Consider the following 57,671-nt stretch of genomic DNA (forward strand, 5'->3'; position numbering starts at 1 on the left):
TCAGTGTCGACAAAAGCGACAAGGCGGCGAAGACGTCCGCCAGTGGGCGTCGGCCGGGCGCGAGTTCGGACCAGCCCCCGTCGATTCCGGGATAAACTTGTTGTGATAAATAGGGAGTCAAGATAAAAGGCCGCCAGCATTCCTGCTAGGAGTGTTGGCGGCCTTTTTCTACGCCTATTTATAACGGATGGTTAGCTACTGCGGGTGTATGCCACGATGAATCGCTATGCACAATTTCAGCGCGGATACGGCGCACACACCGGCGGCATAACAACGCATCTAAGCGCCAGTGTCCATTGACTGACGAGATCTTAACCGTCTTCCACCGCGACAGATTGGGGAAATGACTACACCAAGAAAAAGACTGTCCTAGCCCCGAAGTGGCCTGTCCACAGCAATCGCAGATGAGCATGTTACGCCTCCCATGTGCATTCACTCCCTTGTATTATAGGCGCATGTTTCCATGGCCCACAGTTTCAAATACAATCTCAAGACGGTTGGCTTTGAATGACCATCCCTCCTATTAATGTAGCGTCCTAGTCCTAAAGAACGCGTCGGATTTCGATTTTATTTCTTCAATAATAATGGCTACGGACGATTAGAACGCCACTTGAGGCTGTCTCTCGCTGTCAAAAACGTACTGGCACTGTGAAGGGGCACTGTATGGCCGAAAAAACCTGAGACAAATGTGAGACGTTTCATGAGACGTTTTGAATTACAGTACAAATACGGTACCAAAAGGAGCTAGCGCGCTCAGGATGAGCACAAATGTTGCCGAACCACAAAAAGACGATACGAAGAACGGGGGGGCACCACAAGTGATTGAAGAGGTGGGATCGTACAATACGGAGTACCGGGAGACCATTATTGGACGCGATGCCGTATGGCAGGCACTACAGCACACGCCACAACGTCCTGTAGGCACGCGTCACATTCTATATCTTTGGGGACCAGCTGGCTGCGGTAAATCGTATCTTTTACAACGGTTCTTTGAGTCGATGATGGATTGGGAGGGCGAGGTGATCTTTACCGACGGCCTCATGGATAACCAGTATGAGATGTCCGGCTCAAGGCACGGTCAACATGGATGGCCGCGGATCATGATGCAAGTGGAGGCAGTGAAAGACAAAGAGCGTCTCTTATGGATTGTGGATAACTATGATGCTGTCCAAGATTTGTGGCCCGTCATTTCTGGAGTCCGCCGAGCTGGTGGCTGTGTTATCTTAGCCGGACGTCAGTCGCCACGCCGCTTGTGGCCTGGCGAGCAGTCAGGACAAATTGTGTCGCACCGGCTGACGGATTTTGATATGGATACAGCTCGTCAGTTATGTGCTCAGTTAGACGTCCATGATCCTGCCGTGGTGGAGGAAGCCATTGCTATCTCCAGGGGGCGGCCGAGGTTGTTGTGTATGATGATGGATAGCATCAAATTAGTGGCCGAGGCATGGCCGGGTGATAGTGCGGTGGCGTGCGGAGTGATGACAGGAGGAATGACGTCATTTCTCTTAGAGCAAGTGTGCCATCCGGGCTCTCAGCGTATGGCTTGGCGAGCGGGACAGGGCAACGATAAAGATGTCGATGCCTTAATCGCCGTCTCTTCAATGACCCCGATCTTTAACCGCCACTTGCTCGCCGAAGTGCTAGGACATCAGGCAGTGGCGGCATCGTGGGATGCATTAACGGCAATGCCTTTCGTGGATGCCTATCAAGGCGGATATTACGGAATGCCGGCTATGGTACGGGAGCGGGTAAGGCGCGCAGCGCAAGCCTCACGGCCTTGGATGTGGGAACAATGGACACGAAAACTAGCCGCTTATCATCTTCATCAAGCGCTCCATAAGCAGGCGACAACAAGCGAGGAGTTTTGGGACCGCATCATGCCCCTTATACGGATGAAAGTCGGGAAGCCATTATTCGACCGTAGTGATGAGTTTACGTGGAGTTGGGGTCGGCTAGCGGATTTGCCCCCAGCGTCTTATGATTCTGCACAGGTCTCTTATACGCAGGCTGAAGTGCTGACGGCATTTCATCAAGATGGCACCGCGGCCGGATATGTGGTCATCGACCGCCGCAGTCACGATCAATTGCTTATTATTCATGATTTGCAGGTGCCAGACCATGATGGACTCATGGAACAGACGGTCTTCGGGGCGCTCCTTCGCATCTTTCCGCCCCAAGGCAAAGTGCTGTGGACCGTACGGGAGACATCGCCAGCCATGAGCCAGGTGTTGAATCATTTAGGATTTGGATTGCCGATGAATCCAAAGAATGCGACACCATCTAGGATGCTCGATTTGGCGACAATGGGATATCATGCCTGGCTGGCTGATATTCTGCGAGCCCCGGTTGCCCCGCCGCCTGAGCACCCAATTCCTGCGATTCAAGAAGCGCTTCAGTTGTTATCTTCCGAACCAGATTTAGAACGAACCGTCCTGGCCGAGTATTGGCGTCAGGTTGGGGTTCCGGACCAATTACGGGCATGGTTCCTCGATGCCTTGACGTCGGCCGATTTAGGAGCGCATATTGGCGGGAAAACGTTGCTGGCGCTGTATTATTTGGATAAGCAGGGGACCCATGAAGAATTGGCGGAACGTCTGCACCTCTCCCGTGCCACATACTTTCGCAACCACCGGGCGGCGCTTGAACGCTTGGCTCAGGCCCTATTTGAATGACCTGTGTACCAAGCGTTCAAGTTAAAAACGCGCCGGAATAGGAGCGAGGCACCTCCCCCTAATGGGGAGGCATTCGGTTATGGGAGGTCGAATAAAAGACCACCTGGGCATAATCTTCAAGGGCTAAACGACGAGCGGTTTGAATGGCATCTGCCACATCGTCGTGAAGCCCTGACACACTCCATCCAATGCCAAAGGGAAAGTGAACCGAGCGCTCGCCAGTCATCCGGCGTGTCACCGCTTCGGCTTCTCCCCTTGTTGCCGCGGGGAGAAAAATTACCCATTCATGGTCATCCCACTGGATGACTGTATCCGATTCGCGGACATGGTGGGGAATACCCTCTAATACTGTGGGCTGTCTATAGGGCTGGGATGTACTATTCATGAGGAGAATATAAATATAAGCCCATGACGAATGGGGTTGCAACTGAGCGCGCTTAATATACGCCTTGATGCGGGATTCTCCCGCCTTGCGTGTCAAAATCCTATTCCACTGGTCAGACGAACTGGTCTTTGTTACTTTCGGCGATCCTTCGATTAGCGCTGCGGGCCAACGCGTGAGAAGCTTTTTCAGCGCCCGGTGAATATGGCGCGTGGCGGTGCGTGGTGCAATCTCCATGGTCTGGGCGATTTGTTCTGCTGTATGGCCTTGGGCTGCGAGCTTTAGCGCGTCTATTTCGGTTTGCGTCAAGGCAGGAATTGCGGCCGATTTATTTTGGTATGCCTTTCGGGCCATATCCGAATTCGTCCTTTCTTTATATACAACCATCCATTATGTTGGCCCTTTGAGTGTAATGGGTTAAAAAACCGTAAACAGTCTCAGGCTTTGTCTCAACCCACTTCCCCAGACAAGATCAGATGTCTTCATCCCCTTTATGGGCTATAAGGCGCTTTGCACCAATACTCGGTCGATAAGAGACCAAAATTGCGACTGCGACTGGTACTGTTCCTTGTTTCCTGCCCTGTTAGCGTATGAGTGAGAACATCACGGGTAGGAAGGGAAGCGAACCATTTTGGCAGATATGGCACCAACTACGGCATGGGTAGCCCAGCAGCAATTAGTGTCAGTGGTGATTCCCGCCAAGAATGAGGCGGGACGCATTGGTGAGGCCATATACACAATAGACGCGATCTTTCAAGCGGCTGACATGGCGGTAGAAATCATTGTCGTTGATGACGCGTCTTCCGATGACACCAGTACCGAGGCACGAAGAGCGGCGGATGTTGTGCAGTCTCCGGTTCACGTGTTGAAAACCCATACCTCGACCGGAAAAGGCCATGCCATTATGTGTGGATTTCAGGCCAGTAGAGGCGACGTTGTCGCCTTTATTGATGCCGATTTGGAATACCCCGCGGAACTATTGCCTGCAATGGTAGAACTCATTGGCAAAGATTATGACCAATGCGTCATTGCTTGCCGGGAACATGATGAACGTCCGTGGTTTGAACGCCACACCTCCCGCTTAGCGCATTGGCTAGCATCTAAGGTGTTGCAGCTCCCCGTCAAGGATACACAAGCGGGCATGAAAGTCTTCCCAGGGTGGTTTGCGCGAGATGTCTTAACGAAAGCCAGGGAACCGGGATGGCTCTATGATATTGAAGCGTTAATGAAGGCAAGGCGTCATAATTTGCGGATTATCGAGGTTCCCGTCAATCAGCGCAGTGTGCGTCCACGACGAGCCGGACTGAATCATATGGTGGCTTGTGTGCCGTCTTTGGGGAAGATGGCATGGGCTCATTGGTCACACGTATTCCACCGCGTGTGGGAGGATAGATGGCAGCTTTTGCGGTTTGGGGTGGTGGGTTCACTCAACACAGTGGTCGATATTGCGGTCTTCTGGATGTTTATGTCGATTTGGCCACCATTTCACAACGGATTTCTCGCTGCTTTGGAATCGTTAGGCGCATGGATTGTGGCGAGTATATGTGGCTATATTCTGCATTCTCGTGTTAGTTTTCGCACCCCCTTACCGGCCTTCGGATTCTATGTGGTGACAAGTCTTGGAGTGGCCGTGCAGATGACACTCAGTGGATTGTCGTCGCACGTCTTGGGAAATACTGGAGCTTTATTGGGCAAAGTAGCAGGAATCGCTGTGGCATCAATGGTGACCTATACAGGCTATCACATTCTCGCTCGCCGTTCTCACAGTCTTTTAGGAGTGGAACAACCCCTTCACAGTCGAACGTAATAAGAACCCGCACTTAATCAATCACGCTTCGTGACGATGCTTAGAGTTTTTCACAGACGGCACCCCGGATGATCTGCGCCGATACTCTTATTGAGACGCACTGTGGGACAGACGAAATGGCGCTCATGGCCTACAGTAATAGTGACGGTATTAGCACCTTTTCAATATCTTGCGAGTCCAATGGAGGACCTTAATGACCAACACAACGTCGTCCCTTGTTAATCCACCACTGACGCGAAACACTCCTACTCTAGCTATTCGGAATAGGCGCAAATCCTGGATGCTGTCGGAAGGTCAAGGAATTGCCGTATTGGCCTTTTTCGTTTATGCGGCGGTCAGTGTCTATTTTATTTACGATCTGCACTATTATGCGGGCGACGCAGCCTCTCGGGTCAGCAATGCTTATTACGTCTTATTTAGTCGCGACCCACATTTGGGAGCTATTGGGCTCATATGGAACCCTCTGCCGAGCCTCTTAGAATTACCCATCGTGGCCCTACATCCTTGGTTTCCCGCCGTTGTGTCCCGCGGTATTGCGGGCAATGTGGTGACGGCAGTCTTTGGGGCCATTGGGGTCTATCATTTCAACCACATTATCCAAGGCTTTACGGTTCCGAAGGGGGTGCGAATTACGGCAACCCTCATCTTTGCGCTCAATCCCTTTATTATTCTCTATGGTGCTAATGGAATGACCGACTTGCTTTGGGTAAGCTGTATGTTGGGCAGCTACGATGGACTCTTTGACTATCTGCAACATGGATCGTTACGCCGACTGATGGCTGGGGGCTTTTGGCTTGCCATGGGATTTGGTATGCGCTACGAAGCCGTTCCTTTTGGAGCTTTTGTGATTGCTGCGTTGATTATCGCGCAATGGGGGAAAGCTCATCCAGCTCAATGGCAAGGATCGGCGATTTTGCTTGGAGCGCCTATCGTATTTGTGGGGGGGCTTTGGCTCTATTTTAACTGGCTCGTTATGAAAAGCCCGCTTTATTTCTTAAATTCTAGTTATGGGAATTTAGCTCAGACGGCGACAGGGGCCGGCGTCAATGGCGCCTTAGCACTCGCTTATCACCACATCTTTGGTTCCCTGCTTTACGTTGCACACTTTGGTTTTTTGTATTGGCCCATTTATCTCGGAGGAATTTTTACGTTGTTCTTTTGTTTTGGTAAGCGTAAAGACGCCCGGGCTATTGTGTTAATTGCGGGTACCATTGGGGCGGTGGCGCTCGAGCTGGCTTTCGTCTATTCAGGACATTTAGCCGATTGGGATCGGTATTTTATCACCTTTATTCCCAATGGGCTGTTGCTGATGCTTTATGCGGCCTCAAAAATTCGAATACCTAAAAGTCTGTTATCCCGCAGCTTTTTGTGGGCAGGCTTGTCATTGATATTGATATCAGGAGATGTCGGAACGGTTTTGGCAGTGCAAATTCCCCTCTTGAGTCATCCGAATGGTCCGATTATCGATGCGGCTTTTCGCGGGCAGTCATTGCGGTATGCTGATAATCCTTTTACGTCAACAGCGAACGTGGTGCAGTATATCAATGACCATCCCCACCTTACAATTTTAGCGGATACCTTTATTGATTGGCCAATAGCCGTTCGCATCCATCACCTAAATCAGCTAACCATTACGTCAGATTATGATTTTGCTGCCATTTTGCATAATCCACGAGGCCGGGTCGATGCGTTTTTGGTGCCGCGTCCGCTGTTTACCGCTAAACTCGACGCGATCAATCGCCAATGGCCCGGGTTATGGGCGGGTTCCGTGCCGTGGACACGGCTGATTAAAAGTTTTCCCGGACCTGACAAATTCCGGCTCTACGCGATTTTGCCATCTGCGCCTTAACGTAAATACTCCCCCGCATCTGTCGGAGCCGGGGGAGTAAACATGAGTAGTACGGGTCTATTGCCGAATCGTCAACGACATCAGAGGAGACTGTTCGCCTGTAGAGTTTGTAACTTGAAGCGTAGCAGTACCCGGCAATAGAGCAGGACCCGACGAGCCGTTGGGAATAACTAAGACGACGTGGGAATTGGTCCATTGCAGAATATGAATTTTGTACCAATCACTGGGGGCCCCATAATTAATCCCGTTTTGACTGATTAGCACATATCCAGACCCTTGGGTAGCGCCCAAGTTCGTACCCGTAATCGTTAGGATGGTTCCGGGCTGCAAAGCACTATCAGGGCTTAGCGAAACCCCTAATTGGGGGGGCGGTGTTACCATAACCGGGGCGATGTTGGATACTACGCCGTTGTCAGTTGCCAACTCGATAGTGGCCGGACCATTGGCTAGGCCTGGTCCCGAATAGCCATTTGGCACTTTAAAGGTAACAGAAGTTGGAGTCCACTGACTAATAGCAATATGGTAGTCATCCCCTGGTCCCCCGTAATTGACGTTGTTCTGGGAGATCTGTACGTACGCCGGAGCTTTCATGGCAGATCCCAAATGCAAACCTTGGAGTGTCACCACTTCGCCATCATACACGGTTCCTGGGCTTTGAATAACAGGAGTATGTTTGTGATAGGTAATCTTCGGCAGCGTGCTGCCTTCGGTATTTTGGCTTAGAGACAGGGAGAAGATGGGGGCCGTCGTGGTGGTACTGAGCAAAGAGGCGCCAGGTACTTCGTAAGTTTGGTCATTGACTGTTACGGACTGGGGCCTCGCCGTTTCATTAATGAGAAATAGGCTTTGGCCCACATTGCTCTTAATCGCTCCGACAACGAAGGAACTGTTGGTCCATGTGCTTAAAACGCCCCCTTGGCCAATAGCGTTCATTAGCTGGGACAGGGCTTGACCAGAGGGGTATAAAGTATTGGCTGGGAGTTCAGGAGACTGTCCATCTCCAGCAAGGGCGAAGAGACCAAATGGCGCGTTAGCATTGGTCGCCACGGGCCAAGACGGTGTTGCCACATGGGCCTGCCCATCATAGCTCCAAACGAAAAGTTTAGAGGCGCCTTCCGCACGCCACAGCATCGCACTCTCTACCATCGCAGCTCCATAAACTGGGCTGATGGATTGTGGGCCCGGTTCCCCACACGGATTGTATTCGGTCACCCATGTTTGGATATGCCCAGCTAAAGAGAGGGGCACATTAGCCGCAATCTCCTCGTGCACGTAATTCATGGCTTGGGAGATGTATTGGGGAATTTGCGTGAGCAATTCGGTGTTCGAGAGGTTTGATGCAAGGGGATAGTCATGGATGCTGACAAAATTGATATAGGGAGCATCAGTGCGTAATACCGTTTGATTCCAGTTGCGGCTATACGAGCCCATTCCTAAAGAGAAAGAAATGCCGACTTTCATTTCGGGGTCAACCGCATGGATCGCTTGGGCAATCTGGGCCGCGCTTTGCGCATAATAGGCGGCAGAGTGCGAGGTATTCATGTTGGCGGCAAAATCCCAGGGACCATATTCCTCGCTACCAATGACAATAGCGGAAATGGGAAGATGATGACTCACGATATATTGCGTGAGAAGAGTAGCGTCTTGGGCATCTCCTCCGCCGGTGAACGTTGGGTTCTCATCATAATTAAAGATAAATAAGCCGCTATTATCCGTAGCCTGTAAGATATGGGACCAGTCATTAAGTGACACCGCACCGGTCCCCCCGTTGCGAAATGTATTGCTGACCCAACTCCACTGGTTGTCGTTAGGAAATTGCTGCATTCCCATGCCCAGTGTTTGCAGGGTTGGTATGGTGGAGGGGAGATTTAACTGACTATCATAGGAAAACACGTCAATGCCGAAATCATTGCGGCTTATCGAGGTGGTAAGGGGGGGCGCAGCAAGAACCGCGTTACTTGCCACCGTGGAAACGGAATGGTTCACGGAAAGAAAAGTTAATGGGAGCGCCAGCGCACTAAGCGCCATCAATTTAACCATCGGCGTCATTGGATTTTCTTCCTTTCATGTCCTCCGACATGAAACGAGACCTCCCGGAAAGCGGGACGGTCTCAAATCCAATGTCCCGTTTCGGCAACTGGCTGGCATTTACCGTAATGGTAAGAAGCCCCTTTAGTTTTGCGTCCCTGTTTTTCAATCAGGTTTGCCCTTATCGGCCGTTTCAATGCTTGACTTGGTTCTTCCAAGTTTTTCTAATCTCATAGTAATCCTAGATGCAAAGAATGTTCAAGATTTTAACAGGTCAAAACCGCAAAATATTTACCAGTTTGCGCCGGTAACGATGGGATTGTAAGACGCAGTCTGAGACGCTAGCTGGTACGGTATCGCGAGACCCTATTCTTTACAATGAGCACAGGAAACCATCTACGATGTGATTAACGCTTTAGGATGGCGAGAGGATGAGGTGGACGATGAAGACTTTGAGACGCAGTGTTTGGACTGCAGGTAGCGTAGCAATATTTCTCGTGGCCATGTTGTTGATGTTTTGGACTATTGATATTCTTCCGCTTGTGCTCTTTGGGGGAATGATTATTGTTTATGCCTCCTTGTCCTCCCAGCAGAATCACAAAAGGAAACCCGTTTTGCATCCGCCTCAGCCAGTCGAGAATTCCCAGAAAGGAAATATCTCATGATAGTCGGTCCAAGTCATTTTGTAGATTCCGCGCCCGCGATGCCTCAAGAGGCCATCGAGAGCATCGACCTCTTTCCCACAAGGAATTCTCAGGGACAAATCCATGACCCCGTTGACCCGAGTGCAGCACTGATGTTAGATGCGGCCAGTGCGCAAAAGGCTGGATTGCTAGCCTTTCGGTTTGATTCGGGCAGGGTCTGTGTGGCTGCGGTGTTTCCCTTAAGTGATGACGCACGAGCTTTATTAGGACGTATTGTCGTGCCGGTAAAACTTTACCGTGCGAGTGCGCGGAGCATTGCTCACGCGTACCGACGCGTCTTGGGTGAACACCATGATGTGCGGCCATCATCTTATTTCGGAGAAACCGCGAGACGTTTAGGGCTCATTTCCTCGCGCGATGTTGACAGCGCGTTGGCAGAACAGGCACGGCGCGGTGGAAAACTCGGCCAAATTTTGGTTCAGCACCGGGTCCTCACTTATTGGGGGGTGGCCCGGGTTGTAGCGTCGCAACTCAACCTTCCTGAAGTGAACTTGTTAGCACAAGATCCAGAAAAAATTGCCCACGAACCCAATCTGAGCCATGTCTGGGCTCTAAGGGAGGAACAGTTTTGGCGCCAAGCCCGGATGGTACCCATTGGATGGAGTGGGTCGGCGGCTGTGCTGGCTGTCGAAGATCCGTGGCAGTCACAACAAGCGGTGGAGGAATTAGAGCGTCTTTTGCCCTCTGCTCCTCAAGTTATGGTGTCTGGCAAGCGTGATATTGAGGCCGTGTTAACGGCCCGATTTCACGTTGTTGATATGGCTATGAGCCGTGACCACCTGGCTACCGTTCGGCCTGAAGATTCTGCCCGAAAGACTATGACACGAGGACAATGGGTTAGTGTTGCTGTCACCTTAGCTTGTGTCGTCGCGCTCTTAGTGTGGCATCCTAGTGTGGCCACATCGGTCCTTAGTAGCTTGCTTATCATTATGTACTCTGTGACCATCGCCTATCGTCTGTGGATGATTCGCCAAGGCACGGATATTCCTGATTCCGCCTTAGGGAGTCAGGATATGGTCGCGGCATTAGACGAGCGCGATTTACCGATTTATACGATTTTAGTACCAGCCCGTGAAGAAGCGGCCGTCTTGCCAACTCTAACACGGGCACTAAATGCTCTTGACTATCCAAAGGACCGACTCGACGTCAAGTTACTGCTTGAAGCTGACGACGAGGACACGATTGCGGCCGCAAAGGCCGCTAACTTACCGCACTTCATCGATATCGTGATTGTCCCCCCAAGCGAGCCACGCACTAAGCCCAAAGCCTGCAATTACGGACTGCAACTGGCCAGAGGGGAGTACGTAACCATTTTTGATGCGGAAGATCTGCCTGAACCTTTGCAACTCAAAAAAGCCATCGTGGCATTTCGTCAGCATGACGATAAACTGGCGTGTGTCCAGGCCAAGCTCTCCTATTTTAATGCGGAACAAAACCTATTAACGCGGTGGTTCACCGCGGAGTATGCATCGTGGTTTGACCTCTTTTTACCGGCGTTATATCGCGCTAAGCTGCCCATTCCTTTAGGGGGGACATCGAACCATTTTCGCATTGACCGCTTGCGCGAGTTAGGAGGATGGGATCCCTACAATGTTACTGAAGATGCGGACCTAGGCATTCGCCTTTACAAAGCCGGTTACTATGCTTCCGTCATCGATTCGAATACGTATGAAGAGGCCAACTCTGAATTTGTCAATTGGGTTCGCCAACGCTCACGGTGGATTAAAGGTTATATTCAAACATGGTTGGTGCATATGCGCCATCCCATTAAACTCTACCGGTCCATGGGAGCACGAGGATTTTGGGGATTTCAAATGTCTATTTTAGGGACTCCCCTCATGTTTTTGTTAAATCCGCTGTATTGGTTTCTCACGAGTTTGTGGTTTATGACCCACTGGCATGTGATTCCGTCGTTATTTCCTCCGGGCATCTATTACTTAGGTATGATTAATCTGTTAGCCGGCAATTTCATCTTTACCTATATTAACGCGTTGGGGGTAGCCAAACGAGGGAATTGGGAGCTGGTACCGTATACGGTGCTGACCCCCATCTACTGGAGCATGATGTCTTTAGCGTCTTGGAAAGCCTTAATGCAGCTGATCACACGGCCATCTCATTGGGAAAAAACCGTACACGGATTAAGCACAGTACCCTATGATGTCACCTCGGTCATGGGGAGCTCAACACAAGAATCGGCAGTGTAAGGGCTTGTTGATCATTAATCCTATCCCGAGACGAAAGTGTTTTAGACACGCCAACCGTCTCCTAACCTTTCGGCGTTTATCGGTCGAATCGATCTAGACCTTGTGATAGATTGTTCCTTGAGAGTTCGAGACGGGTTTTGTTTACGAGTTCCACTTTCTTTTTACATGCATTGAGACCGCGTTTTCGTGGATGTTTTGTGGACACGGCCTTTTTTTACGGCAACAACGTATTTAGCCCTCGTTATGAGGGCTCTATCTCTTACGGGTACGCTGCTAACCCACAGTCGCACGCTGTTGCTACTACGTTTGGATATTGGATTTGATCACGGCTTTGACATTTTTCATGTGAAGAGGTACGGCTTCTCCATTGATAGGTTGGTCAAGAAATAATCAGTATTGGTAATATTGTATTTGACAGACGGATTATCCCGGGGTCCATCCGCGACCGCACATTGGTGCCGCGGGGATCGATGTCTTTCACCAAAATATCCTGCGATACCGTGGTGCGGCTCTCGGCGGCTGGCGCGGTCAGCACCGATCCTTGAATCGTGGCGCTCTCGCCGTGGACGGTCCTGCGGATCTGCTGGGCAATATCTTCGGGACTGGCAGATGGTGCGGTTTTTGGCATAGGGAGCACACTCCTTGGAAAAACATAAAGTAGGAAACTGTCGATATCAGGGTGATGTGTCAGTTAATGAAAAATACTCAGGGGTAAATAGGCCGAAACCACCCAATTGGGCTGGTCGACAACCTCCGAGATTTTCAAGTCCACCACCACCGACGACAAAATGTAAGCGTCTAGCGGATCGAGACGATAATTATGGCTGATATAGTCCACCATGGCCCGTACCGCATCTTGTGCGGCCGCCATCAGATCGGGTCCCACGCCCATCGTCGCGTAATAGCCTTGGTCCTCTATTCCAGAGCGTAAAGGCCCACTGGTTTGGAATTGGGGTCCGGGAATCGAATACCCCTTATGCAAGATAAAGCGAAATGCCGTCGTCATAGGACATTCTAATGCACTCACGCATACTTCTCCATCCCCCTGAGCGGCATGAGGATCTCCGACACTAAATAGCGCCTTCGGCACTTGTACGGGTAAATAGAGACGCGTTCCGGTGATTAAATCCCGGCAATCCACATTGCCCCCAAAATGTCCTGGAGGCATAATCAGGGTAGGTTCAGACGTTGCAGGCGTGACACCCATCGTTCCACAAAATGGCCGAAGTGGAATACTGGCCACGTCCTGAAAGCGCGCGACACGCCCATTGCTGATATCCCAAATATGCAGATGAGCGTCAGGAAAGTCTTGCGGTAATAACCCGAATCCCGGAATAGTCCCGGTCCATCCCCATCCACGTGTATGCAAATCGAGCATTTCTATCTCCAGGGTATCGCCCGGTTCAGCACCTTCGATACCCAAGGGGCCAGCTAACGCATAAACACGATCCCAATCCAACTCGGTAAGGATCGCATCCGAAGATTGGGGATTAATCTGCCCATCTGTTACATCACGGAGGTCATACACCACCGTATCCCCGGAAGCAATCGTCAGCACGGGAGCTAAGTGTTGGTCCCACCGAAAATGTACTTGATCTGGAAAATAGTGAGTCGTCATGGCAGCCAATCCTCCTTGTTCTATCCTAAATACTTACCGGTTACTTCCTTGAGAAGTTTTCACGCGGCGGGAATGATAACGCGCCGATGAAATATGTTCAGATAGTTTAATCATTGTAACACTGAAAACTGCATTGCTCGGGGTTAGAGGCTGTAATTGAATTACGGTCAGTATAGCCGTCGGACGGTGGACGGGCAAGACCATCAGCTTTCGGTTATTTAAGTTCAGCACAAACACTATGGCGTGCTGGCTGGCCTACCATCGGTCGGATTATGCACCCCGTGCCACAAACGACGATTTCCATCCACTACTTAATCTAGAGGGCATCAGCGATCTTCTCATTTTCCGTCATATTGTTGGGATCTTTGGCCACCCACAATATCTTTACATTATGGTCAGACTCTATCTTTTTCGTGAATGTCTCCAAAGTATGGCTCTCACAAATATTTGCGAAATTAGCCAATGCGCGGCGGGACACCATGACTAGTCCATACACTAATTCCCTTTCGTGAACTAGTCTATCAACATAAACCACCATGACGCGCACCTCATCCTTGTTATTCTTCAGGGATTCTAAATAGTTGGCATCGGCGCATAGTCGCAAGTTGTTCACAATAAACTGACGCGTTGTTGTCGGGTGGCTGTCTTGGCCAGACATGGTTTCGTTGGGAATAGGCTGATTACCAAATAGATCAGCATAGTAGAGAGTCCATCGTTCGAGATGGGTCGTGTCCCCATGCCGAACATACAAGGTTAATTGACCTACGGCTCCTGTTGTTGTTGTCCAGTTCGGTTCATGATCCCGATACACAGATTCGCATCGAGATTGAATAATCGGTATAACCCTATCGCGAAGATGCAGGTGGTTTGATGCGTCGAGCAGAAGACTACTTAAAGATTTACACCAACTTGCCTCCTGTAAGGAATCCCATAGACCAAAAAGCCAGATTATCGTCAAGAACATCTGTACTCTGTTAACCTTCTTCTCAACTAAAGGCCAAAGTTGTTTGGCTTCGTCAAACCCTTGTTCAGTTTGGGTGGAAATGTCTATAAGAAATCTCCACACCGGATCGATATCATACTGCGTGTGCTTACGAAAGAAATCTCTTAAAGACACCGCAGTAGCTGTGGTAATTTGGCCCGGTTTGGTATAACTGCAGTACACTTCTCGAATATCGTTCTGGAAAAACTCGTACAAATCCACACTTGTCAGGATACGCTCTACGGTCTTTTCAAGTTGGAGTGAATCTGCGCGACTCTTCTCAAGATCCAATAGCAACCGTACCCGGACCTTATTGTCCTCTTTCAATTTGCCTATTTCGCTGGCCATTGTCTCCCGTACACGTTCTTCCAAAGTCAAGTATGTAGTTAATGCGACAACTGAGATGGCCAAAGCTAGCACAGCCAATACGAGGGATTGATAATGGGTCACTAAGATCAAGGCATTCGTCTCAGGTGATTTGATTAGGAGTGCCAAAAACGGTAAAATCAACAATCCTCCCGAAACATATAAGAAATGTTTCCCCAACGATCTATCTACGGATGATTCGTTATCGCGCGCATCTCTTGTCGTCGTCGATCTTCCGCAACTCAACTTTCGACTTTTCATATCCAATGGTCCTTTCCGTCATAACTTATTCTAGAGAAAAATTACACGCAATCTCCCTGCATCTTGCTCTCAAACGCGTATGATCTCGGTCTCTCTCGAATAACTTGTCTAATGGAACGAGATTCTGCGACCTATGCAGCATACCCGAACTGACTCATATCTTTCGGAATCTGACAGTATTCTCCCGGCAGTGATTCGCCGGACCATGAAAACCCACGATTGTAAAACAAGCATAGCAATATAGTCTGCAACAGTTGCGGCGCCTGTATTTTTAATGGAAAGCGCGATAGCTACTTTGTGTTAAATGCTTGCTTTCGCATTCAGTCACGCCGTGGGGGACAACTATGTAAACCTAACTGAACAAGAGTGTTCAAGATACCACTCCAAATAGCTCAGTTCAGTGCAAGGGAAAGCCACCACTTGGGAATCCGTCAATGTGGCTGTCAGTGCTACAGTATTCATCAACTGCTGTCGAAGAGCTGCGGTGCACCCCAGCAGTTGCTGACTTTCTTGAGAGAGCTCAACTGACGTCTCATCTTCTTCATTGTCTCCAGTATACGGCACAGATGTCATGTTATGGGACACTTCATGACCAATGGCGGAGATCCTGACGTCGAGTTAGGATATACTTTAATTGGCAACTGAATGCCTCCATGCACCGCATTCAGTTAACAGGGATGGTCTTATTTCTGGATGGGTGTTTGCCGTTCTTTCACACTCAATCTGAACAAAGGGCAAGGAAAGGAGGACCTGTGTGGGACACGGGTGGAGTTTGCGGACGTCGCCGATCGATAAAGACCGCGCGCGTGCATCCGGCGAGGGTGCTGCATGCGAAGCAACCATCAGGTCAATATAGAGCGATTTTGCCATTGAGCGCACAGGTCATAACATAAATGAGCCATCATATACAATCAGCTATTCATGGAAGTAGTTGCTGGGTACAAGTAAGACCGTACGTCGGTGTTGTGGTCGGGTTCGTTTTGAGCAAGGTCTACGACGCGTGGGATGCGCGACCGAGGGGAGACTTAAAGTTCGATTATCTTTTGGTCATCCGAGCCTATACGTAGGCAGATCATGGGCTTTGGTCTATGATATTAAGGGTAATCCAGTAGCAAGCGACATCATTCCTCCGAAGACGAGCCGCGATTACAGATGGGTGTTCATCATCCCGCCATCTGAGGTATCCATTAACAATGACACGAGGTATGATCTAACCATCCAGCTCGACCGCGGAAGGCAGCTTAAGGATGAGGTACCCGCAAGGGAGAGTGTCGCGGCCGTCAATGAGGGGTAAAGTGGACCCCACGTTTCCGCCTCCGCGGATTGTGGGCATTGATGACTGGGCGATCGCCAAAGGGCATTGCTATGAGCCTTCTCAGAAAATGACGCGGAAGGCTCCGTGGGCTGTCGGCCATAGCTGGTACTCGGGGAGTACCATACCGTGGAGTGCCCGATAGCAATAGGATGCTCGGCGGCGGTGTCGCCGCTGTTTTGAGCGAGTCAGTTGTCGGATAGGAAATCCCTCACCGCCCTTTCCACCCTAGCGGGGTTAGGAAGCCGCCTCACGCACCCAGGCTTGAACGTGTTGGGCAATGGCCCCGATGACCAATCGCCCGTACCAGACGTAGCGCCGGCGATGGCGCGCGGCCTTGACGCCGCCGGTTTCCCAGAGACTGTGGGCCCGCTCGACACTCGTCCGTTGTGCATAGACCGCATCCCATTCGGGGGACCGATAGGGCAACCCCAGCTGGTCATAGCGGGTGCCGCGAAAGTTGATGCTTACCAGTTTATGCGCTTTTGCACACGGGGTTGGGCAAGCCGGGGCTGTTTTGTTGACCAGGGGACAGGCCCAGTGACGCACGCCACGACGCGCCCACCCGCGGGGGACCAAAGGACGCTCGGCTGCACACACGGGTTGATGCTGACCATTGAGCCGGATGCCCGCCGCGGCCGCGGCGGGACTCACCTGCGGCGGCTTCGGGGGGCTATGGGGCGCAAAGACGGGCGTGACATCGCGGGCTTGGGTAAAGGTCCACAGGTCATCGACGTCAAACGCCGAATCCCCAATGACCCGCCGGATGGTCGCCCCCGTGCCGGCGAAGCGGCGTTGGGTTTTGACCAGGAGGGCCGGGTACGCGACGCCGTCGGACCGGTTGGCCGGGTGCAGCCCCAGGCTCACCACCAAGGGATGCGCTGGGCGCCCGGGGACGGCATTGGTGACGGCCAAACTCACCACGTTGTAGCCAAAGTAATAGCGATTGCGATAACTGTCCCATCCCAACAAGGCGTGCGCGTCCCCGAAATAGCGCAGACAACCGCAGCGCTTGCCCGGACAGTCACAGACTTTCCGACCAAACGAGTGGGCCCCACTCTCGATCGGCGAGCCATCGACCGCGAGATCCCAGGTGGGCGGCAACACGCCTCGGCGGACGCTGGCCTGCACGACCGCCGCCAAGAGCGCATCCCAGCGGTCGGTGACCCGCGGCCGGGCCGGCCGCGCGGCTTCCCGCAGGACCCGCCGCGCCACCCGACCGGTGACGCCGGGCCGCTTTGGCGGAATCTTCTCGCCCGGTCTGAGCTTCAGCTTCCGCCCCGAGGGGCGCCGCAGCGCCCCTCGGCGTCGATCAGGGTCGGGATACAGTCGGTACAGAAAGTTGTAGAAGGTGCCGACGGCGGGAACCTTACCCGACCAGCCGCACAACCGCGCCAAGAACGGGGTTTGTTGTAACCGCTGAACCCACCGTGAGATCGAGGACTCCCCGAAGATGATTTGAAGACCCATGGCCCGTAGTAGCGTAACCGGATCAATGGGTGGACGACCGCGGGTCGGGTGGTACGCCGCGGCCAAGATGGGCCGGAGCCCATCCAGATCGGCCGCCAGACTCCAGGTGAGGGCGTCCTGCCACGCCCGCGGATCGCCCCAGTGTGGCGGCCATTGCGCCACATCGGTTTGGAGTTGATGCTGAAATGTCGTATGATGCCCGTGCCGAGCAAGCACGGGATCACCTCCCCATCGTAGGATCTGGCAACAAATGCCAGTCACACGATTTTTGGGAGGTGATCCTGTTTGTCAAGAATTTAGTCCGAATTGGGGAATTTGGTAGATTCTAGTGTGGGAAAATGGCACCAATCAAGCCCCAAAACCCCCGCGACGTGCGGGTTTGGATTAAATGAGAAGGCTCCTATGCGACCGTGGTGGTGGATTTAGAACACCACGGCATCCTCGATATCTTGCCGGACCGCACGGCCGAGACCGTCGCCGCGTGGTTGCGGGAGCACCCGTCTATTGAGGTCGTGGGCCGCGATCGGGCCATCGGGTATGCGAACGCGGCGCGCGAGGGAGCCCCCCAGGCGGAACAAGTGGCCGATCGGTGGCATCTGCTGAAAAACTTAGGAGAGAGTATCGAGCATTTTTTGCGACGGCTGTCCCCTTTTGCGAAAAGGCCGTCGCCGTCCGGCGACGCGGAGGCTCCTCCCCCGAATTTACCGCCAGAAGACGAACCCGCCGCCCCGGACACACCGGCTCTGACCCCTCGCCAAATCCGCTATGCCGCCGTGCATCGACTCGCCGAGGCCGGGTGGAAAATTTCTCAAATTGCCCAGGAGTTAAGTTGCGATCGGAAAACCGTACGTCACGATTTACTCGCTCCACCGCCCGACGCTCACCCTCAGCGTGACCCGTATCACCATCTATTAGACCCCTTTGAGCCTTTATTGCAGCGCCTATGGGAAAACGGTCAGCACCGACGCGCCGTCCTGTGGGAGGCCTTGAAAAACGCGGGGTTTACCGGGGGCGGTCCACCTTGGGCCGCTGGATGGAACGGCATCGGTCGGGCGCACCCGGCCGGAAACAGGCACGCCCGACTACGCATAAGTTGGCTCATTGGTTTTTAGCCCGCTGGCCCTATTTGCCACGCTACGCTGTGTCCCCACTGACGCAGGTCTTGAAACAGCCCGTCCCCCGTCACGCCTATACCCTGGTCCATCAGTTTCGTACGATGATCATGCACCACCAGGAGACGGCGTTGTCCGCCTGGCTGCATGCCGCCGAAACCAGCGGCATCCCGGAACTGGTCAGCTTTGCCGAAGGGATCCGGGAGGATGAGGCGGCCGTGCGCGCCGGGATCCGGGGCCCCTGGAGCCAGGGGATGGTCGAAGGCTTTAACAACAAAATTAAGCGATTGAAACGGCTGATGTATGGACGGGGCGGGTTCGATCCCTTGCGCAAACGCATCCTCCACACGAACGCGGCGTCATAGCGTATCACCCCCTCCTGCGTCGGATCAAATGTCGGAGGGCTGGTATGGCCTGGCCGTTTTTACGGTCGCCGTCGGACCCGCCGCCGAATACGGCGGCAGCGAGATGACCACAGACGAGCACCGTCACGTGGCGGGCACCGCGTGACAAAGTTCGCCAGGGTTTGACAAACGCTGGAAAGTCTTCCACCAAAAGTGCGGAAGAGCCAAATTCTGGGTAATCTGCAGCGCATCTTAACGCATGCTAGTTAGAGCCGTGTCGAATTGTGCGTAAAACGCCAAACTTGAGTAACAAGTAAATTCACTTAATATCTTCAATGAAGCAAACAATGGTGTCGTCATGACGATTTTTTCCCAATAAGTCCAAAAGCAATGCCGTTTTTCCAGTTCCTCTGTTACCGACTAGAGTCATAACTCCGAAATTTTATCCTCTTCATTTTCGGCAGTATAGGTTGAGAAAGGATATTCATGTAGTCCTAGTCGCTTATAAAAATCCTCATAAAGATGATTTTTCCATGATGCGCTCCTCCAAAACAATTTAATAACGTATAGAACTGATTGTTCAGTCTTAAAAAATGTAGACATGTACCCCTTACAATTTTCCCTCGGTCGCCAGTCTCCAATATTGGTATCCCAATGCAGTCAATTTACAAGGTTTGGAATTGATGGCTGCATAATACATGTACTCTTCCCCTACTGGCCGAACCAACCCCACAGAAAAGTACTTTTGAAGTTCTTTAAAAACCTTCACGTGTTCGGGATTTGCTATCGCTTCTGTGTCTTCGTACGAGGGGTCTAGGAGGAATTCGTATGCTGGATCAGGGAAATACTCACTAAGCCTTCGTAGCGCGTCCAAGGGAATGGAGGAAGGAACACGGCGCAAAACGGTAAACCGGGAAACATTGGTTTTAAAAAGGGGACGCTGGTCCCACGCTCCCAACGCTTCATCGACGTAAGCATACAAACTACCAGGCGTAACATTTCCGCGAAGGTCGGCAGCTCCACCCAGAAGACCATCAAGAAGCAAGGACGTAAATATTCCCTGCCCGTTAATTTCCATTGCGGGTTCTTGGCTGGACGATGCCGTCAAAACGGTTAGTCCATCTGATAGTTGCGCGAGAGTGCCACCCTGTAATGCAGGGGAACCAAATGTCCCAGAGAAACAGCAATCCAATATAATTACTTTATCTTTTGCCATGGACTGGTTGGCTGTATTCAGAATTTCGTCCATGGATATTCCCTCATCGTAACGTTGAAAGTCCGGAGTCACGATCCATCCGCCAGCTGAATTAATCAATCCATGACCTGAAAAATATAATAAAGCTACATCACTGTTCCCCGTAAAGAGCTGTTGAATGGCGTGCCGAAGCGATGCTTTGGTAATCGTGTCTGCCGGGGAGGTCAATCGTTTCACAGAAAAGTTAAGTGTCCCATCACCGTCGCGTTCCAATGTGTTGGCCATCTGTACGGCATCGTTGACACATCCATCCAACGGGACCCCAGGGTAATCATTAATACCCACTATGAGAGCTTTTCTCATATAGCATCTCCTTTCAATCACAAAGCTCTTTAATGGCGTCAATAATCGATTTTGATTGCCATTTGACGAGTTTATCCGCGGCGTTTTTGACAATGGTCGATGTTTTTTCGGAACCCCAGGGTTGAATTGCGACAATAGGCTTTTCAATAGTAAATTCTGTCTGACAAATAAGAATTTCATTGTTAATCCATTTGCTATAAGTTGAATATACACCGGCGAGAATTAGCACGACGCTACTTGGTCTTATCTGAGCTTTGATCGCTTCGTATAATTCTTTATCGTTTTTCGCGTCATGAACTGGGTCATCTTTTGGTACCGAGAAATTGTGGTAATGAAATGCCGGATCTTTTTTAAGAAGAGCAATCATCTTGTCGTAGGCATCGCTATATGTCCATGAATGGCTTATAAATAAATTATATCTTTTTGCCATACCTCTTCCTCCCTCTTCTATTTACCAAGGATTAAGATGCCGCCATAGATATCCTATTATGCTATCCTTGGCGATTATCCATACAGACTATACGTAAGCAGGCGGAAGCGAACTAGGCCAAAAAACTCGACAGCGCTGGTAGTTGCTGACCCTAACACCCCATGATCCAGCGCACGCAGCCGGGAATCTTCGAAGGGGATCACGCGATCCCAGCAAAAACCTAGTAGCAAACCAATAGAATGCTGATCCCGCGGAATTAACCGCGGTATTATGTCATGGGTACATACTCCCGTAATTCGCCTAACCATCCACTGAGTCGATGGCCGTGATTGTCAAGATAGATTTGGTGATCGGTTAAAACTGATTGTCGCCATTTCACGCTCCCTTCTTGCTACGTGGTCGGCTGTCGACTATAATATAAGTGACTTAATTAGATTATAAAGACTTTGTTTTTTAGAAGCAAGGGGGGATCATCTTATTGTGGAACTTGAGGGATTTACCACCGCACAAGTCGAGCGGCTGACCCGCATTGGGGCGCAAACGCTACACTTTTGGGATCGTAGCGGATTTTTGTCGCCGAGCGTCGTTCAAGCGCATGGAACAGGGAGTCGCCGCATTTATAGTTTCCGGGATTTAGTCGCCTTGCGGGTGGCCGCCCAACTGCGGGATGCGGGCATTAGCCTTCAATCGTTACGTAAAGTCGTGACCGTTCTGCACGCCATGCATGGGTTAGATCAGCCATTGGAGGAAAGATTTTTGGTGACGAACGGACACGACGTGTTCGAAAAGCAAGGAGACGAATTGATGTCGGTCTTGCGGCAGCCGGGTCAAGGAGCTTGGGCCTTTATCGTCGATATCCATGCGGTCGTCACCGAATTACAACGCGAGATACAACAGTGGCAATCGGCCTAAGGGAGAAGTTACACGAATGATCGCAGGCTATGTTGAGATTCCGTATATGAGCGCTCTTTCCCTGCAGGGAAAACCCCGTCAACAACCTGACTGACCCCTTATCGCAGGCGGCAAATGGATAGTCCGACGCCGCCGGCAGAGGTTTGGCGAGATTCTTGTGGTGACATGTATTGATGGAGCTGCAGAGCACAGGAGGATCAGCCATTGATAGATATTTCAGATAGCACATTGCGAAAGACTTATGGCGCGATTTATACTAATCCCGAAGTGGTCAATCTCATTCTGGACCTCGTGGGCTATAGCCCCGATAAGCGGCTACATCAGTTCCGGCTACTCGATCCAGCGGTGGGAGAAGGGGCTTTTCTCACCGAGGGCGTCAAGCGTCTCTTAAGATCCTACCAGAGTCATGGCGGGATGCTGGAATATGCCTCAACTCAATTGGCTGATAGTGTTCGGGGGATAGAAATTCATGAGGACACCAGAGAAGTCTGCCGGGCGAATCTCTATGCCGCCATGGTAGCGTATGGCCGCTCACACCGTACCACCGATGCTCTATTAGACCGGTGGCTCATTGATGGGGATTTCTTATTGTGGAACCACGACCGGTCGTCTACGGACGACGGTCTTAGGGAACGCTTTGACTTTGTCGTGGGGAATCCTCCCTACGTCCGGCAAGAATTGATCGCACCAGACAAGATATTGTTATATCGCCAACAGTATGCCACGATTTATGATCGAGCCGACCTCTATGTACCTTTCATTGAACATGGTCTTGACCTGCTGAACCATGGGGGCACGCTGGGGTTTATTGTGGCTGACCGTTTTATGCGCAATCGTTACGGGAAACGTTTGAGAGAATTGATCGTATCCCGTTATCGGTTGAAACATGTGATTGACATGCATAAAACTAGTCCCTTTGCCGACGAGGTTTCGGCCTATCCTGCGGTGATTGTCATTGAAAATACCGAAGAAACCAGGGGCCCCGTGCATGTGGTGCGCATGGAGCGCGTCAACGAAACCACATGCAACTTGGCGCGTCAGGCCCTACTGCATGGTGAGGAATCCCGTGACGTGGCTGTTCAATGGCACCGATTCGAGACGTGGGTCAGTGGCGATGCGCCATGGATCTTGGAGTCCACAGATTACCACAACGTTTTGCGTAAACTAGAGCAACAACATCCGAACTTAACCGATCCCGTGCACGGCATTCGCGTGGGCATTGGGGTCGCCACAGGGGCTGATCATGTATTCATTATTGATCCCGTCCGTCAAAAACTTGACGTGGAAACGCAGGTGTTGCTCCCTCTGGTGATGACGAGAGACATTGCGCAGGGCGACATCCACTGGGGAGGAAAATATGTCATTAACCCGTTCGAACTGGACGGCTCGTTGATCAACTTGGACCAATTGCCGAGACTCCGCGCGTATTTTGACAAGCACGCTGATACCATTAAGCAGCGCGCCATCGCGAAGAAATCTGGAGCAAACTGGTACCGGACAATTGACCGGATCTATCCGGTCCTGAGGGGACAGCCCAAATTGTTGATCCCCGATGTGAAAGCCGCTAATCATATTGTGAAGGATAGCGGGAAGTTTTACCCACACCACAATTTATACTACGTGCTGCCGGGAGTTTGGAACATCGATGTGCTACGAGCCATTTTACTATCATCCGTGGCGCGGTTTTTTATTTGGTCCTACGCTGTCAAGATGCGGGGCGACTTTTTGCGGTACCAAGCACAATATTTGCGCCGCATCTGCCTGCCCCGTCCCGAGAGTATTTCCGCAACACACATCAGAACATTAAAAGATCCCCTCTTAGTGCGGAACCACGAGGCTCTGGACCAAGAGGTCGCCACAATATACGGATTAACACCCACTGAATTCCATATCATTCAGTCAACACTAGCTTGAGGAGGTCAGAACCTGTGGGAATTTTTATGCCGTCGCGTGAAGAATTGCGCCCTCGCATCCAAGACGCTATTCGCGTCTTCTGGTCCACCCGATTGTCGCAACAGGTGAAACAACGGGAGGCCGGAGTGCAAGATCAAGGGACACGCGGCTCTGTCACAGGCGGCAAGCAGATGGAAGGGTTTATCCAATTGATCCGATGGCTCCTCCTGGCCAACGGTGTGAAGGCATCGGAAATTTTTACGTCCGGAAAATTGGAACTGCCCGGGTTTTATCGTCCCGCCAAACAATGGGATTTAGTGGTGGTCAGACATCACCCGTCTGGAGTGAAGCGACTCGTCGCGACTATCGAGGTCAAATCGCATGTCGGTTCGTTTAGCAATAACTTCAACAACCGAACCGAGGAGGCTATGGGTAGTTCCCCATACGCGCTAACTTTGTAAGATATATTGAAAGCGTAAAGGATTTTAAAGGGTCCATGGCGAAGTAGTTCGGAAATAGTCGAACTACCGAAGTGAGCACACACGGTGATGGATGATTTACAGAACGCACCAGAAAAAGGCTTGTCATTCCATGAGCAATGGGCGGTCTTATTGCACTTTCTCCCCCAAGGCTGGCAGGATGCTGCCTGGACTTGTGGAGCCATCGCGCGCTTGCGCGTGATTCAATCTGCCGAAGCGTTGCTCCGCATCATTTTCGCGTATGCCTGGAATGATTGGTCCTTGCGTACGACGGCGGCATGGGCCAGCCGCATCGGGTTGGCAGATCTTTCGGATGTGGCCGTCTTAAAACGCTTACGCCACGCGCCAGCGTGGCTGGGGCACTCCTGGATCAATGGTTCCGATCCCAAGGCATCGGCACCGCCGTGAAGAGCCGGTTTCGGCTCGTGCTGACAGATGGGAGCACGATTCAACGACCCGGCAGCTCGGGGACCACGTGGCGTCTCCATGCCCAGTGGAATCTGGGCACAGGACGGTGGGAACACGTGGAACTCATGGACGCCCATGGCGGCGAGTCCCTGACGCGGCTGCACTTGCGGCCCCGCGACGTCGTCTTGGCCGACCGCAACTACGCCAAACCCGCAGCCGTGGCGTGGGTGCAGAGTCAGCACGCGGAGGTGCTCGTCCGGTTCGGGTGGAAGGCTTTGCGGCTCCAAGAATTGGACGGCACTCCGTGGTCTGTGCTGGAAGCCGTCCGCACGCTCCCTGATGCCACTCCGGGGGAATGGACGGTGCAAATCGCCGGAACGAAGGACCACCCCGCCCTGCGGGTGCGGATTGTGGCGATGCGGAAATCAGCATCCGCGGCGGAAAAAGCGCGCCGGACCGCCCGCAAAGAGGCGCGCAATCACGGACATACGGTCTCCCAGGCGACCTTGGACGCCGCCGATTATGTGTTGATTTTAACGACCTTGTCCGCCGCAGAAGCGGACGCGGCCGAGATTCTTGAACTCTATCGTCTCCGATGGCAAATCGAAATCGCCTTCAAACGATTAAAAAGTTTAATCCATATTGATGAACTCCGGGCCTTCGACCCGGACCTCGCCCAAACGTATCTGCTAGCGAAACTGCTGGGGGGCGCCGTGCTGGTGGACGCCCTCCGGACCCACGGTCCGGATTTTTCCCCCACGGATTTCCCGTCCAGACGGACATCCAGCGCCGTGTGGCGTATTTCCCAAATGATTTGGCAGGATCTTCAGATCATCGTCCGGGGCTTCGTCAATCTGGACGATTGGCGCCCTTCAGCGCGAACATGGACCAAAGCACTCCATGAGCGACCACGTAAACGGTGCCTCGCACTCGATTCGGCAGCCTTAGGTTAGCGCCTATGCGGATTATCCCCCCAACACGGTGGGGGGATAATGCATTAATGATCTTCCCGACTTTCCGCCAATGGGTGTCGTTATCTGACAAGATCCGCACGACGCGGTGGTCCTTTTACCATGCCGTCTGAATCACGGCCGCACTCGGGTGCCCGATGGGGTCAAATGAGGCGCCTTGGCCTGAGCGTGGCAGCATGACGCCCCACCAATAGAGACCCTGGGCATGGCCCTGCCACGCTTTAATGGCAGCTGCATCATATTGGGCTTGCACGGACCAGTTCGTTGGTCCCGGAGGATCCCAGACCCATGGGGCTTGCCAAGCACGAGGCTTGGGCATAACGCCGAGTTCCGTGATGACGAGGTTAGGGATTTTAGCGGTTTGTGATATCCAAGGCTGCCAGGCCTGCACCAAAGCCGACTCGGTACCGGAAGGCGTATTGAGTGGATAATAGGCATCAAGACCAATCCACGTCAATTGTTTGGTCCATGGTGGCAGGGCAGCTAAGCTTGGGCTATTCCAATTAAACGAGTACAAGAGCGGGCCTTGATATGCCTGTTTCACCGCATGTATAACCGTATCCCAGCCTTGGTTATCGCTTTCTATTGACGAGAGCTCTGTGCCGATATCAAAAGCCCCGACATGCTCTTGTTGTCCTAATGCAGCGTAAGGGATGAGAGCCTGGGCATAGTGCTTAAACCAGCTGTTCAATGACTGCGGTGCAATATCACCACGCCAATGACCTGAAGGCGTTAACGTGCCCTCGTCTAACATGGGACGAAGCATGACGCTGAGATGATCGTGGTACGCTTGCAAAATGACCTGGCGAATGACACGGGGCGACGGCGTAAAATGCACAGGGCCAACATTATTGGCTTGCCAATTGCTTTGTCCGAAAGGAATAACAATGGCAACGGTGCGAACGTGCAAGGCAGCCACAGCATTTATCACGCCATCAATTTGAGAAGGGGTCGGGGTATTCCATACCTCGACATTGATGCCTGATTGAACTGTGGGCCAAGGGGGAGCTAATAAAGGCTTGGCGATGACGTGCACCTTGTGGGGTGGGTGTGTGGCAACGGGCTGAACGGCAGCTTTTTGGCCACACCCTGCCAAAGTTAACGCCAGGGCGCTCGCGAATAATAAACGTAAATAATGCATGAGATGCCTCCTTGCGCATGCAAGCACCAAGAGCTGTGGCGTAGGTCCGCCTTCCATGAAGACCGCTAAACGTGAAAAGATATAGAGCTCCGTCGATGCTTCTTTTTACGATACCCCTTTGAGAAACCTATCAGATTCCCAAAAGGCGTGGGGTGAACTAAGCTTTAGGCTGCAAACTTTGGTGAAGAATGCGTTCAGCCATGGTGATGAGATTGGTTTTGGTTGTCGCGATGGCTCCCGTCCACGTTCCGTGCGTGCGGGGTGCAACCATGGCTTCAGATACCGTGAGCGGTTCTAACCGAATAGGGCTGGATGACGCAAGTGATGGCGCACTGGCCGGAAAAGCCGCAAGCGACCACCGCAAGTACCGCACGCCATCAGGCTGCTTGACCGAATCTGTCCACTCAATATCAACATACGTGGATCTCGGTCCTCCCACGTAGTTGGCAGGCAAGGTGACCGCATAGGCGGTGGCCACAATGCCCGGAATCAGTTGAAAGGACTGGGCCGCGGCGATGTTGTCCCCATGATACAACAGACAATTATGAAACCCATAAGCTGCCAGCATATTGGCATTGGCAGCGCTCCAGACCTCGACCAAAGCTTCGTGGCCGGTGTGCGTATCGACGTACATGTCGGCAAGTGTAGCCGAATGCGGCCCTAAAATCGAGGATTCGTTGGCATGGTATACCGATGCGCTCATGAAGCCCCGAAGGTCTGGAATCAAGGCACTGAGGGCGTTGTGGGAGATGGGCTGGGGCTTGCCGAAACTCCCTTTCGCTAGGGAAAACAAAGGGGTGAGCAAATAGAACACCAGGCCAGATAGTAAAATGGCGGCAATGAGCCGGCCAACGCCTGCGTGAGGGATAGACCGGTTTTCTTGGGGAGACGGCATGGATAAGCCGAAAGGCCTCATTAACCCAATTAAGACCACAGTCAGCATGGCAAAGAGCACGAATCCTAGTACCGGATGGATATAGGAAAAGGTAAAGTGGGGACCAATGATATGAACGGCTAGGACAATCGCTATGAGCCGGATCCAATTCAAAACCAGAGCGCCGGTGAGTGCAATCAAGCTAAGATAGAGCTTGTGTTGCCATCTGCCGTTTAGCAAAAACCAAATAACGGGGATGACGATAGCAGCGCCTAACAAACTATCCGCCCCGCTGCAGGCTTCGGCAACAATTACAGGAAATTCGATATGCCCGTACGCGACATTAAACGTACCAAAGGGTTGAATTGCGTGGATCCATCCAAAAGAGGCTGTGGAATATTGAAGAATGCGAATGGCCCAATTCACCAAAAGGGTCTGCGTGGCGTTGGCAATAGCTTCAAAGATCGGGGGCCAGACCAGTAATAAGTAGACGAGCGGACCTAGCACTTTGCGAGTCGCGCCAATACCCCAAAAAAGCCACGTCATCGCTAAGATCCAAAGCGGCCAGAGGAGGAGTCCAGCATGATCAAAGACAAACGCCGTAGGCCAGCGCGCAGGTCCAACGACGAGAGCCAGCCCTGTAATAGCGGCAAGACTGATGCCTAAAATCGCATCGAGTTCACTATCATCAGGTCCTTCAAAAGGGACGGCCAGCAAATTCCATGAGGCCCATCCTATGGCCAAGATGGGAATCCAAATCAAATCGGCAATAGGAGTGTCCGCTAAAATGTTTTGCCATAACGGAGACGCATAGGCTAACAGAGGAGCTGTGCAAAGGCCAACCCAGAGAATCCAAAACCCCGTCAGGCTATGCCTTGGAGTTCTCGATATGGCGCTATTTTTCGTCATGGCCGGACCACGCGGCGCTTTCTAACCGCGTAAAAGAGCCAAGGCGATACCATCAATAGCGGTAACGCTGCGGCCCAAGGCACTTCTGGAAGTTGGCTAAATGGCAACGAATTATAGGATACAACCGGCGAATTTGCGGCAGGACCTTGTGCATTGGAACTATAGGTCATTTGAAAGGTTTCGTGAATATTCGGCCACCCATGGGGTGCGGGAAAAAACAAGCTTAACTGTGTTGGTGGTTGGCTGGGTAGGGGTGTGCCGGGCTGAGTGGTCACATCTGGCATTAATGAGCCATTTTGTGTCTTTATCACGTAGTTCGACGTGTATGAACCGGGCGTTGTCTGATTGGGCCATCCGTATAATGTGAGGGTGCCTGGCGGTAGAGAGGTTCCTTGGGGAATTGTCCATGTGGCCTTTAGCTGGCTTGCGCCTTGCGATGTGATGGTGAGGGTACCGACATCGGATGCGGCCATCGTGACGTGGCTAAATCCAATAAGAAGACTACCAGCCATTCCCAAGGCAGCGCTGAAACGAAGGACGGTCGGTGAAGGCATTGGCTTTCATCCCTTTCTATCGAACTGATATAAGAGTCTTGTCACAAGGCTCGACGGATCATTCAATGTGTAAAAAATATCGTGAATTAATAGCCTTTGACAGTGCCGATAAAAGTCTCAAATCGTGTCTCACACTGCCCTTAGGAATCTGAAAGGCTGCGAACCTTAAGCGGGGGTTTAATGGCCCGGTGTTCCCGAACGAAATGACGGATCTGCTTTGAAGACGAGGGCGTTTGGGTCTTGCGCTGACGCTTGTCTTGATACATGGCACGGTCAGCGCGGTCGATAAGGGAGCTCAAGGAGTCACCGGGTTCCCACTGGGCTACCCCGGCCGAAAATTGAAGCGTGGGATCGGCACGGCGCAAACGTTTGAGCGTTTCACACGCGATAGCTTTGGGCGTATGTGGCAATACCAGGATAAATTCATCCCCGGCCCAGCGAATTAACTGGTCGGAGCGCCGAATATTAGACAGGACTGTGTGGACGAGTTGACAGAGCAGATGGTCACCAGCCTTGTGACCATAGGCATCATTCATTTGTTTTAGGTTATCGAGATCGATAAAAATAATCGAAAATGGCTGGTCCTCGTGGGTTTTTTGTAACATCTGCAGCAACGCAATTTCTCCGGTGCGGCGCGTCAGCGCCCCGGTTAAGGCGTCCCATTCCGCAATCTCGGGTACGGATGAGGTCGCTGCAGCAATCGCCCCATAGCGGCGCAGCATATCCGTAAAAATGACACGCACGGTATGATAAATTTCGCCGCGTGAAATATTTAACGCGGTAATCATGTCGTCAATTGAGGCACCTTGGGCCATCAGTTTCAAGGCTTGATCGTAATACGAATCGGTGTTGGAATGGTTGGGCATTGGTGCACGCCTCCTTGTATCTCGTGAGAACCATGGTGCCCTCTTTCGGGCCCAACGCAGGTTACCGTGTTGTTTAAGTAAGCATAGCGGGAGTTCGTGCCAAAAACAGTGCTAATGGGGGTCGCAGATGCCGTCTCAAAGGGTTTATTGCTACAACGATTAAATTGGCATCTTTGCCCGCAGCTGCGCATGACGGCGAGCAAAGATGCCAAAATCACGAAAGGTTACCCCGGAATACGACGACGCCATGCCGAAACGGCCCATGGCAACACTAAAATCAACGGAAGGCCTGCAGCCCACGGAACTTCGGGTAGTTGCCCCTCGGCAAAGTTTGCTTCGGCCATTTCAATGGTCGTGTTCGACCACGATGTATCACCTGGAGGGAGCGTCACAGTGGTCGAGTAAGTACCTGCTGTTGTGACTGTTCCGTCAGACGCTGGTAATGGCGTGGTGGTGCCATTGTAGATCGCTTCCACGGCCACATATTCTCCGTCTGTTAATCCAGACCAGTACCATGTCGCCGTTGCTGTGTTGCCCTTAACATTGGTAATGCTAACATAGCCTTCTTGCGTAGAGTTTGAGTTACTTGCTGCCATGGTCATGCTGCCAAGTGCCAAAACCATGGTGGCTGCGATGCCCAAGATGCCAGACAAACGCCATAGTGGTGAAGTCATTGCTTCATCGTTCCCTTCTTATTGAAACCCGTGCCGATTACCGATCACCATGGCCTCTGTTTATAAAGAGGGCATGATGACGCCCTTACTATAGAAGTCCATAGGTGCGAGGACAGTAGCGAATGTTGTCTCAAGCAGTGTCTCGATTAGTTTAAGGGGTATCAGCTTGTCTTACGAGGGTTGTACACCCCACTAAAATGTCCTTCATGGAATAGAGGAATGTGTCGAACTATGTCGAATAGTGTCGATTGTAATACAGTGTTTGAATAAATAGAAATGGAGGTTTTATCTCTGTTCATGAAACGTATGGGTCGGAGTTTCTTAGTGGCGGGACTCGCGGCCTGTGTTCTCAATACCCCTTTAGTGCAGGCTTCCTCTACGCCACAAAATCTCACACAGCTCTCGCTGAACCGCTATGGAATAGCACAAGCGGGCCACACCGTGACATTTCAGGCAGCCGCCACTGGGGAATCGGCCGACTATCAATTTTGGGTCCAAACCCAGAAAGGATGGTCCATGGCGCGCAATTATTCCCCCAATCCGAGGTTTCAATTGGCTCTCGCAGATGGAAGCTATGTGGTGGCGGTCTACGCGCTTAGTGCCTCTTCTGTCCATTCGGGCTTATGGAATCAAGCATTGGTGGCGACGGACATTGTGAATGTCGGGAGTGCTGTGCACCTCAGTGTGGGACCGACCGCTACGCAGAATCAGGGAATGACAGTCGTAGCTCAAGCACGCAACCTTATTTCACCGGTTTATCAATTTTGGGTGGAAAATCCCCAAGGGCAATGGACGGCCAGTGGCGGATATCAAAGCAGCAGTTCTTTTACGTACACGCCACCCGAAGCAGGCACGTATCATATCATTGCTTATGCTAAGGATCCGGCAGCCCCTAATACCAATCAAGATGCCGTGTGGAGTCAGACCCATACGTTTACCGCTGCACCAAAGACCGTGGCAGCGGATTCCCTAACGACGTCTCTCATGAATCCATTGTCTGTGCTAAGTAATCCTAATGCCCTGCTCTTGGGGCAAACCGCCCAAGTGCAGGCGGTGGTGACAGGAGCTAATGGTCAACCCTTGGCGGATGTTCCGGTGGTGTTTACGGCGACGAATGATTCGAATCCAGCCGACCATGTGACCTTTCCCCAAGGATTAAATGGCAATGCTGTCACCAATGCCCAGGGCATTGCCACTACAACAATGACCGTGACCAATCCCAACGACAATTCTTCTTCAGCCCTAGCCTTAGACGCCTCTGCTGTGACCGCCGTCGGTTATCAAGTCTCAGTGCCATCGGCCCCCGCCTTGCAGCCCGTTCAAGGGCAAGTCCTTTTTGTAGCGCTGAATGAGACTGGAACCACCATCGGATCTGCGACGGGCTCCGTCATGACGAGCCAGCGGCTTGGGACATCGATGCAAACGCAAGCCTATGCGGTGAGCCAGAACACCGGCACGCCCCTTGAGCCGATGCTTTCTGCGCAATTTTTGCTGCCACAAACCTCGACCGCGCCACAGACCATTGCGGTGAACCAAACATCGGGTTCTTATGGAGCCGATAGTGTATGGCATTCTGTGCCTATTGTAGTACCGCAAGCTTTTTCGAGCGCTAGCGTAAACATTTCAAGTTTAGGGTTGTCAGCGGGTAGTGCCTTAACGGTCACGTACACACCTCAAGATGGTTCCACTCCTTACGTGCGGGTGTTGATGGGGCCCTTAGCCGCCAATAATTTTGGTGTGCAACTTCCGGCTCAGTCTGATGGCGGCCAATTAACGTTTACGCTTACCGCGCCGTCGACCGTGACGAGTGTACAAGCTACAGGGGTGGGGGTGCAGTCTGTGACCTATTATCCCCTTGCCCAAAGTGTCACAAGTCTTCGGGTTCCGGCGAGCGACGTGACGTGGACGGCGAATCCGGTTAGTTTCACCGCTTTTAGCCCTTTAAGTGCAAGTCAGGCCGCAGCTGATTTAGGAACGCAATATCAAGAAGGCACCACGTATCAAGCCGCAGTGCCGGTATATCCCGAAGTGGGAGACGGCGTCGTTGAAGCGCTTGGCGGAGGCGCGGTTACCGCGGCCTATTGGATTCCATCGCAAAACAATGGACAAGGCCAAAATGTCCTGGTATCAGGTCAAAGCGTACTCCCTGTGACGCCTTCTGAAGCGCTGGCGGCACCTCAGCTGACATGGGACTCTACGGGGAGTGTGAGGGCACGGCAATCAGGAATTGCCGAACTCTACGGAGTACCGCAAATTCCTGGCGTTGCCTTTCCTTTGCCGGGATTATATACGGCCGTATCATTTGTTCCCGCCTCACAAGCAGCAAGTGAACCGTGGGGGAATGCTTTGGCGGGACAAACGGTGCAAGTCACCGCGACTGTTACGGATGACAATGGTAATCTGGTGGGCGCGGGTACGCCTGTGACATGGCAAATTAGTGGGGCCGGCGTTCAGGTCTTGACGAAACAAAGCGAGACAGGTGCTAACGGCACGGCGTCTGTGGTATTGACCGGAGCGGGGAATGTCAAAGCCATTGTGTCGGCGTTTAGTCAAGGATTTGAGACCATGGTCAGTGATCAAGCGATGGCCCCATCCCCTACCGTTATGGTGCAGTGGCTTCCTGTCAGCTTACTTTATACACCCCAAGGAGGCCAGGATTTAGATGTGTCTAATGCTTTTACTCAAGCGCCTTTGGTGACGTTGACACTAGGCTCCACGCAGTTCGGGATGACTTTATTGGCCGGTCAGATGCCATTAGAGGGAATGGAGATCTCCATCACGGGAACGGGGACAGGGACGCTGAATAAGGTGGATGTGATCTCAAATGCCCAGGGGCAGGCTACCTTTGAAGATGCCTCTTCGCAACCGGGGTCGCAAGCCATCACGCTGGCGGTAGATTCCGCATTGCCAGAGGCCATATGGATTGATGGCGGGCCCGACGTGGGTCAAGGGCCCACATCGGCCTATGCGCACTTGACCATTCCTGTTCAGTGGCAAACGTCCAATGATGCACCGGTGCTTAAATGGGCACCAACTCCCTTAGCATTGGCGGCCATTGGGCAAACCGCAGACCTGACGGTGCAAGTGCTGGGTCCAAATGGCAGCCCTGAGGCTAACGTTCCGATTGCATTTTCTGTATCCGGTCAACAAACAGCGGTCCTAACGAACTCCCAAGCGACGACAAACGCCAGTGGTTTCGCCCAAGTCGGATTGTCCTCGGGCAGTCTTGGAGAAAGCGATACGGTTATGGCACAAATGGTCGGAAGTTCCCAGTGGCTGATCAGCCATGTGACCTGGACACAGCCGCCGGGTCCCACTACCCTAACCCCCGTATCGCTCAGCTTGAGCGCCGATAATCTGCCTAACCAATTGACCGTCAGCTTCTCGCGAACCCTGAATCCAGATTCTGTGCTACCCAACGGGTCCCAGTTTACGGTGACAGATCTGACCACCAACGTACAATATCAGATAGCGTCAGCGCAGGTAAGCGGGTCTCAAGTGGTGTTGACATTGTCGGGTCAAAATCCCGAACTTCCCTCAGGGGATGTGATTGCGGTGAGTGTCAATGCATTGACACAAGCGGGCATCACCACGGCCGTCACCGACAACTACCAGCGTCCGTCTCAAATTGGACCTGTGACGCTAGTCACCCCGTCATCGCCCACCGTCGTTGCAGCGGTATCGGGTAGTAGCCTTGTAGTGACAGTCAACGACGGAACGGGTGTATCCTCTGAGCAATCGGTGGTCATCGTGCCTTCTAGTGATCTTGATACGGTCGGGAATCTCGCCCCCGGGGCGGTGTATACGGCGGTGACCAGTGCCTCGACAGGTAGTCAAACCTTTACCATCCCCTATACCGCGACCGATGCGGGAACTTTCACGGTGTATTTTGATGGGGTCGATACCGTGTTGACGGTCTAAGGATTTCTTAGAGTCTCATCTATTTTAGGCGCCGGGCGGTCTCGTAAGGGACCGTTCGGTTGCTGGTTTTAAGCCGGTACATACGGGGGTGAAGATGGATGCCGCAGCCGCAGGTAAGGGAGCCTGGCTAGGGACGAAAGGCGGGCAGGCTCACCGCAAACGTGGTGTTGCTGACTAAAATGGGAGCGGCATCAATGGCGCCATGAATGCGCAAATCGATGGGCATGGATTGTTTGGCGGTGACGGTCACACCTGTGCTCGTTTGGGCTTTAGCGTAGAACAGCTCGATAGGATGGAAGGTGGGAAAGTGGGCGAACTTATTATTAATCAGAGGGTCTTCGACGATCCACTCGGCACTCTTGGCGGTGAGGGGATAGCGGACATGAAAAATTTGCCGGTAGTTACCGGCTTGCAGTGTCAAATTCCACCGAGCTGCTTTGACATGGGTAATGGCAATATGCACTGGCGCGCCGTCTGGCAAATTGCGGGCAATGGGTTTTAATGGTTGCGGTAACCCTTCAATCCACAATATGGTTTTGGTACCGTAAGCGGTCTTTTTCGTCAATGTGCCAGCTTGCAGCAACCGCCTTTGAGGGGCGCCGCCGACACCGACCCAGATGGCTAATGACCCATTGGAGATAAGGGTTGGAACACGCCACGTGGCCTGAACAGCGGTGTAGGTGGCGCTGGAATTGACATATCCGGCCCAGTTCCGGCTCATTTCCAAGGGCTCGCCTTGTGAGGGCGGTTGCAACGAGAAGGGTTGAGGTGCTGGAATCGAGACAGGATCAGACTGGGGACTGAGCCCAGGCCAGCTAATGACCGGATTGGCATTAATCGTCAGAAGGCCAAATCCTAATGCGACGATCCAATATAACGGCCGCATAGCCCCTCCTTCTCGTGTGTCATATCACCCTGAACTGTCTCCTTGGTAATAAGTTTACCCTTGTTTTACGCTAATGCAATCACCCACCACGACTGCGACTAGAGCCATTGTATGATTTCTAGGAATTTGTCTATGACAAAAGGTCAAAAGCTGGCTTGGCCGGCTTTTGACCTAGAATGTTTTACAAAAGTCATGCCGTTATAGGAGAAAATGGCCAACAAGACCGGTAATAAGGCCAAATATGGCAACGGTAGCGGCCAGTTTCGCCAATAAGGACTTGGGGAGCGCCGTGCTCACCATGGCCATGGAGGGGAGACTGATGGCCGGCAAGGTCATCATCAATACCGCAGCGGGGCCGACGCCTAAACCATATCGCATGAGCACACTGACAATGGGAACTTCTCCTGCGGTAGGAATGACAAATAGCGTGCCGACGATGGCATAGAGGATCCATAGCCACCAGGCGTGGGAGAGATTTGCGGTCATGGCAGGAAACAGCCAGGCACGCGCAGCACCCAAGGCCATGACGAGCACAATATATTCCGGCAAGAGCCGTGTCATGAGTTTCCACAAGGAGCGAAAAAAGCGGGCAACAATATGGACGGGGCTGTCAGAAGGGCGTGGAGGGACCGGCAAGGTGGTTTCATCTAAGCCCGCTGGCTGCCACATATCGCCCAGCTTTGCAACAAGCGCCACTAAGACGATACCGAGCCCTATGCGCAAAAGAGCCCAGTTCCAGCCCAGGACAAACCCCATAAAAATAATGGTGGCAGGATTGAGGATGGGGTTTCCGATCCAATAGGCCAGGACAGCCCCGGTCGAAACTTTTTGTCTTTTTAAATTGACCACAATGGGAGCGGAACAGCAGGTGCACATCATTGAGGGAATGGCAGCGAGTCCTGCTAAGGTGCGACTTTTCCAGCCGATTCGGCCTAAGGTAACGGCTAGCCAATCCGGGGGCAATAACGCATCAACTCCTGATCCAATGACCAGGCCGGCAATGAGCGCGATCCAAATATCTTTAAAATAGCTCCATGTATAATCCCATGCCGCATGCCATGAAGGGGCGGGAGCAAAGGGCGCTGACCCCGTGATAACGCTGGCACCCAGTGTGTGATGAGCCGCCACGCTGAAGACTTTGTGGTAATAGGGATTCCATTTGGCGATATAGACGAGACTTACGCCGAGGATGACAAAGATGATGACGGGCCATACTGGCCAAGGAGCTGAACGATGCTTGGAAACGGCGCCTGTATGTAAGGACATGCTAGATCAAGGCCTCCTACCTTAGTGTTTTGTATCAATTCGCTTCTACTCGTTCTTTTTGTGAAACCATGGGAACTCCCGGTCGTCCGCTCTCGGTGAACGGTCTCAACAAGTCTGCCCACAAAGTTTGCAAGGTCTTGCTCGAATCGTCCAGCATGACAAGGGGGGACGTTCTTAAACGCAGGGTCTTGTGTCCTGCCCAGCGGGTTGACCAAGACGACGGGTATACCACGCTGTTGGCTTGACCGGGTGGAGCCCCCATCAACGCGAGGGCACTGGGTTTGGGCAAACAGTACAGACTTGCCTGCTGTTCTCCATCATACAAAATATGGCACCAGATGGTTCGTCGAATCTTGCTTGCCAACAGGGGCGAAAAAAACCAGAGGTCTCGCGAGCCATTCAGACCTCTGGGCCGTGCCATGGCAATGTTTTTCAGTTTTTCTTCTCGGAGGCCACAATGGAAACTTGCATTTGACCCGCATGCTGGATGCGGTCTGAACTGCAACGGGGACAGACCGTCGCGCGGCTGCCTTGGGGAAGCAAAAAGACTTGGTCACAGTCAAAACACTTGAATTCCATCAATGTAATGACGTCGCTCATGGGGAGTAGCTCCTCTCTGCCAAAGACATTCTGCCAACAGTAAAAACGAGAAAGCGAAGCGGCGACGGAAGCGGAACGGTTCTGACGACAAGTTCCTTAAATAACCTATTTTGGTCTTCCTTGCGCCCGCATCTCAGATATCATAGCGTAGAACTTGTGAGAAGACTATGGAGATCATCACAATTCCCCGTGTTAGGTAATAGGAAAATGCGAGTGGTCCGGCAAGACATCAGGGAATTGACTAGAGGGGAGAGTTTTGGCGGCCGCCCGGTTGTACCAAATTAGTGTTGCGGCTGCGATAGCGGCTGCAGATAAGGTACCCCATGGGGTTTGGGTGATGAGACTGTAGATCACGCCAACGCCAGGCATAATGTACGTGCCTACGGCAATGACAGCACGTGCCACAGGGCTAAAAACGGGGCGAAGAAGCCATGCAAATAACAATGACACCCCGATGAAGGCACCAAACAGGACGGATAATCCAGCAAAGATCGCGTGATGAAGGTTGGCGGTGCCGACTGCTGCCAAACCGAGAACAAACCCTGCAATGAGACTGGGGCTCATCATGGCCAAAGCAGCCGATGCACTTTTCGGCCAATGGGGAGCAATAACGCGCAATGTCCAAGAGACTGCGCGAAAATGCGCAACTAACCCGGTGGCCGAGGCGGATGCTAAAATTGCGACGAGGCTTTGGCCTCCATCTGCGCCCCAGGTATCTGCCCACCCGAGAATCCCTAGAGCGAGAACGTATAGGTTGCTGGCGACGGATTTCGGTGAGGAGCGCCTGGACTGGCGTGCGAGTTGTCTCCAAATGGAGAGGCTAGCGAGTGCTAGGGCTGCGCTCAAAATTTCCGCGTGCCACATCTGCACGCGGCCTGTTGACGATATGGGCAGAGCCGTGGCCATGGCAACAGGAATTAGGAGTCCTGTCGAGATGCCTTGTAGGGCCGACAAGGTCAGTGACTGGGCATCGGAACGCATCACGTCTTCTCCTCACTTTCTTTAAAGTTATGATCTAAATGTGGCGGTGGATACCCTGTTTCAAACCGTGGATTTACAGCGTAGAACCTTCGCCCACCTATCAAGAATGCAGTACAATAGTGTAAAATAACTAGTGACAATAGTCTATAAAATTCAGCTTATTGTTTGCTATTAATAATACAAGAACTCGCGGTGGATGGGAAGTCCGCTGTCGTGAAATGGGAAGGAGAGCGCCGTGAACGAACAAGTCTGGACGACTTTTAAGATGGTAGCAGAAGTGGGCTCGATTTCTCAAGCGGCGCGAGCTCTTAACTTATCCCAATCAGCTGTCAGTCAACAAATTCAAATGCTTGAGCAATCTTATGCGACACACCTTTTTGTACGTACTAGCCAAGGGGTTCACCTGACGGAAATGGGTGAAGTGCTATATCGCTATGTCACTGCTTTGCTGCGGCTAATCCATGAATCGCAAGACGCGGTGCAGGAGTTAACGGATAGCCGTCCCCAAGTACTCGCTATTGGGGCGAGTTTGACCATTGCCGAATATCTGTTGCCAGGTATATTGGCTGAGTATTGCCGGGATATGCTTAATGCTCGGTGGTCCGTTACCATGGCCAATTCACGTACAGTTTTCGAGCAAGTGCTCAATCATACCTTGGATATAGGTCTTATTGAAGCGCCTATGGTCGATGCACAGGTGGTGGTCCGGCCATTTTTTGATGATCAGCCGGTGGTGATGGTGGCACGCACGCATCCTTGGGCTGAACGCCAGGAAGTCACGTTAGAAGAATTCATGGAAGAGCCATTAATTTTACGTGAACCAGGTTCAGGGACCCGCATGGCTTTAGAAAATGCTTTAGGCTATGAAGGGATTGATCTCAAGCAGTTAAATATTCGTTTGGTTTTAGGGACAACACATGCGATTAAGCAGATGATGCTTAAAGGACTGGGGGTTAGTGTTTTGTCTCCGCTCACGATTGAGCCAAGAGAGCGCGATTTATTTGCCTCGGTGCAAGTCGCGGGGTTGAGTCTATACCGAACGTTTTCATTGGTCTATCATCGTGATGCGATGACGCGAATTGGCGAGCGTTTTGTGCAAACCGTCATGCGAGTTCCGGCCAGTATGGCTTAAAATCCCGTATGCCCGCCCATAGATCGGCATTGTCCAGTACAATAACGATAGGGATACAGCATCAGGAGGTGGGCGAGTGAGGGCATGGGTCAAGGGAATCGGGGCCGTGGTTGGCGGCCTAGCCGCGGTGGTGGTCTTTTACCGAGGGGTTTCTTTGTTGTTGCCGCCTGTTATTCCCGTAACGCATCCGGTACAATCCCAAGCTATTGCGACCGTGCGGGCGCATCATGCACGCCATGTGCATCGCCAAAGCGTGTTGCCGTCATCGCCAGGTAGCGCGCCGGTAGGACCTAACGGGTTGGCCAAGATGGCTTATTCGGGTAGCGTGTGGACTAACGCCTTAGCACGGGCCCGTTCCCTGCATTTGCATCTTCTATTGCCGACGCATGCTTATCCGGATACGGCATTAGAAGAAAGTTATGTTGATGGACCGGACTTAGACCTGGAATTCAACAACATGTTGGCTATCGAATCAAACACACCCATCGATCCGGCGTATCAACCGGCCAGTGTGGCCAATGTGATGTTGGCTGATGGGGTTGCAGCCCAATGGATGTTGATTTATGGCGTGGGAGGACCTGCTTACCGGTTAGATTTTCAACAAGATGGAACGTACGTCCGCTTACAGTTGTTTCGCATCTATATTCCGGCTTCAGCGGGTTCTAACGAATTGATTGCAAGCCAGTTTGCTCCCATGTCATAGACGGTCATGCCTTGCCAGGAGATTCTAATGCAGTGTAAACTACAAAATGTAGTTTATAGAAGCTTCTTGGGGGAGGTTAGCAAGTTTATGACCAAACGAGTGATCGGGGTTGCTGTGTCTTTGACGGCCGTGTTGGCCGGATGTGGGACCACATCGCAAGCCGCCAAGCCTCAGACGTCTGGCTCTAGCACCATGAGCAGCACACCCGCTAGCAAAAGTTCCGTCGCATCTTCCGTGACGGTGGCAGAACTCAATACCAATAAAACGGCTCAAATGGTCCAAGCCGGGCAAGAAGCCACATTCGTCGTAACGGCCACAACGGCCAGCGGACAACCGGCGGCTAATCAACCCGTGATCGTCTATATTGGGCCCATGGTGCCGTTAGGTGCCGGGGTGAGCCAGTGGTATTCGACCAGCGCCCAAACGGCTTCGCCTTACGTGGCAAGCTATTCGAAAACAACGAACAGTATGGGACAAGCTACCATTGTGCTCCGTGGCCAGCCCACCAAGACGATGGAGATGATTGGCATCAAAGTGGGTTCTTTAAGTACGTTTAATCCGTCTTCCATGAAAGGAGCGGGGCTCATGGATGCTTGGTGGACAACGTCCACGACAAATCCGACGGCTCCAGTCGGCGACTACGTTGTGGTTCAACCGTTTGCCCGGGTGGTTGCCGCACGATCATCTCAGCCGCTTACGATTACGGTCATGAGTCCTTCAGGCCCGGTGTCTGGAGCGAGTGTCAGTGTCACGCCGAAAACGCCCGGAGCTTCCTCGTCTATGGGGGGATCCTCGATGAGCTCCTCGGGTGGCACGCATCTAACCACCAATAGTCAAGGGCAAGTCTCATATACCGCAAAAGCGGGGGCATCGATGACGGCGTTACCCGTCCGCATTGTGGTGTCCCAGGGTATGGGCCGCATCGCGGGTGGTCTAAACGCTGATCTGATGGCTCAATAAGTATGTGATGGGTCGACTTTAGTGACACGCCACCGCGATACATGCTGCAACAAAAAGGCTCGAACTGATGGCGGGAAAGGTCAGAAATGGCCAGAGAATGCCAACGGGATGATGGGAGTTCCCTCCATCAGAGGATGCTAGGGCGTCAATACGTGCCTGCCAGCCGCTATTCCAAGCGGGTTCGCTTGGAAAGGGGGCGGCAGGTTGGTTTTTCAGGGCACGCACGGTAGCCACCATCGCATGAATTAAATGATCGGGAGTTTGCTGCCACGAGGTGGCAAATTGGTCGGCCTGAATTTCCCGAATGGTTAAGTATTGGCGATATAGTGTGCCGAAACCAAACCCAGGCAGTGTGTGAATCAATATTATGAAAAGCTGTTGAATCGCATAATCTTGCGAACGGACATGACTATATTCATGGGCGATGATGGCAGCTAAAGCTTGGCGGTCGAGCAAATGTTGCATGGAATGCGCGATGACGATGGTGGGGGTACGAAAGCCGTAGGTAAAGGCATGGGGTGTGCTTTCCGTTAGACTGACGAAACGCACCTGGTTTGATGGGGCCAAGTTAGGGGGAATGAGTTCCTCCGGTAGTGGGGACAAGCGAGATTCGAGCTTTGCGGCGATGGTCGATTGTTCTCTGATATGGCGGGTGCTGATAGCAATGAGGCGATAAAGATATCCACCTAACAAGGCAGACACGAGAAGACCTAAAACAACAAGCCATAAGGGGACCGTCATAGGCCCCGGATGCATGGGGGATTTCATGAGGGCCCAAGCGAGATGGTGAGTGAGGGTTGCATCAAGCGCTCCCAATAGCAACACAGGAAGTGCTAATACCGAAGCCAACCCTCCAAGCCAAATCCAGGAACTGACGGTCTTAGTCATGGCCTTTCTCCTTTTTGCGGCTGTGTAAAATTTCTTCGAGTTTTTCTAGAGCGCCGGGTTCAATTTCGTCTACGGCGTCAACAAAGTGAACAAGACCGGTTTCACCGAATTCGGATAAGAGATTTTCCACAGATTGTAGCGCCCGAGCTTTGGCGACGCCGTCTTCAGGGGTAAGCTGATACGAGTAATGGCGCACCCCGCCTTGGCGTACAAGGAGCCCTTGGATGACTAAACGGTTCATGACAGTGGCCACGGTGTTGATGGATACGGCGCGTTTCTTCAAGATTTCTTCATAGACCGATTTCACGGTGGCTTGGCCTTGCCCACGAATAATGTTCAAAATTTGATTGCGAAGGTGGTTGCGTGTTGTTAGTGGCATGGTTCTCACCCATTTCCTATGGTGGTTAATAAGCCTACATTATATAGAGATTGTAGCATAGGGGGAAAAGGCACGGACGTGGACAAGAAGTTAAGAGGATGGAGTACGGGGCTCATCATGTTGATCGTCTATATTGCGGCCTTGGGCCTCGGGATTGTTAACCGTGCAAACATTGGAAGACAGGGCGTGATTTTTAATCGCGGCATGGCGTTTGGCCTGTTAGCTTACGCCCCGTCATGGAGCCTAGCCGTTGTCTCAGCGCTGGCCATGGCGGCCCTGGTTGCCGCATGGTGGCGGTGGCGAGAATACCAGACGGTCTTGGCCATCATTTTTGCGGGTGCGTTGGCTAATTGGACGGAACGTCTTTTATGGGGCGGTATCGTCGACTTTTGGCGGGTTCCGGGATACCCTTTTGTCTTCAATTTAGGGGACATTGCCATTCGGCTCGGCATGATTGCCTTGGTGATTCAGTACTGGTTGCTAACGCGTTCAGTGCGTACGCGTTCTAAAGGTCTTGCAGAAGTAGGCCGGGAGTTTAAAAGACGGTGATACCTGACAATCCAAAGATCGCACTGCTGACTATAAGTAAGCCGCATAACGTCATGTTCAGCGCGCACCATGCGCCAACGCCAGTATTCTAAAGCGGCGCGGATCATAAGGTGCCGAAGGGCATAGACAACATGCTTAAACATTTTTTCTCTCCAATCGTCATTTTTATTGGGGGCTCCATATGGTGGTGAGGAAACCCGAATTATGAAGGGCACTGTCGTATCGGAAAATGGGCTTGTCAAAAACCACGGTTTATTATGGCGCACCCCAGACAATGCGTCTAGTTTTTTCTTTCCAATTTTTGGTTTTACGCTAGAAAATCGATCGCAAAACCTTAAGAATTTCGTCAGGCCTTTCATTTTATGTTGCGAGGATTTGCAGGCGCTGCACAAAGTTTGACGGTTTATGCCGAAAGTGGGTAATGGCTATGGCCAAGCCCGAACGTCTTCAATAGCAGTTGTGACCTGATCATTAATTAAAAGAGGTCAAAAAAATCCTTGGGGCGAGACGCGGATGCCCCAAGGATTGGTGAGCTGAAGAACTTAATGCTCAGACACCGACAATTTGGTAACCTTGCTCGGTCAGACGGACAAGGGCCTCGCCGGCAGGCTCCATATGAATGCCCTGTTCAGTCACAGTGGTCGTGACGCCATATTGGTCGGCGTTAAAAGGACACGCGCCCATGGGGACTTGTCCGGAGGAGAGGGTTTTTAAGGCTTCAGCCAGATGGCCTTCGGCCTGACCAGCCAATTTAACGCCAGGGCCAAAGAAATAGACTTCGATATCTTGATTGCGATTGGCCTTGAGGCGACCGGCTAGCACTAAGTTGGCCAGAACCTTTTCCTCCAAGCCTGGGCCAGCAGTAATCCAGAATGCAATTTTTGCCATGTATAATCCTCCTGTTCAGGGGTGTCGGGCATCTTCGCGGTGATGGACGAAAATGGGGAAAAATTTAAAGCCCCTGTGATACTATATAATAACAAGTAAAGGAGAGCAAGGGGATGTTCAGAGCAGCGCAGCGTCCCCCTATTCCAGTTAATGGATGTGACAAGGCAGGAATTCTTTTAATGCATGACGAATGATTATCCGATTAGGGGGGCACGGCATGAATTGGCTTCAGGATATCGTCCATCAAGACCGTTCAGACCGTTTTGTCGGTCGACAAGAAGAGATTGCGGCCTTTCAGCAATGGCTGACGGACAACCAGCCACGGACGCAGATTTGGGACGTTCATGGAATTGCCGGTATGGGCAAATCGTCCTTGTTGTGGGAATGGATGGGGATGGCGCAAGCACAGCACATGGCCGTCTTATGGATGGACGGACGGTCCTGTCCCAAACAGCCCGCCTCGTTTCTTCAGTATTTTCAAGATGCATTGGAATCTGCAGGCATGGCGAACCAGTGGCCTGAGCGTGTCCTATGGATATTTGATAACTTTAATGAAGTGGGCGTGCTTGAAGGCTGGCTACGTGAAGATTGGCTGAGTCGTTTGCCTGATCAAGGCGCTCTGGTGGTCTTATCCAGCCGCCGGGGTCTAGATCGTGTGTGGTACACGCATTTGGGCTGGGACCAGCGTGTAAGGTCGTTCCCTTTAAACGCGTTGCCCTATGAAGAGGTGCAAGCATATTTTCTGCGCATGGGCGTCGAAGATAGCCATGAACTTCAAGCAGTGATTCAGCGTTTGCACGGATATCCTTTAGGGGTTGCCGTCGTGGGCGATTATTTTGCCACACGCAATCACGTAAAGGAAGCATGGGACCTTTCTTTGTTAGAGCAGATAACCGCCGAATTACTGCGGGAAGTGACGGACCCCTCCCTTCATCCGTTACTCGACATTCTTACCGTGTTGCCTGTCGCCAATCATGCTGCGTTCCAGAGTTTGATGGCCCCTGTTGAGGTTACGCTAGATCAATTCAAAGGCATCAGTCATTTGTCTTTTGTGCGGACTGTGCAAGGGGGCATCACATTGCACGATGTCGTCCGGGCCCAACTTTTCAATTTCATGCAGGAATATAACCCGACGGGGTTAAAACGTCTCCGCATTAAAGCGGTCGATTATCTTAGTCGTTTGTACCGAGAAGCCACAACGCTTCGCGAGCGCAGTCACTTGGCCTACCAGCTTATGGAGATTAGTGCCGCGTCTTTGCCGCGCGAAAGCTCTTACGCCGATGTCGGGGCGCTTACAGCGATCTCACGCGATCGCCAGGTTGACGCCACAGATGCCCAAGCAATTCATCGTATGATTGATGAGTGGGGAAGGCAAAGCTTAGTCCTGCCGACACCGAAGGCAGCACACGCTCTTTTCGATGCGGTTCTTGCCCAATTTCCTCAGGCCATCCGCGTGATTAGGGCTCCTGATGGCGCCCCCATCGGGTTTTTCGTGTCGTTGCCGATGCATCATACCACGGCGGCGTTAATCGAATTATATGCCCCAGGAACTGTAGCGCGCTATTTTCCAGACGAAACGTTCCCTCAAGATCCCGATCAGGCGGATACGTATTTGGGCACTTTAGTGGGTGTCGATGCGCACCATCCTTTATATCACCCCAGAGACATCCTCGGCATTATTATTCGGGATGGACTGTCATTTTTAGGCAGTGGACTTCGGGGGGTTGTGGGAAGTGGGGAGCCCAGACTTAAAGCATTGTTGGGACTTTTAGGCTTCGACTCGCATCCGCTTGGATTAGAAGAAGGCGTGGAAGCCTTCGTGCTCGATATGCGGCACCGGGACTTTCTTATTTGGGTGGGGTCGGTGATACGCGCGTTCAACCGCCCGGTGGTGAAAAATCGCTACGGCGTGGATGAGGAGACGCTCCGTCGGGCTCTCAAGGCGTACCATAGCGTCGATGATTTTAACCGGACAGGCTTGCCAGAAATGTTAGGGTGTGAGGGGCATGAAGCCCGCCGTATTCTGGCGGTTCTCCTTTCAGAGAGCCCAGTGCCACCTCTGACCGATGTCACGCAAAGAGTCTTGCGGATGACCTTTATCGATCACATTGGCAATGCCGACCGCATTGCCATGGCGCTACATTTGAGCCGCCCCACCTATTATCGCCAGCTCCGTCAAGGGATATCAGACCTTTGTAACGTACTGCAATCCGGCGAATTCGTGGCTATTTTGATCGATCGCGGAGAATAGCCAAGAAGGGCATAGTTGATGCTCACGGAAGCGATTCGAGATAGGACTTTAATAGCTTAAAATCTGCGTTATCGGTTTGGGTAAAGCGAATGGCGACTTGTGTCATACCCGACTGTGTGGCCACACAACGTAGGACGCGGCCTTGAAGATGAAGCGGTGCGCCACGCAGGGTCAATGTCATTGCGACCGGGGATTGCTCCGGGAACGGTTTCTCTAATTGACAGCGCAGGCCTTGTACCGAGATATCTTCGGTCTCGGAGGAAATTTTTTTGAGTCCTAAAGGGCCAGTGGAAAAAGTGACCGGCAAGGACAAGGCGTGACGTCTTGTGCGCCGGTTTTCTTGAGCTTGAGGATCGCCCTCAAGTACGACAGATAAGACGGGCTGTGCGGATAAATCCGTGCGTTCGACGTAGGCGTTTTGTTGCCATAACGTCTGATTCCATTGCCAACGCACTTGAATCACTGTGCCAGGAGGAGGCAAACGCAGGCCGGATAACGGGGTAATGATTTCCAAATAGCATTGGTCGGCTAAGCGTAGTTTGACGATGGTTTCAATAACGGTTTCGTCATACCAAAAACTTGCATGAGTATTTGTCGATAAGAAAACAGCCACGGTGTGCCTCCCGCGTAGAGTCGTCTGGAATTCATTATTATTACATATTGTATAAGATGCGGCGGGCATCGAGATCATTAATTTTCCCAACGTCAGTTAAGAATATTGCTGCCACAAGACGGCCAACCGCGCGGTTGTCACGGGATTGTCTGCAGACGGTTCGTCACTCGCTACCTGCATGAACAGCGGTCCTTGATCCCAATCGAGGCGTGTTTGCATGCGGTTCGTACCCGTAATGTTAACGACTAATAAGCCTTGGTACCCGGGTAGGAAATGCGTGTGTAAATAACGGATAAGAGGCGAAGATACGGTTTGTTCTGACACGGCGGTGCCGCCTTTTATCTCCATGGTCCATTCACCTTCATGCCAAATGAGCACGGGGCCATGGGACAGTGCCTGACTTGAAAAGAGGGTACTGGCTGGATAGGCTTGGCCGATGAGGCCTGTGGCTAAAGTGACCGTGTGTGGATGACCAGACGGTGCGCGCCAGTAAAGATTACCGGATTCCAGCAACGCGGTAGTAGGTGCTTGAGGGCTGACCGCTGTCACCCGCCATGATGCAAAGGGTGCCAGATCGCTAAGGTCGTGCGTTATTTCTGGGCTATTCACGGGGTAGCATTGCTGCGTTTTCCAGATCCGTACACTGTATTGGTTGAGCGAGGGACTCGCACTGGCGGTGGCCGATAGGCTTTGATTACGCGCATGGGGAATGCGTGTGGGCCCAAATAACGGCAAAGCGATTTGGGTCGCGTCATGGTGCAGAGCTTCCTTAATAATTGTGTGAGACGGTTGGCACGCGCTCACCGTTTCCATTTGCACAAAGTGCCACGTCGCGCCTCCATTATTAGTGTTGTAGAGCGCATCGAGATTAGTTTGGGATAGCGGCGCGAGAATTTGACCGTCGGTAGGAGAGGAAAAATGAATCACGGGCGCTTTGTTGCCTGGCCAAAATGATGACGGTAAATGGATGATTTGCTTGGCCCATGTTTTTCCACTGCTTTCTGTGCGATAAATCAGCAAGATCGGTTGCATGGCACTAAGCTCCGCAATGAACCCTTCCGATGTTGTTGGGAAATTGATGGTGGCCTGCCCCGAGGCGTTGGGAAACACTGGCGCATTGGCACTCCATTGCGATGCATTTTCCAATGTCCATTGTTTACCACCGTTTTGGGACTGAAATAGATAGAAGCTTTCTTGCGCTGTGGCGGCGTTGCCTGCTGCGAGGACCCATTCCCTAGAGCCAGCGTTGGCCAAAACGGCGTTTTGAGCCTGTTCAAGGTGTGTTACCGCTTGCGTTGTTGTGGCGATGAGTGGATGCTGCCATGTGTGCAAGATGGTGGTGCCAAGACGTTGATGAGACGGTGGAACATGAACGCTGAGCTCCAGTAATTGCCCTGTTTGGGTAAGAATTGTCGTACTGCCACTGCCTGTCGAGGGCGATACGGGAATGACGTCTTTATAAGGGGCTGTCGGTGAGGTGGAGAGCGGCAACCACCGTGTAGCCAAAGACAAGCTGGGCGTTAAATTTGTCACCGAGCAGGATCCGGTTTGTCCTCCTAAAGTGATGCTGTCAGCCGTGATGCGTTCGGTCGTCCAGGTTTTGGGGATTGCAACGACGGTGGAGAAGATGTTTACGGGCTTAAAGCCCGGACGCAACGGGGCTAATCCTTGAAATGTGGCAGGACCGTGCTGGGCGGATTGTTGCGGAAGAGACGCCGCGGGGGTACTGGTCGCGACTGTGCCGCAACCGCTTAAAGAAGCGCTTATGATTGCGCTGCCGAGTATCAACCCCAGTCTCACATGCATTCCGTGGATCCCTCCATGCACCATCTCACAACTCCATTTTATGATGTAAACGCCGTGCGGAGCAAAAAGTTTCATGAAATTCCTTTTTTTGCTGGAAAAATTGTAAAGAAATATGGCGGGGTGTTTCTTAGCGTTACCTGGTATCTCGACATGCTACCATAGAGGAAAGGGGCGGAACACAGCATGGTACACCAACACTTGGGCCAAGATTTTCGTCGGTTATGGTCATTTCATCGGGATCCACTGAAGACGTTAAGCCAAATTGCGCGAGCCCAAGGGCCTCTTGCGTCCTTTCATATGGGCCCTTGGGCTTTTGTTTTGGTCAGTGGGGGAGCTCAAGTTCACACCTTATTGAATACCCACGGCAAACACCTTATCAAGGGACCGGGGATGGATGCAAACAATCCGCTGATTGGACGAGGACCGTTGGTCGCGGAAGGGGATCTTTGGAAAATGGAGCGGCTGGCGATACAGCCGGCTTTTGACCATGGACGTTTTGCGGACTATGGCACATGGATCACGCAGGCGACGCGAGACTACTGTCATCAGGTTATCCGCACTAAGGCCACGACGAGCGACCACGACATGCTCGTGTTGACCATGCGCGTTGTCCTAGGTACGCTGTTTGAGGGAGACGCTTCTGTTTCCGCCTTGCAGGAAATGGCGCAAGCGGTGCAAACGGTGATGACCTACTTCTATCAACGCTCACGCAGTGTGTTGCGCTGGCCATATACGTGGCGAGTTCCTGGCACCTTGCCCTATCACCGAGCTGCAGACCGTTTGCAACCGTGGATGGCTGAATTTCTTCAAGGGCCGAGAAAGAGTTTGGTAGCGGAGCGATTACATCAGGCCTTGCGGGACGATCCCGATGCGGTCTTGCAGACGGCGTTAACCCTAATTATGGCGGGCCATGAAACCACCGGTCATGCGCTGTTTTGGACTTTGCTGTTGCTAGCCGCTAATCCCGCGGTGCAAGCGCGGTTGCAGCAGGAAGTGGATGACCAGCTTCGGGGTCAATGCCCGCAAATATCATCGCTTGACCGTTTGCCCTATCTAAAGGCGGTAATCTTGGAGTCTTTGCGCTTGTTCCCGCCCGTTTGGCTATTAAGTCGTTCAAATCCGCACCCATTGACTTTAGAGGGCGAAACATTTGCTCCTCGGACGTTTTTTCTCGTGAGTCCCTATGTGACCCATCATTTGTCTTCTGAATTTCCCAATCCGAACGATTTTGACCCCGAAAGGTGGCTTCAGGGGGACCAAGAGGCTTATGCGTTGGCATTTCTTCCTTTTGGGAAGGGGCCGCGTAGTTGCATCGGACGTGATTTTGCGCTACTTGAAATGCAGCTCGTCATTGCATCCTTCGTCCAGGCGCTAACCCTTCACCCAATTTCTGGGACATCATGGCGCCCAGTGCCCCGACTCAGTTTACTTCCTCCCCCCGGCATGAGACTGACGGTCAGCCCGCGCTCCACCTAGGTTGCGGGGAATCGGGAACGAGAGAAAAACTTCTCACTCATCTTTCCCCAAGACCACGGCGACTGCGTCTATATGCTGTTTTAACGAAGCATGTCACCGGACGGGAAATTTCTGGCAGTCTTGCGAGGAGAGCTTCCCCGGTGCTATAATCACCAAGTTATAAACACTGGACGAATCCATATGATACGCATAGGAGGTGATTGTATGTGGGAAGATTACTTGGAGCAAGCAACCCATCTCATCATGAATAAGTACCACAAACGGCGAGCCCAGGCAAAAATCCGGCAACAATTGCTTTCTATTTGGGCCGACCAAATCGCGCAGGGAACGGACAGGGCGCAAGCCGCGGTTATGGCGATGGCGACCCTTGGAAATCCTGAGGTCATGGCGGTTAAATTAGCAGAACCCTTGCGTCAGCAACGCGGGTGGCTGTGGTTGGTTTCTGTAGCCCAGCTTTTAGCTGGCCTAGGGTTGCTGGTAGCTTCTTTCCGCACGGAATCTTTGGCCGATATGGCCGTGGGCAGGGTGCTCACCGCGTGGGGCTTCTTCTCGACGAGTCTTAATACGTTTCATCATAGCGGTTTGAGGCAAAATATTGTATTGGCGATGCGCAACGTACGATTTGGTTTAAGTCGGATTGCCTGGGCACAAGGACTGGTGGTTATGGCGACGGCTGCTCTATCGGGAGCGTTGGCTGCGGTGCTGTGTTCCTTGCCGTGGGTCTTTGTGCCGAATACTGTGTTCCATCCTGTGGCGGTGTCCGACTCGTTAGGTTTGGCGCTTTTTGCCATGGCGGCATGGGGCCCTTGGTGGCTGTTTCGAAAAAGGTTAGTAACCGCCTTTAGGGAAATTACATGGCAAATTTGGGCGTCTTTGACCGCCACCGCTGTGTATACGATATTGCTGGTGTGGAATGGACAATTTGTTCCTCCGCCTTTTTTTAATTGGCAGCCGGAGTTGTATGTGTTGGGTAGCTTTGTGTCATTTTTCGCAGCCCTTCGCATCTTTGCCTTTTTCTTTAGCCTTAAAGAGCGGATTGAGCCGTGGCGTGACGACGAAATTCGTTCGGCCATTTAGCCGAATGGTAGTGCTTAGGTAGGAGCGACTCTCGCGGGAGGCGCTCTTTTTTAACGAGGAGGTGAAACCGATAGAAACCGTCGCGGTTGTAGGCGGAGGACCCGCAGGCATTGCGTGCGCGATATGGCTAAAGCGTTTGGGAATGTTGCCCAAGATTTTTGAGCGGCATCATTTAGGAGGACAGTTGCACGATATCACCCTATCTTTGCAAGATGTGCCAGGGTTTTATGGTGCTAACGTTTCTGTATTGCTAGCGGACCTCGTGCAGCAGTTGCATCAGATGGGGATTGATGTCTACGAAGGCCACGATGTGGTGGCATTTGATGAGGCTGAAAAGCTATTGACCTGTGCCGATGGTGCCACCTATTATGCGCAGGCTGTCGTGTATGCTCCGGGACTGCGCACGCGGGACTTAAAGGTTCCGGGTGCACAGTGGGTCACGTCTTTATCCACATCGGCTTTATTGGCTCAGCCATTAGCAGGGGAAGTTCTCATTGTTGGCGGTGGCGACCGTGCATTTGAAGCCGCATTGCGGTTATCGGAGGCCGGAAAGTCCGTCCGCCTCATTCATCGCCGTGATCATTTTCGTGCGCGTCCGGATTTTCAACAACGTGTTCGCGCTTTGGGCATTCCGGTTCATGTGAATACCACAGTCGAGGCGATAACGCCCACTCAAGGCGGTGTGGAGGTTGTACTCAAGGGACCAAGAACAACCAAGCGAGTCAAGGTCGCTGTTGTGATGGTGCGCATCGGGATGGAGCCTGATATCCAACCCGGACTGTGTTCTAGCGTATTGTCCGATGTCGTCCCGCTCTGGCCGTCGTCTCGTCTGCGAGTGATTGGGGATGCGGTGACGCCTGTGCCATTTCGGTCGATTGTCACGGCTTTTGCATCAGGGATGGTGGCGGCCAAAGAGATAGTCATGAATCCACCGTGGCGTTCATAGGATAAGGTACTCGGGACATAACGTGGAAGGGAGACACCCATGGTTGCCGACATTATTGCTCCGGATCTCAAAATTTTGTTTGTCGGATACAATCCTGGCATCTATTCGGACAAGTTCCAGCATCATTTTGCGGGCCCTGGCAATCTTTTTTGGGCATTGTTAGCGGACAGTCAGTTGACTCCGTACCGTTTAAGCCCTGAAGAGGATCAGACCTTGTTGCTGTTTGGCCTAGGCATTACCAACATTGTGGAGCGCATGACCCCGGGTTCGGCTGATCTGACGCCCGACGAATTAGCGCAAGGAGGAAAGGTGCTAGCCGCTAAGATAGCACGTTTCGCTCCTCGCGTGGTTTGCTTTTTGGGCAAGGACATTTACCGGGCAGTTTACGGAATAAAGCGGACGCAAACAGTTGCGTGGGGGTATCAAAGCCCTGGTCGCTTTGTGGCTCCTAACCCTTCAAGACGGTCGACATTGCCCTATGGCATGCGGCTGCAGCATTTTCGGGCCCTCGCAAATCTTACACGCTATGGACCGGATCCTCATGCATTTCGTAGAGGATGGAAAAGTGATTGGCCTCACCAGGCTTAATGGATGCTTGGGTTGCGGCACTAATAATCGCAAAAACGAGGGTATTGAGCACGAGGGCGATGAAGCCGGAATTGATGCCCCACAAGGTACCATGGCCGCTTAGCAGTAAAAAGGCATCCAAGACCCAGCCTGTCATCATCCCCCAGAATGCGCCGTATTTGGTCGCGCCACGCCAAAACAGTCAGCCAATAACGACGGCGGGAAAAAGCTGAGCAATGAAATCATAGGCCACGAGCAAAATGGCCACAAGCAGCGATGGCGTGGCCAACGCCAAAAATAAGGCCAGAAATGTGAGCGGAAATACTAACAATTTCGTGACGCGGTAAATACGCTCGTCGGATTGGGGGCGATATTCTGCCCAGACATTTTTAGCAATGAGAGAGGCGGAGGTCATAATGATGGGACCTGCTGGCACGAGGGCGGCAAAAATGGCGGCGATGACAAAAAACGCAAAGAATGGTGTGGCGAACAAACGACGTGCTAAGATGACCACGACGTCATTGCCATTTTGATGGGTGCCAAGGACGAGCAATGCCCCAAAACCCACGATAATGACAGCGACTTTGACCAATTGGTAGAGCGGCATGAAGACTGCTTGAATCTTCAACGACTTGGGATTTCGGGCGGTGTAGGCGACACCAAACCACTGCGGCCACATCCATTGGCCCATGCCCGTCATGAGGACCGTGGTAACCAACCAAAGTAGTCCCGAGTGTGCGGTTTTGCCAGGCAAGGTCATAACGGGGCCTAGCTCATGCCCAAAGACCATAAACATGGGACCAAAGCCATGAAACTCACGGTAGGGAAACACAATAAATAGCGCACCTAATGCGACGATCATAAAGACATCTTTAATCACAGACTGCCACGCGTTGCCCCGAATCCCGCCCACATACACGGCGGTGGCTAAAACGACAAAACCGATGATATCAGACCACATCACAGAAAGACGACTTTTGCTGATGACATGGAAAATGGCGCCGAGTCCTGTAATGTTGAGGTCGATATAGGCAATCATGATAATCGCGGTAGTAAGGGCAACAAACATTCCCAAGGCCCGTGACTGATAGCGCCCAGCGACAAAGTCTGCTTGGGTGACGTAGCGAAATTTCTTCCCTAAGATCCAGATCAAAGGCAGAATCATGAATCCTAAGGAATAGGCGACGTCATTAAGGGCGACGTTGTAAAACACCGGGCCGCCTTTTGCGTAGGCATAGCCGGCCAGTCCTTGAAAGGTAAATGCGGTGTAAATTTCGGTGCCTAACAGAAACCAGACCAGCCAAGCGCCCATATTACGGCGATTCACGAGCCATCCGGACAATGATGACTGCGATTCCTTGGCTCCTGATATCATGCCTAAGATGGTCAATCCGACTACGGCAATAGCAGCCACGACAATGACGGTTCCCATGCGTTAGTCATCTCCCTTGAAGTGTTGGACGGGGTCGAGCAAATAGACGACGCCCAGAATGATGGGGGTAAGCACGGGAACTAAGGCATACCAGAACAATATGGCGGGCATGCCTAAAATAAAGGGATAGACCCGGTTAAAGTAAATAACCGGGCCCAAAAGATACAAGCCGGTTACTAAACCAACGCCAATAAGCCAGTTGCGCATGGCTGTGCGCATTGTGATCACCTCCCCGTCGTACTTAGGGATATGCACAACGCGCGCGTTTTGTGTTACGGGGTGATGGAGGACAGACGGATAAATCCTTGGGAGGTTTGGAAAATGATCCCCGCTGGGCTTTGACTAAAGAGGCCAGAAGACTGGGGCAGGGGGTGAAGATGATGAGAACCCCAGACCACGAGTTGGCCCGAAGGGTCAACATTATTCATGACTAAGTGGCCGCCTGCTTGTCCAATCTGCGGTTTAAGACCCGTCTGCCACCGGTACCAGCTGATATGGCCATGGGTGTCGACAATAATGAGGTAAGCAGGGAGCGCTGTGGGGCGTTCCAACATGACTGCAAGACTCGGGCCAAATGACAAAGAATCCACCACCAGCGGCCAACGCTTCGCTCGAACCGTGGCGAGGGTCGTTACGTGGGCTGTCTCCAAGTTTTCCAAAGCGATTTGACCATCGCGGTCATAAACAATGTCGCGGCCCCTAAACACAAACGGATGGTGCCCGGTGAGTGCTTGCGAGGGGAGTGTGCGGTGGGGATATGTACTTTGTACGTTTAGCGTCTTGTCCGACACGGAGAGATAATCTAAATGATTGCTAGGCGTAAAATATGGCGTCATGGCATGATCGATTTGATGGTGTTGTAAATGAGGTGCGGTGAGCACGGTAATGGTGTTGCCGTTTTGCCATGCCAGCATGTGCCCATCGGGCGCATAATCTAAAAAACCGGCCGGATCGGTGGGCGCGCTGCTTAAGGGGTAATAAGATCCATTGACCAGCCACCTCGCTTGTCCATCATGAAGAACATAGCTGACGGCGCTGCTTTGGGTGATGGGCAAATACCAATCTGTGTTTGCCAAATGGCCCGGAAGCAATGGTTGCGGTTGGGTGCGGTCTTGCGCTGTGGTGCCTAGTGTCAGAGCAACAGTATGATCTGGCGCAATAATAGGATTGGCCGTTTGCCACGTGCTGACAGGATTCATTTGCTCTCGGTGCATGATGGCGTCCACGACAAACCCAGCTACCACGGCGACTGCAACGATCACAGTCATCCACCCTCTACGCTTCACAACATCCTCCTGCCCCATCTGTTGATATGCTTTAAGGGTACCACAACTCGCCTTCGTTGACTCCCCCTAAGCGAATGATGACGATAGACAGGACTGCCCCTTTTGGTTGAAACCGCCGTGTGAGTATAAAAAGAGTTTGACTCGAGAAAAAAGCTCGTAGGGCTTGTGTAATTTCGTCACACACACTCACGTCAGGATTCCAGACTTGAACCAGGGCGCATGACGTGAATCCAACCCAAGCTCCCCCCAAGGTGGCTTCGGCTAAGATACTTTGGGAGGGCGGGTTGATTGATCATTAGGACGCTGCCGACCGGCGGTGTGTGTTGCGCCTTGTCACCCAAATAGCTCCAACAGTTCCCAAGGCAACCAGTGGCAGGGCTGCTGCCCACGGGACCTCAGGCAATTGTCCGACTACACTGACTATGGGATCGTAATCGTAGACGGGCGCAGTCGGCGGGGGCGAAGATGGTCCCGGTGGCGAAGATGCTACAGTAATTGAATCTTGGGGTTGATACATATGAAATACGATGGGTGATTTAGGTTGGTACACGAGTTCAATCGTATAGTCGTTGCCTAACGGCCCTAACTGGGACGTTGGGATAACAAATTGGTATGTGGCGGTGGCGCTCTCTTTAGGACCTACTGTGGGATCCGGTGAGGATATCAAAGCAGATGCCGTGGCTGTCACGGGTTTCGTAGGCGGCGTGATAGTAATAGTGGGAAGTGCTTGGGGGTTACCACCAGTAAAAGTTGGATTAGGAAATTCCCAAGTGCCGGGCTGGACGCCTGTATCGAACACCGTAATCGCGACGTTTACGTCTGTGTTAAGTCCCGATGTTGTCACGGATTGGATAGACAAGCCCGTTACAGTAAATTTTGCTGCTGGTGCTGGTGCCGCCAAGGCTGTTCCACCCATCATGGTGAGACCAATCGCCATTCCCACACCTAACAGCGATTTGTATCGGTGTATCATAAATGTTAGCCTCCCTTTTTGCCCCGCGGAGTCGGTGTTGAAGAACTATGCCGAAACTACTTCGATTGTACGGGAGCCTCTTATGCCTATCAGTAGCATGCCCTCTATCGAACACCGTCTCGAGGAGGGTATCATTCCTTGGAAGGCAAACTGGGGACTTGGAAAGGTGAAGGATGTCTCTGCACCGGTAGGTAAGGGGGAGGGCTCATTCCGAGTTCTCACCTTATGTCGGCGTCCTCGAAATTAAGGGAATCTGCGAGCGAATGGTACAAATCTCCCCTCTAACGCCTTGGAATGCATTGCAAACTGCACCCAGTTGACATTCCAGTGCGCGCATGTTGCTTTAGCCATAGGCGTGTTTTTGTCCTCAATATGCCCTACCTGAAAGGACGTGGCTTGTAGCAGCGGTTTTCTTGTACCTGGGTAGATTTTTGAGGCTGTGAAGAAAAACAAGGAAATTTGTAGGAACACCTAGAATAAGGTGAGAGCAAGACCGCAGCAGCAATGCAGGGGAGACTTTGATGGCATTGGCAGGGGACCTGACAAAGGTGGAGTGATGACGGTGCAGTGGTATTTTGACGTACTTAAAAAATATGCGGTGTTTTCAGGGCGTGCTGGGCGGACGGAATATTGGATGTTTGTTCTCATTAATGCAGGGATGACCGTTGTTCTGGAATTCATTGATGTGTTATTGACCCATAATGCAGCCATACCGTTTGAAGGGCTTTACACACTCGCCGTGTTTATACCAGGGCTAGCCGTGCTCATTCGCCGTTTGCATGATACGGGGCATAGCGGATGGTGGCTGCTCATTGCCATGATTCCGGTAATCGGATGGATTGTCTTGTTCGTCTTTACCGTAAAAGGCAGTGATCCGGGCATGAATGACTATGGTCCGAACCCCCAATGGAATAGCTAAAGGGCCACGTTTTCAGGATTTGTCTTATGTAAGGTAGGGGTCGTTGGGAATGACGACCGACAATAAATGGGCCATACCGCGCAGGACCTGAAGGCGGCTTTCACTCCAACTAAAAGCCCCCATATAATCGGCTCCGATGACAGCCCAAGTGGGATGGCCGATGGGAAAAATCGCGATAGATTCAGGAGCATTGAGGAATTTCATGACGGGGCCATATAATTCGCATGGCGTATCGCTGGTTTTTTGTAAGACGACGGGGGAATTTTCACGAAAAGCACGGACTGCGAAGGACGGTTGGTCCCAGACAATAAGATCTTGATAGGAGTGGCCGAGGCTGAACACCGGGGCCAGGCCTTTTTTGGTGGCGCGTAGAAACGTCATGGCGGTCGGCT

Annotated in this window: 52 protein-coding genes and 1 riboswitch (1 of these 53 running past the window's edge); of the genes, 24 read left to right on the forward strand and 28 right to left on the reverse strand. The window is 52.1% G+C overall.

Features of this window, described 5'->3' with window-relative positions; translation table 11 throughout:
* Nucleotides 1–178: 178 nt before the first annotated feature.
* Nucleotides 179–412, reverse strand: a complete 234-nt coding sequence (locus CO251_RS17215) for a hypothetical protein (protein WP_146039047.1) — start codon at nucleotides 410–412, stop codon at nucleotides 179–181.
* A gap of 346 nt (nucleotides 413–758) precedes the next feature.
* Here CO251_RS17215 and CO251_RS09635 point away from each other — a divergent pair, with 346 nt between their 5' ends.
* Entirely contained in the window at nucleotides 759–2,672 is a 1,914-nt protein-coding gene (locus tag CO251_RS09635; protein ID WP_103375607.1) for a cell division protein ZapE, read from the forward strand.
* Nucleotides 2,673–2,730: 58 nt separating this feature from the next.
* Here the strand turns inward: CO251_RS09635 and CO251_RS09640 are convergent, their stop codons facing one another.
* Nucleotides 2,731–3,408 (reverse strand): helix-turn-helix transcriptional regulator, encoded by a 678-nt coding sequence (locus CO251_RS09640; RefSeq protein WP_158246271.1) that lies wholly within the window; start codon nucleotides 3,406–3,408, stop codon nucleotides 2,731–2,733.
* A 286-nt stretch (nucleotides 3,409–3,694) separates the two neighbouring features.
* Between CO251_RS09640 and CO251_RS09645 the strand changes: the two genes are divergently transcribed.
* Nucleotides 3,695–4,861, forward strand: coding sequence for a bifunctional glycosyltransferase family 2/GtrA family protein (locus tag CO251_RS09645; protein ID WP_103375609.1), 1,167 nt, complete (start codon nucleotides 3,695–3,697; stop codon nucleotides 4,859–4,861).
* Nucleotides 4,862–5,141: 280 nt separating this feature from the next.
* A complete protein-coding gene (locus tag CO251_RS09650; protein ID WP_158246272.1) occupies nucleotides 5,142–6,710 on the forward strand; it encodes a glycosyltransferase family 39 protein in 1,569 nt (522 codons plus the stop codon).
* Between the two features lie 57 nt (nucleotides 6,711–6,767).
* On the opposite strand, the gene CO251_RS09655 is transcribed toward CO251_RS09650, so the two are convergent.
* Entirely contained in the window at nucleotides 6,768–8,759 is a 1,992-nt protein-coding gene (locus tag CO251_RS09655) for an IPT/TIG domain-containing protein (RefSeq protein WP_103375611.1), read from the reverse strand.
* An 80-nt stretch (nucleotides 8,760–8,839) separates the two neighbouring features.
* A riboswitch (cyclic di-GMP riboswitch) is annotated at nucleotides 8,840–8,928 on the reverse strand.
* Between the two features lie 253 nt (nucleotides 8,929–9,181).
* Here CO251_RS09655 and CO251_RS09660 point away from each other — a divergent pair.
* The gene (locus CO251_RS09660) at nucleotides 9,182–9,403 is read left to right on the forward strand and encodes a hypothetical protein (protein WP_146039049.1); all 222 of its coding nucleotides are present in this window, start codon (nucleotides 9,182–9,184) and stop codon (nucleotides 9,401–9,403) included.
* Nucleotides 9,400–11,646: a glycosyltransferase family 2 protein gene (locus CO251_RS09665; protein ID WP_103375613.1), complete on the forward strand. Its 2,247-nt coding sequence runs from the start codon at nucleotides 9,400–9,402 to the stop codon at nucleotides 11,644–11,646. Before CO251_RS09660 ends, CO251_RS09665 begins: the two co-directional genes overlap by 4 nt.
* A 379-nt stretch (nucleotides 11,647–12,025) precedes the next feature.
* Here CO251_RS09665 and CO251_RS09670 read toward each other — a convergent pair whose 3' ends face one another.
* The 3 genes from CO251_RS09670 to CO251_RS09680 form a co-directional block, all read right to left on the reverse strand.
* A complete protein-coding gene (locus CO251_RS09670) occupies nucleotides 12,026–12,274 on the reverse strand; it encodes a hypothetical protein (RefSeq protein ID WP_103375614.1) in 249 nt (82 codons plus the stop codon).
* Between the two features lie 63 nt (nucleotides 12,275–12,337).
* Entirely contained in the window at nucleotides 12,338–13,264 is a 927-nt protein-coding gene (locus CO251_RS09675; RefSeq protein ID WP_103375615.1) for an acetamidase/formamidase family protein, read from the reverse strand.
* A gap of 316 nt (nucleotides 13,265–13,580) precedes the next feature.
* Nucleotides 13,581–14,756 (reverse strand): hypothetical protein, encoded by a 1,176-nt coding sequence (locus CO251_RS09680; protein WP_103375616.1) that lies wholly within the window; start codon nucleotides 14,754–14,756, stop codon nucleotides 13,581–13,583.
* A 1,412-nt stretch (nucleotides 14,757–16,168) separates the two neighbouring features.
* Here CO251_RS09680 and CO251_RS17405 point away from each other — a divergent pair.
* Nucleotides 16,169–16,330, forward strand: coding sequence for a hypothetical protein (locus CO251_RS17405; RefSeq protein WP_158246273.1), 162 nt, complete (start codon nucleotides 16,169–16,171; stop codon nucleotides 16,328–16,330).
* Nucleotides 16,331–16,422: 92 nt separating this feature from the next.
* Here CO251_RS17405 and CO251_RS18055 read toward each other — a convergent pair whose 3' ends face one another.
* Complete coding sequence (locus tag CO251_RS18055; RefSeq protein ID WP_369825253.1) at nucleotides 16,423–17,916, reverse strand: transposase; 1,494 nt, start codon at nucleotides 17,914–17,916, stop codon at nucleotides 16,423–16,425.
* A 149-nt stretch (nucleotides 17,917–18,065) separates the two neighbouring features.
* Here CO251_RS18055 and CO251_RS09695 point away from each other — a divergent pair, with 149 nt between their 5' ends.
* Together CO251_RS09695 and CO251_RS09700 are read left to right on the forward strand one after the other, a co-directional pair.
* On the forward strand, nucleotides 18,066–18,767 hold the full coding sequence (locus CO251_RS09695) for a transposase (protein ID WP_103375619.1): 702 nt from the start codon (nucleotides 18,066–18,068) through the stop codon (nucleotides 18,765–18,767).
* Complete coding sequence (locus CO251_RS09700; RefSeq protein ID WP_158246274.1) at nucleotides 18,749–19,132, forward strand: transposase; 384 nt, start codon at nucleotides 18,749–18,751, stop codon at nucleotides 19,130–19,132. Before CO251_RS09695 ends, CO251_RS09700 begins: the two co-directional genes overlap by 19 nt.
* 589 nt (nucleotides 19,133–19,721) lie before the next feature.
* Here the strand turns inward: CO251_RS09700 and CO251_RS09705 are convergent.
* Together CO251_RS09705 and CO251_RS09710 are read right to left on the reverse strand one after the other, a co-directional pair.
* Nucleotides 19,722–20,669 carry a caspase family protein gene (locus CO251_RS09705; protein ID WP_103375621.1) on the reverse strand — a complete coding sequence of 316 codons (948 nt, stop codon included), beginning with the start codon at nucleotides 20,667–20,669 and terminating at the stop codon, nucleotides 19,722–19,724.
* Between the two features lie 13 nt (nucleotides 20,670–20,682).
* On the reverse strand, nucleotides 20,683–21,099 hold the full coding sequence (locus CO251_RS09710) for a TIR domain-containing protein (RefSeq protein WP_103375622.1): 417 nt from the start codon (nucleotides 21,097–21,099) through the stop codon (nucleotides 20,683–20,685).
* Between the two features lie 480 nt (nucleotides 21,100–21,579).
* On the opposite strand from CO251_RS09710, the gene CO251_RS09715 reads away from it, so the two are divergent.
* From CO251_RS09715 to CO251_RS09730, 5 genes are all read left to right on the forward strand, one after another.
* The gene (locus tag CO251_RS09715) at nucleotides 21,580–22,011 is read left to right on the forward strand and encodes a helix-turn-helix domain-containing protein (protein ID WP_242968520.1); all 432 of its coding nucleotides are present in this window, start codon (nucleotides 21,580–21,582) and stop codon (nucleotides 22,009–22,011) included.
* A gap of 204 nt (nucleotides 22,012–22,215) precedes the next feature.
* The gene (locus CO251_RS09720) at nucleotides 22,216–23,925 is read left to right on the forward strand and encodes an N-6 DNA methylase (RefSeq protein ID WP_103375624.1); all 1,710 of its coding nucleotides are present in this window, start codon (nucleotides 22,216–22,218) and stop codon (nucleotides 23,923–23,925) included.
* 14 nt (nucleotides 23,926–23,939) lie between these two features.
* Nucleotides 23,940–24,365 (forward strand): PaeR7I family type II restriction endonuclease, encoded by a 426-nt coding sequence (locus CO251_RS09725; protein WP_242968521.1) that lies wholly within the window; start codon nucleotides 23,940–23,942, stop codon nucleotides 24,363–24,365.
* 84 nt (nucleotides 24,366–24,449) lie between these two features.
* Complete coding sequence (locus tag CO251_RS17410; RefSeq protein WP_158246275.1) at nucleotides 24,450–24,791, forward strand: hypothetical protein; 342 nt, start codon at nucleotides 24,450–24,452, stop codon at nucleotides 24,789–24,791.
* 17 nt (nucleotides 24,792–24,808) lie between these two features.
* Complete coding sequence (locus CO251_RS09730; RefSeq protein WP_158246276.1) at nucleotides 24,809–25,744, forward strand: transposase; 936 nt, start codon at nucleotides 24,809–24,811, stop codon at nucleotides 25,742–25,744.
* Between the two features lie 115 nt (nucleotides 25,745–25,859).
* Here CO251_RS09730 and CO251_RS09735 read toward each other — a convergent pair whose 3' ends face one another.
* The 5 genes from CO251_RS09735 to CO251_RS09755 form a co-directional block, all read right to left on the reverse strand.
* Nucleotides 25,860–26,903, reverse strand: coding sequence for a hypothetical protein (locus tag CO251_RS09735; RefSeq protein WP_103375626.1), 1,044 nt, complete (start codon nucleotides 26,901–26,903; stop codon nucleotides 25,860–25,862).
* Nucleotides 26,904–27,060: 157 nt separating this feature from the next.
* On the reverse strand, nucleotides 27,061–28,686 hold the full coding sequence (locus tag CO251_RS09740) for an exosortase/archaeosortase family protein (RefSeq protein ID WP_103375627.1): 1,626 nt from the start codon (nucleotides 28,684–28,686) through the stop codon (nucleotides 27,061–27,063).
* Entirely contained in the window at nucleotides 28,683–29,240 is a 558-nt protein-coding gene (locus CO251_RS09745; RefSeq protein WP_103375628.1) for a hypothetical protein, read from the reverse strand. Before CO251_RS09745 ends, CO251_RS09740 begins: the two co-directional genes overlap by 4 nt.
* Nucleotides 29,241–29,380: 140 nt before the next feature.
* A complete protein-coding gene (locus tag CO251_RS09750; RefSeq protein ID WP_103375629.1) occupies nucleotides 29,381–30,106 on the reverse strand; it encodes a diguanylate cyclase domain-containing protein in 726 nt (241 codons plus the stop codon).
* Between the two features lie 224 nt (nucleotides 30,107–30,330).
* Nucleotides 30,331–30,780 (reverse strand): hypothetical protein, encoded by a 450-nt coding sequence (locus CO251_RS09755; RefSeq protein WP_103375630.1) that lies wholly within the window; start codon nucleotides 30,778–30,780, stop codon nucleotides 30,331–30,333.
* Between the two features lie 297 nt (nucleotides 30,781–31,077).
* Here CO251_RS09755 and CO251_RS09760 point away from each other — a divergent pair, with 297 nt between their 5' ends.
* Nucleotides 31,078–34,701 (forward strand): hypothetical protein, encoded by a 3,624-nt coding sequence (locus CO251_RS09760; RefSeq protein WP_103375631.1) that lies wholly within the window; start codon nucleotides 31,078–31,080, stop codon nucleotides 34,699–34,701.
* Nucleotides 34,702–34,828: 127 nt separating this feature from the next.
* Here the strand turns inward: CO251_RS09760 and CO251_RS09765 are convergent, their stop codons facing one another.
* The 4 genes from CO251_RS09765 to CO251_RS09775 form a co-directional block, all read right to left on the reverse strand.
* Entirely contained in the window at nucleotides 34,829–35,587 is a 759-nt protein-coding gene (locus CO251_RS09765) for a G1 family glutamic endopeptidase (RefSeq protein WP_103375632.1), read from the reverse strand.
* Between the two features lie 198 nt (nucleotides 35,588–35,785).
* The gene (locus CO251_RS09770) at nucleotides 35,786–36,853 is read right to left on the reverse strand and encodes a permease (protein ID WP_103375633.1); all 1,068 of its coding nucleotides are present in this window, start codon (nucleotides 36,851–36,853) and stop codon (nucleotides 35,786–35,788) included.
* Nucleotides 36,854–37,285: 432 nt separating this feature from the next.
* Entirely contained in the window at nucleotides 37,286–37,453 is a 168-nt protein-coding gene (locus tag CO251_RS17415) for a hypothetical protein (protein ID WP_158246277.1), read from the reverse strand.
* Between the two features lie 192 nt (nucleotides 37,454–37,645).
* Nucleotides 37,646–38,434: a hypothetical protein gene (locus CO251_RS09775; protein ID WP_103375634.1), complete on the reverse strand. Its 789-nt coding sequence runs from the start codon at nucleotides 38,432–38,434 to the stop codon at nucleotides 37,646–37,648.
* A gap of 235 nt (nucleotides 38,435–38,669) precedes the next feature.
* Here CO251_RS09775 and CO251_RS09780 point away from each other — a divergent pair, with 235 nt between their 5' ends.
* The 3 genes from CO251_RS09780 to CO251_RS09790 all read left to right on the forward strand — a co-directional run bounded on the left by CO251_RS09780 (nucleotide 38,670) and on the right by CO251_RS09790 (nucleotide 41,229).
* Nucleotides 38,670–39,566 (forward strand): LysR family transcriptional regulator, encoded by an 897-nt coding sequence (locus CO251_RS09780; RefSeq protein ID WP_103375635.1) that lies wholly within the window; start codon nucleotides 38,670–38,672, stop codon nucleotides 39,564–39,566.
* A gap of 76 nt (nucleotides 39,567–39,642) precedes the next feature.
* Nucleotides 39,643–40,269 (forward strand): hypothetical protein, encoded by a 627-nt coding sequence (locus CO251_RS09785; protein ID WP_103375636.1) that lies wholly within the window; start codon nucleotides 39,643–39,645, stop codon nucleotides 40,267–40,269.
* A gap of 87 nt (nucleotides 40,270–40,356) precedes the next feature.
* Nucleotides 40,357–41,229: a hypothetical protein gene (locus CO251_RS09790; RefSeq protein ID WP_103375637.1), complete on the forward strand. Its 873-nt coding sequence runs from the start codon at nucleotides 40,357–40,359 to the stop codon at nucleotides 41,227–41,229.
* 18 nt (nucleotides 41,230–41,247) lie between these two features.
* On the opposite strand, the gene CO251_RS09795 is transcribed toward CO251_RS09790, so the two are convergent.
* Nucleotides 41,248–42,117, reverse strand: coding sequence for a M48 family metalloprotease (locus CO251_RS09795; RefSeq protein ID WP_103375638.1), 870 nt, complete (start codon nucleotides 42,115–42,117; stop codon nucleotides 41,248–41,250).
* Nucleotides 42,110–42,496 carry a BlaI/MecI/CopY family transcriptional regulator gene (locus CO251_RS09800; protein ID WP_103375639.1) on the reverse strand — a complete coding sequence of 129 codons (387 nt, stop codon included), beginning with the start codon at nucleotides 42,494–42,496 and terminating at the stop codon, nucleotides 42,110–42,112. Before CO251_RS09800 ends, CO251_RS09795 begins: the two co-directional genes overlap by 8 nt.
* A 78-nt stretch (nucleotides 42,497–42,574) precedes the next feature.
* Here CO251_RS09800 and CO251_RS09805 point away from each other — a divergent pair, with 78 nt between their 5' ends.
* Nucleotides 42,575–43,045: a signal peptidase II gene (locus CO251_RS09805; RefSeq protein ID WP_158246278.1), complete on the forward strand. Its 471-nt coding sequence runs from the start codon at nucleotides 42,575–42,577 to the stop codon at nucleotides 43,043–43,045.
* A 549-nt stretch (nucleotides 43,046–43,594) separates the two neighbouring features.
* Here CO251_RS09805 and CO251_RS09815 read toward each other — a convergent pair.
* The gene (locus tag CO251_RS09815; protein WP_103375642.1) at nucleotides 43,595–43,933 is read right to left on the reverse strand and encodes a DsrE family protein; all 339 of its coding nucleotides are present in this window, start codon (nucleotides 43,931–43,933) and stop codon (nucleotides 43,595–43,597) included.
* 217 nt (nucleotides 43,934–44,150) lie between these two features.
* On the opposite strand from CO251_RS09815, the gene CO251_RS09820 reads away from it, so the two are divergent.
* A complete protein-coding gene (locus CO251_RS09820; protein WP_103375643.1) occupies nucleotides 44,151–46,184 on the forward strand; it encodes a hypothetical protein in 2,034 nt (677 codons plus the stop codon).
* Between the two features lie 22 nt (nucleotides 46,185–46,206).
* Here the strand turns inward: CO251_RS09820 and CO251_RS09825 are convergent, their stop codons facing one another.
* Entirely contained in the window at nucleotides 46,207–46,797 is a 591-nt protein-coding gene (locus tag CO251_RS09825; RefSeq protein WP_158246279.1) for a PilZ domain-containing protein, read from the reverse strand.
* 96 nt (nucleotides 46,798–46,893) lie between these two features.
* Nucleotides 46,894–48,603: a hypothetical protein gene (locus CO251_RS09830; protein WP_103375645.1), complete on the reverse strand. Its 1,710-nt coding sequence runs from the start codon at nucleotides 48,601–48,603 to the stop codon at nucleotides 46,894–46,896.
* Nucleotides 48,604–48,786: 183 nt separating this feature from the next.
* Here CO251_RS09830 and CO251_RS09835 point away from each other — a divergent pair, with 183 nt between their 5' ends.
* From CO251_RS09835 to CO251_RS09850, 4 genes are all read left to right on the forward strand, one after another.
* Nucleotides 48,787–50,079 carry a cytochrome P450 gene (locus CO251_RS09835; RefSeq protein ID WP_103375646.1) on the forward strand — a complete coding sequence of 431 codons (1,293 nt, stop codon included), beginning with the start codon at nucleotides 48,787–48,789 and terminating at the stop codon, nucleotides 50,077–50,079.
* A 204-nt stretch (nucleotides 50,080–50,283) separates the two neighbouring features.
* Complete coding sequence (locus CO251_RS09840) at nucleotides 50,284–51,156, forward strand: hypothetical protein (protein ID WP_103375647.1); 873 nt, start codon at nucleotides 50,284–50,286, stop codon at nucleotides 51,154–51,156.
* Between the two features lie 61 nt (nucleotides 51,157–51,217).
* The gene (locus tag CO251_RS09845) at nucleotides 51,218–52,102 is read left to right on the forward strand and encodes an NAD(P)/FAD-dependent oxidoreductase (protein WP_103375648.1); all 885 of its coding nucleotides are present in this window, start codon (nucleotides 51,218–51,220) and stop codon (nucleotides 52,100–52,102) included.
* Between the two features lie 39 nt (nucleotides 52,103–52,141).
* Nucleotides 52,142–52,690, forward strand: a complete 549-nt coding sequence (locus tag CO251_RS09850; protein WP_103375649.1) for a mismatch-specific DNA-glycosylase — start codon at nucleotides 52,142–52,144, stop codon at nucleotides 52,688–52,690.
* Nucleotides 52,691–52,871: 181 nt separating this feature from the next.
* Here the strand turns inward: CO251_RS09850 and CO251_RS09855 are convergent, their stop codons facing one another.
* From CO251_RS09855 to CO251_RS09870, 4 genes are all read right to left on the reverse strand, one after another.
* Nucleotides 52,872–54,101 (reverse strand): sodium:solute symporter, encoded by a 1,230-nt coding sequence (locus tag CO251_RS09855; RefSeq protein ID WP_207654668.1) that lies wholly within the window; start codon nucleotides 54,099–54,101, stop codon nucleotides 52,872–52,874.
* Between the two features lie 3 nt (nucleotides 54,102–54,104).
* Entirely contained in the window at nucleotides 54,105–54,320 is a 216-nt protein-coding gene (locus CO251_RS09860) for a hypothetical protein (RefSeq protein ID WP_103375650.1), read from the reverse strand.
* Nucleotides 54,321–54,373: 53 nt separating this feature from the next.
* Entirely contained in the window at nucleotides 54,374–55,387 is a 1,014-nt protein-coding gene (locus CO251_RS09865) for a hypothetical protein (RefSeq protein ID WP_146039051.1), read from the reverse strand.
* A gap of 295 nt (nucleotides 55,388–55,682) precedes the next feature.
* Nucleotides 55,683–56,360 carry a hypothetical protein gene (locus CO251_RS09870; protein WP_103375652.1) on the reverse strand — a complete coding sequence of 226 codons (678 nt, stop codon included), beginning with the start codon at nucleotides 56,358–56,360 and terminating at the stop codon, nucleotides 55,683–55,685.
* 556 nt (nucleotides 56,361–56,916) lie between these two features.
* On the opposite strand from CO251_RS09870, the gene CO251_RS09875 reads away from it, so the two are divergent.
* Entirely contained in the window at nucleotides 56,917–57,279 is a 363-nt protein-coding gene (locus tag CO251_RS09875; RefSeq protein WP_242968522.1) for a DUF805 domain-containing protein, read from the forward strand.
* Between the two features lie 24 nt (nucleotides 57,280–57,303).
* On the opposite strand, the gene CO251_RS09880 is transcribed toward CO251_RS09875, so the two are convergent.
* Nucleotides 57,304–57,671 carry the final stretch of an EAL domain-containing protein gene (locus CO251_RS09880; protein ID WP_103375653.1) on the reverse strand. 907 nt of this gene lie beyond the right edge of the window, so 368 of the gene's 1,275 nt are visible here — the last part of the coding sequence; its start codon lies beyond the right edge, outside the window; its stop codon occupies nucleotides 57,304–57,306.

Source organism: Sulfobacillus sp. hq2, from assembly GCF_002903155.1.
GTDB classification, from domain to species: Bacteria; Bacillota; Sulfobacillia; order Sulfobacillales; family Sulfobacillaceae; genus Sulfobacillus; species Sulfobacillus thermotolerans.

Bases quoted from the DNA above. Each gene is read 5' to 3' on its own strand.
- CO251_RS09800 (WP_103375639.1), bottom strand. From the start codon at position 42,496: ATGCCACTAACAACACGCAACCACCTTCGCAATCAAATTTTGAACATT.
- CO251_RS09765 (WP_103375632.1), bottom strand. From the start codon at position 35,587: ATGCGGCCGTTATATTGGATCGTCGCATTAGGATTTGGCCTTCTGACG.
- CO251_RS09655 (WP_103375611.1), bottom strand. From the start codon at position 8,759: ATGACGCCGATGGTTAAATTGATGGCGCTTAGTGCGCTGGCGCTCCCA.
- CO251_RS09820 (WP_103375643.1), top strand. From the start codon at position 44,151: ATGAATTGGCTTCAGGATATCGTCCATCAAGACCGTTCAGACCGTTTT.
- CO251_RS09795 (WP_103375638.1), bottom strand. From the start codon at position 42,117: ATGACTAAGACCGTCAGTTCCTGGATTTGGCTTGGAGGGTTGGCTTCG.
- CO251_RS09745 (WP_103375628.1), bottom strand. From the start codon at position 29,240: ATGCCTTCACCGACCGTCCTTCGTTTCAGCGCTGCCTTGGGAATGGCT.
- CO251_RS09710 (WP_103375622.1), bottom strand. From the start codon at position 21,099: ATGGCAAAAAGATATAATTTATTTATAAGCCATTCATGGACATATAGC.
- CO251_RS09645 (WP_103375609.1), top strand. From the start codon at position 3,695: ATGGCACCAACTACGGCATGGGTAGCCCAGCAGCAATTAGTGTCAGTG.
- CO251_RS09760 (WP_103375631.1), top strand. From the start codon at position 31,078: ATGAAACGTATGGGTCGGAGTTTCTTAGTGGCGGGACTCGCGGCCTGT.
- CO251_RS09775 (WP_103375634.1), bottom strand. From the start codon at position 38,434: ATGCGTTCCGATGCCCAGTCACTGACCTTGTCGGCCCTACAAGGCATC.
- CO251_RS09665 (WP_103375613.1), top strand. From the start codon at position 9,400: ATGATAGTCGGTCCAAGTCATTTTGTAGATTCCGCGCCCGCGATGCCT.
- CO251_RS17415 (WP_158246277.1), bottom strand. From the start codon at position 37,453: ATGAGCGACGTCATTACATTGATGGAATTCAAGTGTTTTGACTGTGAC.
- CO251_RS09815 (WP_103375642.1), bottom strand. From the start codon at position 43,933: ATGGCAAAAATTGCATTCTGGATTACTGCTGGCCCAGGCTTGGAGGAA.
- CO251_RS09755 (WP_103375630.1), bottom strand. From the start codon at position 30,780: ATGACTTCACCACTATGGCGTTTGTCTGGCATCTTGGGCATCGCAGCC.
- CO251_RS17215 (WP_146039047.1), bottom strand. From the start codon at position 412: ATGCTCATCTGCGATTGCTGTGGACAGGCCACTTCGGGGCTAGGACAG.
- CO251_RS09640 (WP_158246271.1), bottom strand. From the start codon at position 3,408: ATGGCCCGAAAGGCATACCAAAATAAATCGGCCGCAATTCCTGCCTTG.
- CO251_RS09790 (WP_103375637.1), top strand. From the start codon at position 40,357: ATGACCAAACGAGTGATCGGGGTTGCTGTGTCTTTGACGGCCGTGTTG.
- CO251_RS09650 (WP_158246272.1), top strand. From the start codon at position 5,142: ATGCTGTCGGAAGGTCAAGGAATTGCCGTATTGGCCTTTTTCGTTTAT.
- CO251_RS09740 (WP_103375627.1), bottom strand. From the start codon at position 28,686: ATGACGAAAAATAGCGCCATATCGAGAACTCCAAGGCATAGCCTGACG.
- CO251_RS09860 (WP_103375650.1), bottom strand. From the start codon at position 54,320: ATGCGCACAGCCATGCGCAACTGGCTTATTGGCGTTGGTTTAGTAACC.
- CO251_RS09635 (WP_103375607.1), top strand. From the start codon at position 759: ATGAGCACAAATGTTGCCGAACCACAAAAAGACGATACGAAGAACGGG.
- CO251_RS09875 (WP_242968522.1), top strand. From the start codon at position 56,917: ATGACGGTGCAGTGGTATTTTGACGTACTTAAAAAATATGCGGTGTTT.
- CO251_RS09870 (WP_103375652.1), bottom strand. From the start codon at position 56,360: ATGATACACCGATACAAATCGCTGTTAGGTGTGGGAATGGCGATTGGT.
- CO251_RS09735 (WP_103375626.1), bottom strand. From the start codon at position 26,903: ATGCATTATTTACGTTTATTATTCGCGAGCGCCCTGGCGTTAACTTTG.
- CO251_RS09750 (WP_103375629.1), bottom strand. From the start codon at position 30,106: ATGCCCAACCATTCCAACACCGATTCGTATTACGATCAAGCCTTGAAA.
- CO251_RS09670 (WP_103375614.1), bottom strand. From the start codon at position 12,274: ATGCCAAAAACCGCACCATCTGCCAGTCCCGAAGATATTGCCCAGCAG.
- CO251_RS09830 (WP_103375645.1), bottom strand. From the start codon at position 48,603: ATGCATGTGAGACTGGGGTTGATACTCGGCAGCGCAATCATAAGCGCT.
- CO251_RS09770 (WP_103375633.1), bottom strand. From the start codon at position 36,853: ATGTCCTTACATACAGGCGCCGTTTCCAAGCATCGTTCAGCTCCTTGG.
- CO251_RS09855 (WP_207654668.1), bottom strand. From the start codon at position 54,101: ATGGGAACCGTCATTGTCGTGGCTGCTATTGCCGTAGTCGGATTGACC.
- CO251_RS09840 (WP_103375647.1), top strand. From the start codon at position 50,284: ATGTGGGAAGATTACTTGGAGCAAGCAACCCATCTCATCATGAATAAG.
- CO251_RS09835 (WP_103375646.1), top strand. From the start codon at position 48,787: ATGGTACACCAACACTTGGGCCAAGATTTTCGTCGGTTATGGTCATTT.
- CO251_RS09705 (WP_103375621.1), bottom strand. From the start codon at position 20,669: ATGAGAAAAGCTCTCATAGTGGGTATTAATGATTACCCTGGGGTCCCG.
- CO251_RS09675 (WP_103375615.1), bottom strand. From the start codon at position 13,264: ATGACGACTCACTATTTTCCAGATCAAGTACATTTTCGGTGGGACCAA.
- CO251_RS09850 (WP_103375649.1), top strand. From the start codon at position 52,142: ATGGTTGCCGACATTATTGCTCCGGATCTCAAAATTTTGTTTGTCGGA.
- CO251_RS09660 (WP_146039049.1), top strand. From the start codon at position 9,182: ATGAAGACTTTGAGACGCAGTGTTTGGACTGCAGGTAGCGTAGCAATA.